The organism is Sediminicoccus sp. BL-A-41-H5, assembly GCF_050632405.1.
Taxonomy (GTDB): domain Bacteria; phylum Pseudomonadota; class Alphaproteobacteria; order Acetobacterales; family Acetobacteraceae; genus Roseococcus.
This window is the reverse complement of the sequence record NZ_CP192601.1, coordinates 2,611,291-2,668,666: the sequence shown is the minus strand read 5'-3', so window position 1 is coordinate 2,668,666 and position 57,376 is coordinate 2,611,291. Positions and strand designations below refer to the sequence as shown.

The 57,376-nt window shown below is 68.3% G+C and carries 47 protein-coding genes (2 of these 47 running past the window's edge); 16 read left to right on the top strand and 31 right to left on the bottom strand.

Annotation, left to right across the window (positions count from 1 at the left end; all coding sequences use genetic code 11):
- From ACQ860_RS13080 to ACQ860_RS13060, 5 genes are all read right to left on the bottom strand, one after another.
- On the bottom strand, positions 1-199 hold the beginning of the coding sequence (locus ACQ860_RS13080) for a methyl-accepting chemotaxis protein (RefSeq protein ID WP_431303790.1). It extends 1,874 nt beyond the left edge of the window; the window shows 199 of its 2,073 coding nt (coding positions 1-199); the start codon lies at positions 197-199; its stop codon lies off the left edge, out of view.
- 80 nt (positions 200-279) lie between these two features.
- Positions 280-783, bottom strand: a complete 504-nt coding sequence (locus ACQ860_RS13075) for a hypothetical protein (protein WP_431303789.1) — start codon at positions 781-783, stop codon at positions 280-282.
- Positions 765-1,388 (bottom strand): HAD family hydrolase, encoded by a 624-nt coding sequence (locus ACQ860_RS13070; RefSeq protein ID WP_431303788.1) that lies wholly within the window; start codon positions 1,386-1,388, stop codon positions 765-767. Before ACQ860_RS13070 ends, ACQ860_RS13075 begins: the two co-directional genes overlap by 19 nt.
- Positions 1,385-2,722, bottom strand: a complete 1,338-nt coding sequence (locus ACQ860_RS13065; RefSeq protein WP_431303787.1) for a hydrolase — start codon at positions 2,720-2,722, stop codon at positions 1,385-1,387. Before ACQ860_RS13065 ends, ACQ860_RS13070 begins: the two co-directional genes overlap by 4 nt.
- Positions 2,723-2,772: 50 nt before the next feature.
- Complete coding sequence (locus ACQ860_RS13060; RefSeq protein ID WP_431303786.1) at positions 2,773-3,711, bottom strand: tripartite tricarboxylate transporter substrate binding protein; 939 nt, start codon at positions 3,709-3,711, stop codon at positions 2,773-2,775.
- A gap of 63 nt (positions 3,712-3,774) precedes the next feature.
- Here ACQ860_RS13060 and ACQ860_RS13055 point away from each other — a divergent pair, with 63 nt between their 5' ends.
- A complete protein-coding gene (locus ACQ860_RS13055; RefSeq protein ID WP_431303785.1) occupies positions 3,775-4,611 on the top strand; it encodes an amidohydrolase family protein in 837 nt (278 codons plus the stop codon).
- On the opposite strand, the gene ACQ860_RS13050 is transcribed toward ACQ860_RS13055, so the two are convergent.
- Genes ACQ860_RS13050 through ispH form a run of 5 tightly spaced genes read right to left on the bottom strand, consistent with a single transcriptional unit; the run spans position 4,593 to position 9,661 of the window.
- Positions 4,593-6,281, bottom strand: coding sequence for an amidohydrolase (locus ACQ860_RS13050; protein WP_431303784.1), 1,689 nt, complete (start codon positions 6,279-6,281; stop codon positions 4,593-4,595). The genes ACQ860_RS13055 and ACQ860_RS13050 overlap by 19 nt on opposite strands.
- A gap of 5 nt (positions 6,282-6,286) precedes the next feature.
- Positions 6,287-7,240, bottom strand: coding sequence for a Bug family tripartite tricarboxylate transporter substrate binding protein (locus tag ACQ860_RS13045; RefSeq protein ID WP_431303783.1), 954 nt, complete (start codon positions 7,238-7,240; stop codon positions 6,287-6,289).
- A 23-nt stretch (positions 7,241-7,263) separates the two neighbouring features.
- Complete coding sequence (gene rnhA / locus ACQ860_RS13040; protein WP_431303782.1) at positions 7,264-7,734, bottom strand: ribonuclease HI; 471 nt, start codon at positions 7,732-7,734, stop codon at positions 7,264-7,266.
- Complete coding sequence (locus ACQ860_RS13035; RefSeq protein WP_431303781.1) at positions 7,727-8,704, bottom strand: homoserine kinase; 978 nt, start codon at positions 8,702-8,704, stop codon at positions 7,727-7,729. Before ACQ860_RS13035 ends, rnhA begins: the two co-directional genes overlap by 8 nt.
- A gap of 3 nt (positions 8,705-8,707) precedes the next feature.
- Entirely contained in the window at positions 8,708-9,661 is a 954-nt protein-coding gene (gene ispH, locus ACQ860_RS13030) for a 4-hydroxy-3-methylbut-2-enyl diphosphate reductase (protein ID WP_431303780.1), read from the bottom strand.
- 101 nt (positions 9,662-9,762) lie between these two features.
- On the opposite strand from ispH, the gene ACQ860_RS13025 reads away from it, so the two are divergent.
- The gene (locus tag ACQ860_RS13025) at positions 9,763-10,302 is read left to right on the top strand and encodes a hypothetical protein (RefSeq protein ID WP_431303779.1); all 540 of its coding nucleotides are present in this window, start codon (positions 9,763-9,765) and stop codon (positions 10,300-10,302) included.
- A 74-nt stretch (positions 10,303-10,376) separates the two neighbouring features.
- Here ACQ860_RS13025 and ACQ860_RS13020 read toward each other — a convergent pair whose 3' ends face one another.
- The 3 genes from ACQ860_RS13020 to ACQ860_RS13010 form a co-directional block, all read right to left on the bottom strand.
- Positions 10,377-11,888: a Na/Pi symporter gene (locus tag ACQ860_RS13020; protein ID WP_431303778.1), complete on the bottom strand. Its 1,512-nt coding sequence runs from the start codon at positions 11,886-11,888 to the stop codon at positions 10,377-10,379.
- Between the two features lie 402 nt (positions 11,889-12,290).
- Positions 12,291-12,863, bottom strand: a complete 573-nt coding sequence (locus tag ACQ860_RS13015; RefSeq protein WP_431303777.1) for a tyrosine-type recombinase/integrase — start codon at positions 12,861-12,863, stop codon at positions 12,291-12,293.
- Positions 12,864-14,057: 1,194 nt separating this feature from the next.
- On the bottom strand, positions 14,058-14,495 hold the full coding sequence (locus tag ACQ860_RS13010; protein WP_431303776.1) for a DUF6641 family protein: 438 nt from the start codon (positions 14,493-14,495) through the stop codon (positions 14,058-14,060).
- 304 nt (positions 14,496-14,799) lie between these two features.
- Between ACQ860_RS13010 and ACQ860_RS13005 the strand changes: the two genes are divergently transcribed.
- On the top strand, positions 14,800-15,093 hold the full coding sequence (locus ACQ860_RS13005; protein WP_431303775.1) for a hypothetical protein: 294 nt from the start codon (positions 14,800-14,802) through the stop codon (positions 15,091-15,093).
- Positions 15,094-15,168: 75 nt separating this feature from the next.
- A complete protein-coding gene (locus ACQ860_RS13000; protein ID WP_431303774.1) occupies positions 15,169-15,621 on the top strand; it encodes a hypothetical protein in 453 nt (150 codons plus the stop codon).
- On the opposite strand, the gene ACQ860_RS12995 is transcribed toward ACQ860_RS13000, so the two are convergent.
- The 4 genes from ACQ860_RS12995 to secA all read right to left on the bottom strand — a co-directional run bounded on the left by ACQ860_RS12995 (position 15,622) and on the right by secA (position 25,476).
- A complete protein-coding gene (locus ACQ860_RS12995) occupies positions 15,622-15,942 on the bottom strand; it encodes a hypothetical protein (protein WP_431303773.1) in 321 nt (106 codons plus the stop codon).
- Between the two features lie 305 nt (positions 15,943-16,247).
- Entirely contained in the window at positions 16,248-20,987 is a 4,740-nt protein-coding gene (locus tag ACQ860_RS12990; protein ID WP_431303772.1) for a Calx-beta domain-containing protein, read from the bottom strand.
- A gap of 423 nt (positions 20,988-21,410) precedes the next feature.
- Positions 21,411-22,619, bottom strand: a complete 1,209-nt coding sequence (locus ACQ860_RS12985; RefSeq protein WP_431303771.1) for a tyrosine-type recombinase/integrase — start codon at positions 22,617-22,619, stop codon at positions 21,411-21,413.
- A gap of 124 nt (positions 22,620-22,743) precedes the next feature.
- A complete protein-coding gene (gene secA, locus ACQ860_RS12980; protein WP_431303770.1) occupies positions 22,744-25,476 on the bottom strand; it encodes a preprotein translocase subunit SecA in 2,733 nt (910 codons plus the stop codon).
- 177 nt (positions 25,477-25,653) lie between these two features.
- Between secA and ACQ860_RS12975 the strand changes: the two genes are divergently transcribed.
- From ACQ860_RS12975 to ACQ860_RS12960, 4 genes are read left to right on the top strand one after another with little or no spacing between them, the layout of a single operon-like run.
- Positions 25,654-26,613 (top strand): peptidylprolyl isomerase, encoded by a 960-nt coding sequence (locus ACQ860_RS12975; RefSeq protein ID WP_431303769.1) that lies wholly within the window; start codon positions 25,654-25,656, stop codon positions 26,611-26,613.
- 3 nt (positions 26,614-26,616) lie between these two features.
- Positions 26,617-27,846, top strand: coding sequence for a bifunctional glutamate N-acetyltransferase/amino-acid acetyltransferase ArgJ (argJ, locus tag ACQ860_RS12970; protein ID WP_431303768.1), 1,230 nt, complete (start codon positions 26,617-26,619; stop codon positions 27,844-27,846).
- Positions 27,827-28,771: an 8-oxo-dGTP diphosphatase MutT gene (mutT, locus tag ACQ860_RS12965; protein WP_431303767.1), complete on the top strand. Its 945-nt coding sequence runs from the start codon at positions 27,827-27,829 to the stop codon at positions 28,769-28,771. Before argJ ends, mutT begins: the two co-directional genes overlap by 20 nt.
- A gap of 16 nt (positions 28,772-28,787) precedes the next feature.
- Positions 28,788-29,573, top strand: a complete 786-nt coding sequence (locus ACQ860_RS12960) for a competence/damage-inducible protein A (protein ID WP_431303766.1) — start codon at positions 28,788-28,790, stop codon at positions 29,571-29,573.
- 9 nt (positions 29,574-29,582) lie between these two features.
- On the opposite strand, the gene ACQ860_RS12955 is transcribed toward ACQ860_RS12960, so the two are convergent.
- Both ACQ860_RS12955 and argE read right to left on the bottom strand, forming a co-directional pair.
- Positions 29,583-30,545 carry a peptidase M14 gene (locus tag ACQ860_RS12955; protein WP_431303765.1) on the bottom strand — a complete coding sequence of 321 codons (963 nt, stop codon included), beginning with the start codon at positions 30,543-30,545 and terminating at the stop codon, positions 29,583-29,585.
- On the bottom strand, positions 30,542-31,705 hold the full coding sequence (argE, locus tag ACQ860_RS12950) for an acetylornithine deacetylase (RefSeq protein ID WP_431303764.1): 1,164 nt from the start codon (positions 31,703-31,705) through the stop codon (positions 30,542-30,544). The genes ACQ860_RS12955 and argE overlap by 4 nt, the downstream gene beginning before the upstream one ends.
- A 50-nt stretch (positions 31,706-31,755) precedes the next feature.
- On the opposite strand from argE, the gene ACQ860_RS12945 reads away from it, so the two are divergent.
- On the top strand, positions 31,756-33,288 hold the full coding sequence (locus tag ACQ860_RS12945; RefSeq protein ID WP_431303763.1) for a M81 family metallopeptidase: 1,533 nt from the start codon (positions 31,756-31,758) through the stop codon (positions 33,286-33,288).
- Between the two features lie 6 nt (positions 33,289-33,294).
- Here ACQ860_RS12945 and ACQ860_RS12940 read toward each other — a convergent pair whose 3' ends face one another.
- From ACQ860_RS12940 to ACQ860_RS12920, 5 genes are all read right to left on the bottom strand, one after another.
- Positions 33,295-34,152 carry an alpha/beta fold hydrolase gene (locus tag ACQ860_RS12940; RefSeq protein WP_431303762.1) on the bottom strand — a complete coding sequence of 286 codons (858 nt, stop codon included), beginning with the start codon at positions 34,150-34,152 and terminating at the stop codon, positions 33,295-33,297.
- Entirely contained in the window at positions 34,152-35,060 is a 909-nt protein-coding gene (locus ACQ860_RS12935; protein WP_431303761.1) for an allantoinase PuuE, read from the bottom strand. Before ACQ860_RS12935 ends, ACQ860_RS12940 begins: the two co-directional genes overlap by 1 nt.
- Before the next feature lie 73 nt (positions 35,061-35,133).
- Positions 35,134-35,400 (bottom strand): hypothetical protein, encoded by a 267-nt coding sequence (locus ACQ860_RS12930; protein ID WP_431303760.1) that lies wholly within the window; start codon positions 35,398-35,400, stop codon positions 35,134-35,136.
- Between the two features lie 217 nt (positions 35,401-35,617).
- Positions 35,618-36,055 (bottom strand): CBS domain-containing protein, encoded by a 438-nt coding sequence (locus ACQ860_RS12925; RefSeq protein WP_431303759.1) that lies wholly within the window; start codon positions 36,053-36,055, stop codon positions 35,618-35,620.
- A 239-nt stretch (positions 36,056-36,294) separates the two neighbouring features.
- Entirely contained in the window at positions 36,295-38,052 is a 1,758-nt protein-coding gene (locus ACQ860_RS12920) for a glucan ABC transporter ATP-binding protein/ permease (protein WP_431303758.1), read from the bottom strand.
- Positions 38,053-38,196: 144 nt separating this feature from the next.
- Here ACQ860_RS12920 and ACQ860_RS12915 point away from each other — a divergent pair, with 144 nt between their 5' ends.
- Both ACQ860_RS12915 and ACQ860_RS12910 read left to right on the top strand, forming a co-directional pair.
- Positions 38,197-39,201: a Bug family tripartite tricarboxylate transporter substrate binding protein gene (locus tag ACQ860_RS12915; protein WP_431303757.1), complete on the top strand. Its 1,005-nt coding sequence runs from the start codon at positions 38,197-38,199 to the stop codon at positions 39,199-39,201.
- The gene (locus ACQ860_RS12910; protein WP_431303756.1) at positions 39,198-40,184 is read left to right on the top strand and encodes a Bug family tripartite tricarboxylate transporter substrate binding protein; all 987 of its coding nucleotides are present in this window, start codon (positions 39,198-39,200) and stop codon (positions 40,182-40,184) included. Before ACQ860_RS12915 ends, ACQ860_RS12910 begins: the two co-directional genes overlap by 4 nt.
- A gap of 66 nt (positions 40,185-40,250) precedes the next feature.
- Here ACQ860_RS12910 and ACQ860_RS12905 read toward each other — a convergent pair whose 3' ends face one another.
- Positions 40,251-40,763 (bottom strand): hypothetical protein, encoded by a 513-nt coding sequence (locus ACQ860_RS12905; protein ID WP_431303755.1) that lies wholly within the window; start codon positions 40,761-40,763, stop codon positions 40,251-40,253.
- Between the two features lie 124 nt (positions 40,764-40,887).
- Here ACQ860_RS12905 and ACQ860_RS12900 point away from each other — a divergent pair, with 124 nt between their 5' ends.
- Both ACQ860_RS12900 and ACQ860_RS12895 read left to right on the top strand, forming a co-directional pair.
- Positions 40,888-41,853 carry a Bug family tripartite tricarboxylate transporter substrate binding protein gene (locus tag ACQ860_RS12900; protein ID WP_431303754.1) on the top strand — a complete coding sequence of 322 codons (966 nt, stop codon included), beginning with the start codon at positions 40,888-40,890 and terminating at the stop codon, positions 41,851-41,853.
- 15 nt (positions 41,854-41,868) lie between these two features.
- Complete coding sequence (locus ACQ860_RS12895) at positions 41,869-42,312, top strand: VOC family protein (protein ID WP_431303753.1); 444 nt, start codon at positions 41,869-41,871, stop codon at positions 42,310-42,312.
- 550 nt (positions 42,313-42,862) lie between these two features.
- Here the strand turns inward: ACQ860_RS12895 and trxA are convergent.
- From trxA to tsaE, 6 genes are read right to left on the bottom strand one after another with little or no spacing between them, the layout of a single operon-like run.
- On the bottom strand, positions 42,863-43,192 hold the full coding sequence (trxA, locus tag ACQ860_RS12890) for a thioredoxin TrxA (protein ID WP_213612301.1): 330 nt from the start codon (positions 43,190-43,192) through the stop codon (positions 42,863-42,865).
- Positions 43,193-43,246: 54 nt separating this feature from the next.
- Positions 43,247-46,732: a double-strand break repair helicase AddA gene (addA, locus tag ACQ860_RS12885; protein WP_431303752.1), complete on the bottom strand. Its 3,486-nt coding sequence runs from the start codon at positions 46,730-46,732 to the stop codon at positions 43,247-43,249.
- Positions 46,729-49,734 (bottom strand): double-strand break repair protein AddB, encoded by a 3,006-nt coding sequence (gene addB, locus ACQ860_RS12880; RefSeq protein WP_431303751.1) that lies wholly within the window; start codon positions 49,732-49,734, stop codon positions 46,729-46,731. Before addB ends, addA begins: the two co-directional genes overlap by 4 nt.
- Positions 49,731-50,471: a nucleotidyltransferase family protein gene (locus tag ACQ860_RS12875; protein ID WP_431303750.1), complete on the bottom strand. Its 741-nt coding sequence runs from the start codon at positions 50,469-50,471 to the stop codon at positions 49,731-49,733. Before ACQ860_RS12875 ends, addB begins: the two co-directional genes overlap by 4 nt.
- Positions 50,468-51,403, bottom strand: a complete 936-nt coding sequence (locus tag ACQ860_RS12870; RefSeq protein WP_431303749.1) for an aminoglycoside phosphotransferase family protein — start codon at positions 51,401-51,403, stop codon at positions 50,468-50,470. Before ACQ860_RS12870 ends, ACQ860_RS12875 begins: the two co-directional genes overlap by 4 nt.
- Positions 51,400-51,834, bottom strand: a complete 435-nt coding sequence (tsaE, locus tag ACQ860_RS12865; protein WP_431303748.1) for a tRNA (adenosine(37)-N6)-threonylcarbamoyltransferase complex ATPase subunit type 1 TsaE — start codon at positions 51,832-51,834, stop codon at positions 51,400-51,402. Before tsaE ends, ACQ860_RS12870 begins: the two co-directional genes overlap by 4 nt.
- Positions 51,835-51,916: 82 nt before the next feature.
- Here tsaE and ACQ860_RS12860 point away from each other — a divergent pair, with 82 nt between their 5' ends.
- The 3 genes from ACQ860_RS12860 to ACQ860_RS12850 all read left to right on the top strand — a co-directional run.
- A complete protein-coding gene (locus ACQ860_RS12860) occupies positions 51,917-52,930 on the top strand; it encodes an NAD(P)/FAD-dependent oxidoreductase (RefSeq protein ID WP_431303747.1) in 1,014 nt (337 codons plus the stop codon).
- Positions 52,927-53,571: a DUF938 domain-containing protein gene (locus ACQ860_RS12855; protein ID WP_431303746.1), complete on the top strand. Its 645-nt coding sequence runs from the start codon at positions 52,927-52,929 to the stop codon at positions 53,569-53,571. The genes ACQ860_RS12860 and ACQ860_RS12855 overlap by 4 nt, the downstream gene beginning before the upstream one ends.
- A 207-nt stretch (positions 53,572-53,778) precedes the next feature.
- Positions 53,779-57,376: the 5' portion of a Calx-beta domain-containing protein gene (locus ACQ860_RS12850; RefSeq protein WP_431303745.1), read on the top strand. The gene runs 830 nt beyond the window's last position; the window shows 3,598 of its 4,428 coding nt (coding positions 1-3,598); its start codon is at positions 53,779-53,781; the stop codon falls past the right edge of the window.

The window sequence follows — 57,376 nt, the reverse complement described above, 5'->3', positions numbered from 1 at the left end:
CCGCGGTGTTCAGATGCCCGGACTCCACCGCAAGCGCCGTCTGCGCGCGCTGCACATCGCTGATGACGCGCGCCGCGACCTCCGCGCGCTGGCTGCTGGTCAGCATCCGCGTGCTCTCCCAGGCGAGCCAGCTGGTGCCGAGCAACCCGGGCAGGGCGACGGCGAGGAAGCCGATGTAGAAGACGTGTCGGATGCGCATGCTGGTCCCCGTGCGGATGAGCCTCTCCGCCACGATGCATGCCACAGAAGGGTTAGCGCATGATGAAGCGCCGCGCGCTGTCAGCCGCCCGGCTGCTCGCAGGGGCCGGGGGCCTCGCGCCGGTTGGGGTCTTCCTGGAATTCCAGCGCATAGGGCCGCTGCGGAATCAGCACCAGCGCGCGCATGTCCTGCGGGCTGCCATCCTCGTAGATCGCGTGGGATTGCACGAAGCGCACCGGCTGGCGGCGTGGCACGACCGGGATGCGGCGCATCGCGCCATCAATCAGGTGTTCCACGCAGGTGGCGGCACCGGGGGCATAGCCGCGCACCACCATCTCGAAGCGCGGCAGGCTGGCCGGGATGTCCTGCGGGATGGCGATGAGCAGGGTGGTGACGCAGTTCTCCGGCAGGCGTTCGACAGGCGGGCGGCGGCGCATCTGCGTGATGAAGGCCTGGGCGGCGCGCGGCGTGTAGCAGACCACCGTCTCCATCGTCGGCAGCGGCGCACCCAGGCGGATGTCGTCCTGCGCCCGCGCGGGCGCGGCGGCGAGCAGCCCGGCCAGGATCAGCGCGGCGCGACGCATGCCGGCAGCTCCAGCAGGCTGGTGACGCGCGTGACACCTCGCGCCGAGGCATCCTGCACCTCGCCCCAGAGGCCGCGCGGGATGAAGACGGGATGCATGCCGGCCGCGCGCGCCGGCTCCACGTCATTATCCACGCGGTCGCCCACATAGGCGATGCGCGCGGGCTCTGCGCCCGTGGCGCGCAGCACCTCATCGAAGAAGCGCGGATCGGGCTTGGAGATGCCCCATCGGTGAGAGGTGGCGATGAAATCGGCACCCAGCTCCAGCGCCGTCAGCGCCTCCAGCACGCCGTCCGGCTGGTTTCCGGCGATGCCGAGGCGGAAGCCCGCTTGGCGCAGCGCCGCGAAGGCGTCGCGCACATCGGGGTAGAGATCATCCTCGCCGGGGATCTCCAGGCCCGCCAGGCGCTGGCGATGCGCCTTGATGTCGAGGCCGGGCGCGATCTCGCGGATGGTGCCGCCGATGCCCTTGCCGGCGGCGATGCCCTGGCGCAGCGCCTCGGTGAAATCCACCTCGTGCATGTCCAGCACGCCGGCCCAGCCGCGGATCAGCCGCGCCTCATCCACCAGCACGCCGCCCACATCGAAGACGATCCAGTCAATCACCAGGTCATCTCCAGCAGCGCGATGCGGTTCTCGCTGAGCGGCAACACGCGGCCGGCGATATTCTCCTGGTTGAAGACGCCCGCGATGGGCGTGCCCACACGCTCCGCAGGCAGGCGCAGATTCGCGACGGCAAGGCTGGCGATGCCTTCGCGCCGCTCCGCCACCTCGCGCCCATCCAGCACCACCACGTCGCGCGGCCAGGAGAAATAGCCGCGCGGGCGCGTGAGGCGCGTGAGGCTCGCGGCCCCGCGATCGGCCTCCGTCAGCGCCGCAGGCGGGCGGAGATGCAGCACCTCGGTCGAGCGCGGGAAGGGCGAGCGGAAGGTATGCGCGATGGGGTGGCCGGGGGCGGCGAGCACGATCTCCAGCGTCCAGTCGCTCTGCACCGTGGCGGGCCCCCACACGCCATCCGCGCCGGTCTCGCGCCGATGGATCGCCTCGCCCATCCGTGCGCCGGTGCGCGGATCGGTGCGGAAGACCTCCACCACCGCGCCCGCCACCGGTCGGTTGGTGGCGGCACCGCCCACGATATTGGTGACGAGGCCGTTCAGCACCGGCCGGGCCTCGGCCGGCACGGTCAGCGTCGCGGGCTCGCGCCCCGCGATGAAGCGGAACTGCTCGCGGAAGGCGCGCCAATGATAGGCGATCTCGCGGTGATCCAGGCCCGGCAGCAGGATGTTGGTCGCGCCCCGCAGCGCGGGGCCATCCTGCGTGATGCCGGTGGGCGTGCCCGGCCGGCCGACGAAGCGGCCATCGGGCTGGGCGAACAGATCATTGTCGGAGCGCAGCGCAAGGAAGGCCGTCCCCTCCGCCACATCGGAGGCACCGCCGTTCAGCCGCTGCAGGAAGGGGCTGCGCGCGTTGAATTCGCTGCCCTCGTTGAACTCCCAGTCGAAGACGCCGCGATTGGGCGTGCCGCAGGTGATGGCGTGGCTGACCTGCGCGGCGCCCCCCTGATGCACCACGAAATCGCGGATGGGATAACCGCCGCGCGAATTGCCGATCAGCGCCACGCGCGGCGCGCCGGTGCGGGCGCGCAGCTCGGCCACGAAGGCGGCGAGGCGCTGCGTCTGCTCGGCGCTGGAGCTGCGATTCTCCTGCGGCACGGCGTCATTCGCGCGCGCCAGCGGGTCCGGCATGTTCACCGCCATCAGGCGGTCGCGCGGCCAGCCATTCACCTCGAAGCGCCAGAGCGTCGTGAGCCAGAGCGCCGCATGGTCGCCATTGCCATGCACCATGAGGATGGGCGGTGGCCCCTCCTGCGCACGAAGCATGCGAGGGGCGGCGAGCGCGGCGGCGGCGCCGAGAAGCAGGGAGCGTCGGGCGAGCATCATGCGCGTGGCTTTACCATCCCGGCACGCGTGAGTCGCGTCCCGCTTTCGTGTCAGCGCCGCACGGCGCGGCGCAACGCATCCAGCACGGAATCCATCGCCGCCTGGTAGCCGGGCCCGTCGAGGTAGCCATCCATCGCGCCGGTGCGCTCCAGGAAGGTCTGCCAGGGCTGCGTCTCGCGGGCGCGGCGGAAGCGGTCATGCAGGGTGGCGGCGATGTCGTCCGGCGTGCCGGCGGGCGCGTTCAGCCCCTTCATGTTCTCGATCACCACATTCCAGCCCAGCTCGCGCAGCGTCGGCACCTCGCGGAAGGCGGAAAGCCGCTCGGCGGAGGCGACGGCCAGCGGCCGCACCTCGCCCGCCTGGGCCAGGCCCGCCATCTCCTCCGGCGCCAGGACGGCAAGCTGCACCGTGCCCGCCATCAGCGCCTGGAGCGAGGGCGCGCCCCCGGTGAAGGGCACGTGCAGGAACTCGACGCCCGCAGCCTGCTGCAGCAGCACGAAGACCGCGTGATAGATCGAGCCCTGGCCGGAGGAGGCATGCGGGATGGTGCCCGGCGCGCGCCGCGCCGCCTCCACCGCGGCCGGCAGCGTGTCATAGGGCCCGCCGCGCCGCGCCACGATCAGCAGGGGCTGGCGCGTCAGGCGGATGATGGCGCGGAAGGAGGTCTTGGGGTCATAGGGCAGGTCGCGGAAGGCAGGGAGCGAGATGCTCTCGCTGCCGCCGCCCACCAGCAGGTTCAGCCCATCCGGCGCCATGCCGGCCACCTGCTGCGCCGCGATGGCGCCGCCGGCGCCGGGGCGGTTCACCACGATGATGGGCGTGGGAAAGAGGCGCGATGCCGCCTCCGCCGCCGCGCGCCCCGCGAGGTCTGCGCCACCACCCGGCGCGAAGCCGACGATGAGCTGGATGGGCCGTGTCGGCTCCCAGGCGCGTGCGGGCGTGGCCGCCAGAATGGCGGGCGCCGCCAGGATCATCCTGCGTCGAAACATCGTGACCTCCCATGATTTTCGGCGAGGATAGCGGCGCGCCGCGCGGCACGCCATGCTGGCGGAATGCTGCGACATCCGACCCCCGCCGGCGCCACCGATTGCCACATGCATATCTACGGCCCGGCCACGCGCTACCCCGTGGCGCCGACCAACCCCTCGCCTGTGCCCTTCGCCGCCGACCTGCCGGCCTATCTCGCCGTGAAGGCCGCCCTTGGCCTCGGGCGGACGGTGGTGGTGCAGCCCACCGCCTACGGCCTGGACAATGCCTGCACGATGGATGCGGTGGCGGCACTCGGCCCCGACGCCGCGCGCGCCGTGGTGGCGGTGACGGCCGAGACACCGATGGCGGAACTGCGACGCCTGCACGCGGCCGGCGCGCGCGGGGCCCGCGCCTTCATGCTGAAGGGCGGGCCCGTGCCATGGGAGGGGCTGGCCGCGCTCGCCGCGCATGTGGCACCCCTCGGCTGGCATGTGCAGCTGCAATTCGACGGCGGCGAGATGGAGGCGCGCGCGCCGCTTATCGCCGCCCTGCCCTGCGACGTGGTGATTGATCACATCGGCCGCTTCCATGATCCGGTGCCGCCCGACGCGCCGCCCGTGCGCGCGCTGCTGCGCCTGCTGGAGAGTGGGCGCGTCTGGGTGAAGGCGTCCTCGCCCTATGGCGTCTCGCGTTCCGGCCCGCCCGGCTATGCGGATGTCGCCGCCATCGCGCGCGCCATCATCGCGGCCGCGCCGGAGCGCGTGGTCTGGGGCTCCAACTGGCCGCATCCCAATGCGCCCCAACCCAAGCCGGACGAGGCCCCGCTGCTCGACCTGCTGGCCGACTGGGCGCCGGATGAGGCGCTGCGCCGCGCCATCCTGGTGGACAATGCGGCGCGACTCTACGACTTCGGCGTGTAGCCGCGGGCCTGGTGGACGATCTCGCCGCCCACCATCGTCATCTCCGCCGCGATGTCCTTCAGCGCGGAGAGCTCCACCGTCAACGGATCGGCCGTCAGCACCGCGAGGTCGGCCAGCTTGCCCGGTTCGATCGCGCCCTTGTCGCGCTCGCTCATCGTCAGATACGCGCCGGCATTGGTCGCCGCGCGGATGGCGCTCTCGCGGCTGATCGCCTGCCGCTCGCCCACCGCGCGTTGCGTGTGCATGTTCTGCCGCGAGACCGCCTGCCACATGGGATAGAACATCGAGACGGGGACATTGTCCGTCGCCAGCGCATAGGTCACGCCCGCCTCCTCCAGCCAGCGCAGTGGCGAGATGCTGTCCTCATCGGCCAGCTTGTTCCGCTCCACCAGCAGGTGGCCCTCCTTGTAGATGTAGCGGTTGGTGTGGGTGGTCAGGACGAGGCCGAGGTCACGGATGCGGCTTACCTGATCGCGGCTCAGCACCGCGATATGGCCCAGCACCCAGCGCAGGTCGCGGATCGGCACCACCTCATTCACCTCGGCAAACAGGTCCAGCATGTTGGGCCAGATGCCGATGGCGCGGATGCCGTGCCGCGCGCAGGCGATCAGCATCTCCTTCGCGCGTTCGCGATCGAGCCCCATGTCGTAGTTGAAGCCCGCCCAGCCGGTATAGGGCGCGGCGGCGGCGCGCAGCGCATTGTCGGGCGTGCGGCCGATCTCGGTGATGAGGCCCGAGAGGCGCAGCCTGTCATCGCCCAGCCCCGCACCGGCCAGCTGATGCGCCCAGCCGCCGATCAGCCGCTCCATGGAGACATTCTCCATGCCGCGCCAATCCGGGCTGAGCGCCAGATGCGAGCGCATCGTCAGCTTCCCCGCCGCATGCACCTCGCGATAGGCGGCGAGAAGCTCCGCCGCCACGCCATGCTCCTCATAGACGCTGGTGGTGCCGAAGGCGTGATACATCGCGGCCGCTTTGGGCAGGCCCGCCACGCGATGCGCGTGGGAAAAGCCCGGCGCCATGTGGAAGGCGGCGAGTTCCATCAGCGGCACATAGCCCTGCTCGATGATGACGCCATCCGGCTCGCCCGCCGCATCCTTGCGGATGGTGACGGAGGGGTGCGGCGGTGCCGTCTCGCGCGTGATGCCGGCGAGTTGCAGCGCCATGGAATTGGCGAGCGAGACCAGCGGCAGCGAATGCCGCCAGAAGCCCCAGATGGGCCGGATATAGACGGGGTTGCGCGGCGCCGCGTCATCCAATTCCTGCCGTGTCGGCCAGCGGCCCTCGGCGAGCGATTCCGGCAGGTCCCAATAGAAGGGCGGTTCGCCCACAGGCATGGTGACGATCCATTCGCCCGGCGCCTTGTCCTTCGCCAGCTCCGCGATGCGGGCCTGGATGGCGGCGATGGAGCGGCAACCGGCCAGGCTGGGGAACACATCCTTCAGCCCCTCGCGGTCCATATGCGCGTGGCCGTCGATCAGCCCGGGCAGCACGGCGCGGCCTTCAAGGGCGATGTGCTGCGTGTGCGGGGCGGCGTGGCGCCGCACCATCGCGTCATCCCCCACCGCGATGAAGCGGCCGGCGCGGATCGCGACGGATTGCGCGATGGAGAAGCGCGCATCGGCGGTGATGATCTTGCCGCCGCTGAGGATGATGTCGGCCGGTTCCATGGCGCTCACTCCGAAGGTTGCAGGCGGCCCTGCCGCACCATCTCCGCCCAGCGTTCCACATCGGCGCGGAAATAGGCGGTGAAGGCGGCGCTTTCCGCCGGGATGGGTTGCGCGGCCGAGAGCCGCAGCCGCTCCCGCACGGGCGCCGATTGCAGCGCGGCGAGTGCGGCCGCCTCCAGCCGCCGCTGCGAGGCCTCCGGCGCGCCGGCGCGGATGAAGAGGCCGACCCAGGTCTCGAAGGCATAGCCCGGCACCGTCTCGGCGATGGCGGGCACGTCGGGCAGCACGTCCGAGCGGTTGTGCGAGGTGATGCCGAGCGCCCGCACCGTGCCCTGCTGCACCTGGCCGATGGAGGAGGCCATGACGTCCAGCAGCATGGTGATGCGCTGCGCGATCAGGTCGGGATAGACGGCGCCCGAGCCGCGATAGGGCACATGCAGCAGCTCCACGCCTGCCGCGGCACCCAGCAGCACGCCGGCCAGGTGACTGCCCGTGCCCGGGCCGGAGGAGCCATAGCTCACCCGCCCCGGCGCCGCCCGCGCGGCGGTGAGGATCGAGGCCACGTCACGATGCGGCGATTGCGGCGAGACGACGAGCAGCGAGGGAATCGCCCCCATGCCCAGTACGGGCGTGAGATCGCGCACCGGATCGAAGCCGAGCTGGCTCAGCGAGACGCTGCTGGCCAGCCCCGCGCCGGTGAAGAGGATGGTGTGCCCATCGGGCCGCGACTGCTGCGCCACATAGGCCGCGCCCACATTCCCCCCCGCGCCGGGCCGCGTATCGATCGCCACCGGCTGGCCGAGGGCCGCCGAAAGTTCCGGCGCCAGCACGCGGGCCAGCACATCAATGGTGCCGCCGGGCGCGAAGGGCACCACCAGCGTCAGTGGGCGTTCCGGGAATGTCTGCGCCTGGCTGGCGACAGGCAGCAGGAGCAGGGCGGCGAGCAGCAGGCGGCGCATCGAAACCTCCGAACGGCGGAGGCTCAGTTTGGGCCGATCGTGCCGCCCCCGCCCAGCCCCTCACGCGCCAAGGTCGCCAATTCATCGGCCCGCTCATTCATGGGATTTCCGGCATGGCCGCGCACCCAGATCCACTCCACCTCATGCGGCTTGGCGGCGGCGAGCAGGCGCTGCCAGAGATCGTAATTCTTCACCGGGTCGCGCGCCGCATTGCGCCAGTTGTTGCGCACCCAGCCCTTGATCCAGCGCTCCATGCCGTTGCGGACATATTCGCTGTCGGTGTGCAGCATCACCTGGCAGGGGCGGGTCAGCGCCTCCAGCGCGGCACATGCGGCGGTGAGTTCCATGCGGTTGTTCGTCGTCTCGCGCTCGGCGCCGGTCAGCTCCTTCGTCGCCTCGCCGAAGCGCAGGATGGCGGCCCAGCCGCCCGGGCCTGGATTGGGCTTGCAGCCGCCATCCGTCCAGATCTCGACCTTGCGGGGAGCTTCAGACACCAAATGCCTCCGGGCCGCTGGCATGGCCAAAGAAGCGCAGCTTGTGCAGGTATTCCAGCGGGTCCTTGCGCGTCACCATCGCCCCCGGCGGCGTGTTCACCCAGTCATAAAGGCGCGTCAGCAGGAAGCGGATCGCGGCCCCGCGGCACAGCACGGGCAATGCCGCCAGCTCCGCCCCGCTCAGCGGCCGCACGGATTGATAGGCACGCAGGATGGCGCGCGCCTTGGTCACGTTGAAGCTGCGATCCGCCTCGAAGCACCAGGCGTTCAGGCAGACCGCGACGTCATAGGCGTAGAGGTCCGTGCAGGCGAAGTAGAAGTCGATCAGCCCGGAGACGCGCGGCGTCCCGCCCTCTTCCAGGAAGAAGACATTGTCGGGGAAGAGATCGGCATGGATCTGCCCCACCGGCAGGCTGCCGGGTGTGGGCCAGGCGGCCAGGATGCCGGCCAGCGCCGCATCCAGCTCCGCGATCAGCCCGGCCTGCACGCCCTCGCCATCGGCGCGGCAGCGGTCCAGCAGCGGCGCCCAGGCGGCGGGGCCGAGGCCGTTGGGGCGCACCTCCGTGAAGCCCGTGCCCGCGCGGTGCAGCCCGGCGAGTGCCGCGCCGAGCGGTCCGCAATGCTCGGGCCGGATGCGGCGCGGCCAGACGCCGGGCAGGAAGGTGCAGATCGCCGCCGGCCGCCCCGCGAGTTCCCGCAGGGCCTGCCCGTCCCGCCCCGCCACCGGCTCGGGCGCGGAGAGGCCATGCGCGACGAGGTGCCGCATCAGGCCGAGGAACCAGGGCAGCTCGCGCGGGTCCACCCGGCGCTCATAGAGCGTCAGCACATAGTCGCCCGCGCTGGTCTTCAGCGCGTAGTTGGAGTTTTCCACGCCCTCGGCGATGCCGCGAAACGCCAGCAGGTCGCCGATCTCGTATTCCGCCAGGAAGGCGCGCAGCGCCTCGTCGGAAACTTCCGTATAGACCGCCACAAATCAGGCCGTGGCCAGCGCCGCCGGCAGCTTGAAGATGATCTTCTCCTCCGCCACCACGATCTCCTGGATGGTGAGGTCATAGCCCTCGCGCAGGCGCTCGATCACTTCCTCGACCAGCACCTCGGGGGCGCTGGCGCCCGCCGTGATGCCGATGCGGGACACGCCCTCGACGGCCGCGAGGTCCAGATCCCGCCCGCGCTGCACCATCACGGCCTTGGCGCAGCCGGCGCGGCCCGCGACTTCCACGAGCCGGACGGAGTTGGAGGAATTGGGCGCGCCCACCACGATCATCATGTCCACCTGCGGCGCGATCTCCTTCACGGCCGCCTGGCGGTTGGTGGTGGCGTAGCAGATATCCTCCTTCGCCGGCGCCGCGATGTCCGGGAAGCGCGACTGCAGCGCGCGCACGATGCCCGCCGTGTCATCCACCGAAAGCGTGGTCTGGGTGATGAAGGCGAGGGAGGCGCCTTCCGGCGGCGTCACGCTCATGGCCTGGGCCTCGTCCTCCACCAGGGTCACGGCGCCCTCGGGCAGCTGGCCCATGGTGCCGATCACCTCCGGGTGGCCCGCATGGCCGATCAGGAAGATGTGCCGCTGGCGCGAGAAATGGTGCTCCGCCTCACGGTGGACCTTGCTGACCAGCGGGCAGGTGGCGTCCAGGAAGAACATCTGCCGCCGCTGCGCCTCGGCCGGGATGGATTTCGGCACGCCATGGGCCGAGAAGACCACGGGCTGGCCGTCATCGGGGATCTCGTCCAGTTCCTCGACGAAGACGGCGCCCTGGCGCTCCAGCGCCTCGACCACGAAGCGGTTATGGACGATCTCATGCCGGACATAGACCGGCGCGCCATGCCGCTTCAGCGCTTCCTCGACGATCTTGATCGCCCGGTCCACACCGGCGCAGAATCCACGCGGGCCGGCAAGGATGACATGAAGCGAGGGCTTGGCGGCCATGCGATGGGGTTCCGGGGGCGGGTTGCGAAGCCTCCACACTATCGCTTTGCGCGGATCGGTGCCAGACGGAGCGCCACTTGGGACGTAAGCGAGGACGAAGCATGAAGCGTCTGGGTCTGGGTGTGACGGTGGCGGCCGCGCTGGCCGTGGCGGGCTGCGGCGGGCCGCGCATGGAGGACCTGCTGGTTCCCTGCCCGAGCCTCACCCTGCCGGCCGACGTGGCCGACCTGACGCGCTACGCGCCCAACAGCCCGCCCGATCATTCCACCATGGTGATGGATGCGCGCGTCACCGGCATCGAGGGCAGCTGCCGCCGCGGCCGGCGCGACCAGACGCTGGATTCGAGCATCGCCGTCCGCTTCCAGGTGGAGCGCGGGCCGGCCGCCCCCGGCCGCGCCTTCCAGCTGCCCTGGTTCATCGCGCTGCTCGATGCCCGCACCAATGAGGTGCTGAACCGGCAGAGCTTCATCATGAACGGGCAGTTCGCGGTGAACACCACGCGCGCCAACGTCACCTCCCAGGCGGTGGACATCGCCTTCCCGGTCGGCCAGGGCCGCCGCGTGCAGGATTACCGCATCCTGGTGGGCTTCCAGCTCAACGAGGATGAGGTGGCGCTGAACCGCCGTCGCGGGCCGCGCTGAGGCCGCCTGGCAGTTTGAGCATGATGCGTTGAGGCGGAATCGCCGAAACGCTGAATCATCCTCTCAGCAAACGCCTAGCGCAGCCGCCCCAGCAGCCAGACGGCGCGGGCATAGGCATCGGTCGCGCTGAACAGCCGCTGGCAGGCATTCCCGTCCAGCCCGGACATGACCCAGCGCGCCCGCATCACCTCCATCGCCGCCGTACGGTCGTGCAGCAGTTCGGGCATGATGTCCTGCGCCTCGCTCAGCAGCAGGTGCAGCGCCTCGACCAGCGTGCCGAGCGGCGCCTCGACCGGGCCGGTCGCGCCGCGCATGCTCTCGGACAACTGGTTCGCCGCTTCGCGCAGCGCCGCCAGCGTGACGACGCGCCCACGCAGTTGGGCCGCCGGCTCGATGCTCTCGGGCGCGGTGGTCTGCAGCCGCCGCAGGTAGTCATCCACCGCGGCCTCCAGCGCGACCGAAGCGGCGTCCAGGCCGGGCGGTGGCGGCGCATCGGCATGCGGGCGCACGCCATCGAGGAAGAGCGGCAGGCGCTCGATCAGGCGGGCCTCCTCGAGGCGGGCGAGGGCGAGGGCGCTGGACGGGTCCGCCAGGGCGGCTTCCGCCAGATGGAGGGGTTTGCCCAGCTCAGTCCCGACCGGCTCGGGCATCACCCGCAGCAGCCAGCGTTCGGCCAGCCCGTTCAGCGGCCAGGCGGCCAGGGCGATGATCGTCTGGTAGAGGATCAGCAGCGCGCCGATTTCTGCGGGCACGCCTTGGAACAGGCCGCGGCACAGCGCGATCACCCCCGGCACGCCCGCCGCCTCGATGGCCCAGAGGCCGACCAGCAGCGTGGAGCCGATGATCTTCCACAGGCCCTGGTAGAGGGCGGTGCGCCGCCCATGCACGTCCGAGGACGCGCCGGCGATGATCTGCGCCAGCCCCGAGCCGGCGCAGCCGCCATAGATCAGCAGGGCGGCCTGCGCGAGGTCGAGCGTGTCGCTGGTGGCCAGGGCGATGGCCAGCACGCCCGAGGCCGCGGCGCTGGCGGCGACGAAGGCGGCCAGGAAGCCCAGCAGCCAGAGCAGCACGAGCACCCAGGAGGAGGCGAGCAGCTCCACGAGCAACGGCGCATGCGCCAGCTCCGCCACCGACTGCTTCAGCATGGAGGCGCCCAGCAGCTGCATGCCCATGGCCAGTAGCAGCGCATAGGTGGTGGCCATGCGTCCGCGCCAGTCGATGCGGAAGAAGGGCAGCGCCCCGCCCAGGCCCACCAGAGCGAGCGAGGCGGTGTACAGATCCACCGTCGCGAGCAGCGCGACACCCGTGGTGCCGATATTGACCCAGGAGAGCAAAGGCAGGGATTGCCGCAACGTCATCGTCCCGGTGGACACGAGCCCGCCTGCCGCCGCCGTGACCGCGAGGTTGGACTGCGTGACCCCCCCCGCGAGGAGCCCCGCCGCCGCGCCGCCGAGCGGTGTCTGCACGCCCTCGCTGATCATCCGGCGCAGCCGGGGGCCGACCAGCATGCGGGTCGCCTGCGTCAGGGCCGCCACCCCGGTCAGGAACAGCCCGAGGCCGCCCAGGAACAGCGCCAGCATGCTCATGCCGGCGCGTGTCCCGCGGGGGGGCCGCGCCGGTCCATCGCGATGTCGGAGGGGTGTGTCACGACGGCCGAGGGTTCATCGGGGAAGTGATCGCCAGAGGCCGTTCCAGGAGCAGGGTTCCCGGCGGCCATGCCGACCGTCAGGGGTGGCGATGCCACCATATCCAATATTGGAACACTCCGGCCGGGGCGGCGTCAAATGACGCGCCGGCCGGATCACGCCTTGCCATGGCAGTGCTTGTACTGTCACTGTATGTATTTATCTCGTTGTTTTCATTGAGTGTTTTCACCCCAGATCAGCGCTGCCAAACATCTGCCTAACACACATTGCGCCCACCTCAGCTGGTGCCACAGCACGATTTTTGTGCTGTGCATTTATTCACATAGATAAATCCGCGCACAATCAGCCCATAAGCTCCACGGCGGCACGCTTCTGGTCGTCGTTCACGTCGATGTAGCGCTGGGTGGTGCTGATGCTGCGATGCCCAGCCAGGCTTGCCAACACCCTCACGCTCACCCCCTTGTGTGCCAGCGTGGGGATGAAGCTTCTGCGTCCAGAATGGCTGCTGGCACCATCCAGCCCTGCAGCGCGATAGATTGAGTTGATGGTCTGGGCGAGCGTGTTGGCTGAAAACCCAGCCCGCTTCTGGGTGCGCAGCAGCGGATCCTGGGTGGGCAGCGAACTGGGCTGGCTGCGTGCATAGGCAATGAGCTCCTTCCTGAGCCTGTCACTCACAAACACAGTGCGAGCCTGCTCACCCTTGGTCTGCGCAGCTGATAGCCTGATTTCTGGCTTCACCTGAGCATCCTGCGCGATCACATCGCTCCAGCGCAGCGCAGCCACTTCCCCCACCCGCATGCCAGCCCAATGCGTGAGCAGCAGCGCGATGCGGTTGCGTGTGGCATGTGCTCGTGTGGCAACATGGTCCAGCGCCTTGCGCAATTCCTTGGGATTGAGAGTGCGAGCTTGGCTCATGGGTAAAACCTAATGATTTCGTTCGCATAATATAAAACAATGGATTTGCGGCCAGCAATCAGAACCAGAACACACGTAAATCCAAGGAACTCAGTGGTTTCGAGTAAAACCTAACAGTTTCAGTATTTCCTGTGGTCTTTGTTGCGTGACCAAGACCATAAGCTGCTGCGCATAAGGCGGGTGATATAAAAACTTTATATATGGCTGACCTATGCGGATCAGGGCATTCTGCGCGCCAGCGCAGCCATGATCATCACGCAAATCTCTTGGATAATTTGATCGCGTTCGGTTCGGCTTGTGGTGTGGGATAGGGTGAATGTTCTCATATCGCTATTTATACAGTGCTGTGAAAGCCCCCTACGAGCCCCAACTTGTCCACATACACGCCATGCAGAAAATCCCTATCATATATCGCAATTCCAGACAGGACACGCTTAAATAGCGATGTGAACGTTCGACCGAGTTGGTCGTCAGCACGCCCAGATGCGTGCCCGCACAGAGATTGCCGCGACAGCGTAGCCGTCAGATGTTGTGTGGAAGGGCGAAGAACATTCACCAAGCCCTGAAAGGGGCACTTGGGATATGACGACGGTAATCTCACATCAATGACATCGCGCGGTGGTAAGCACCGTGAGCTGCGCGACGAGATGAGCAGGCATTTAGCGTAAAGGCAGGCAATCGTAACAGCGCCTACCCCGCATGAGCGGGTTGCGAATAGACGGACTGGGTTGGGGACTAAGCGAATCCAAATCGCACACTCAATTCACACGATGACGCTCGGACAGTCGTCGTGTGAGCCGAAGATCTAGCGAATGCCTACCTCCTTCACCCAAACAGCTTGGTTGATCATGCAGTTCTACTATATCATAAAATGTGCAGCCGTTCATGATCCTGAAACCCCAGGACCAAAAAGAACTCATTGGCGAGGACAGCGAACGCGGATGCGTGAAGCTGTCTGATGCCAATGCGCATCCTGCGTAGCAGGTGCGTGAAAGGGCGAATAAGACCTCGATGAGAGATCAGCCCTAGATCACACAGAAACAGATCATGCTAGGGCTGGGAATGGGTCTATATAGCAGCTCATGTAGAAGCCCGAAATCCGAAACCCGAACCAGATCAAACACGCAGATAGAGAAATGGCGCTACATGATCACTCATGCGGCGCCAGGGATTTATTTGACTTGAGCGCGAGACCTACGCCTTGCCTGCCTTGCGCTTGGTCTCCGTGATGGCTGCATCCATGGCAGCATCAAGCTCACCCGCTTTCACAGCTGCTATCAGCGTGTGCAGCACACCAGGCAGCATGGCTGGGCTCTGGATGCTCACTGCCCGCTTGCCCTTGCTGAGTTCCAGCGAGCGAGCGCCATAGCGCACGATCATCGCCACACCCTCTCCCTCCTGCCACCACCAGGGGCGCACCTGGCGCTCGCGCTGCACACGCACTCGGTTGCCGTCAGCATCACGGGTCCAGCTGGGCTTGATGACCAGATAGCGTTCGCCCTTGGAAAGCGCCTCGGCGAGCTTGAGCTGTTCCTCCAGCTTGACGACCAGCTTGGCGCGTCGCTGCTCCTGTGGGCTCAGCGCAGTTTGGCGCTTCATCTGCGTGATGTTGAGTTTGGCGAGGTGGCTCATGGGCATGTGTGTCCTTGTTGGTGTCTCCCGTCTGAGGGGATCGCCAAAAAGGGTCGAGTGGGAAAAGGCACGCAGCTTCTGATTGTGGGGCGCACATAGGAGGAGATAGAGACACGCATAATTTCCTTGCGTGATCTCGCATTCAAAAGCGTCAAAATTACAAACACGCGAGAACGCCCAGAGAGAGCGCGACAGACTGCTCCCAAGTGCTGCGCTGTACAGATACCAAAATCAGCTTTGAGTGCCCTGTCCCGCTCTCGTCTTGCGTTGCGCAGCTGTGCAGGCTGGTCGTGCTAAATAGCGCATGCACAAAATTTCCGATCAAACCATGTTTCACTGGCTGCGCGAGCTGGGCGTGGCACGCAGTCAATATCATGTGAGTGCGCTGTGTGGTCGTTCTCCAGGTTGGTTCAGCAGCACACGATGCCAAGGACGTGATATTCTCGCAAAAGATATACTGGTTCTTGTGCGTTATGCGCACCAACGGGCAGAGCAGGAAACAGAGCCACTTGCCCAGGAACGGCTGCGTATTGTGATCAAAGGCATGGAAACAGAAGCTGCACAGCGCACATTATGTAAGAGAAAGAGAACGGATTAGGTGATCATGCGTATCTTGTGTGTCATGCATCAACGTGCATAAGCCCATGCCATCAATCGCAGGGAGGTATTATCCGTGGCATTCGCCGACAAATACAAAGTGCAGCCGCTGCCCCAGGCACCACGTGGCAGCATGCGTGCGCCCATCTCTCCCCGAGAGCGTGCCCGCGCCAAGCTGCTCGCAGCTCTCAAAGTGCAGCACGAGCTGCTCGCTGCTGAGCTCAAGGGCGAGACCTTCATGGTCACACGCATGGGCAAGCAGATGGCACCTCGTGCGTTCTGGCAGACCACCGCTGTGGGTGTGGCATTCACGCCCAGGTTCGGCAACCAGTTCCTGTTCGACAAAGGACAAGGCATCTTGGTGGGAGAGCTGGCTACGCTGAGCCAGGTGCTGCGCGACTTCGAGGAAGCCGTGAAGCTGGGCGAGTTCGACGCCCAGATCACAGAAATCGCCGAAAGCCGCGGCAGCCGTGGCACCTCGCCCACTGTGCCTGGAAAGCGCGGCAGAGGTCGCCCGCGGCGCAGCTGATCAGTCTCGCAGGTTCTGCAGGCGCTTGAGCCTGCGCTGTGCTCTGGCAGGATCAGCCAACACGGTGGGTTTGGTGGGAGCAATCAAACCAGATCGAGGCTTGCGTGCTCTGGGTTTGGTTGCCTTGGGCTTGCGTGGTTTTTTCCAAGCCCATTTGTGCGTCTTGGGCTTGGGGGCGCTTTCCGATGCCCCCTTGCGTGCCAGCTGCATGAGGTTGTTCAGCTCTGCCCAAAGCCACGCACGCTGCCTGGCTCGCACTTGGTCGGGGGTGAGCTGTGTTTCCAGAAGCTGGTCGTGGGGGACGAATTCGTGCGCTCTCATGGTGCCGCTATTTACGGGACGATCCCCACGGCACGTGAGGCAACCGCAGGGGAACGTGCCACTTTTCAGCGGCACACTGTCGCATACGCCAAATGTGGCACGAATTGAGCCGTCACACTTTGACATAACACTTTGTGGGCTACCAAATCTGGCTGCGTCTTGCACGGGCGCGAAGATGGTGTGTTGGTTCCCCCATCCGCACAGTTGCGTGGTGCTACACCACGCAACTGTCTCACTCGGTATATGTGTAGGCTGACGCAGACCCTGTTGGGTGCTCTACCCCAATCTGGAAGATCGTGTGCCGCTCAAGTGAACCAGAGCAGACCATCAAACTGCATGGGCGTGGGAAGCTGATCGCGCGTACGACCCGTCCAGGTCACAGAGGTGTCGATCACGCCATTGCCATCCAGGTCACCGTGCATGGTGACACCTTCCCATCCAGGCGCACCCGCACTGTCGATCCATTGCACCTGGCTCACACCAGGGCGCCAGCCGAACACCGACAGACGCTCACCCACTTCCCAGTCTGTGATGGTTGCCCAGGTGGTTGTGCCCCCTCGACCATCCAGGAAGAAGTCATCGCGACCAGCGCCACCTGTGAGGAAGTTGGAGCCCGTGCCTCCGTCCAGCACATCATCGCCCGCTCCGCCGTTGGCTGCGTCATCACCACCCAGCAGATTAAAGAAGTCATTGCGTGAGGTGCCAATAACCACATCGCCATTGGGACTTCCCAGCGTCTGATACTCCAGCCAGTCCACTGGACCCACATAGCGGTCAGGCAGAACCTTCGTGGACACGCCGCCAGTTTGCACAGTCACCAATGGTTCCAAGCCTTGCAGCGCACTCACCAGCACAGGTGCAGCGCCACCAAAGCTCAAGGCTTCCACATTCGACAGCCTGTCTATGCCATCAGGACCAGACACGATGAGTGTGTTGCCATCCAAGCCGAAGCGGTAATCGGAAAGCGATCCGCTGAAGGAAGCCAGATCAACGCCAGCGCCCCCATCGATCACATCATTTCCGCCCACGCCGATCAGGGTGTCGTTGCCAGACAAGCCTGTGAGTGTGTCTGCGTTCTGCGTGCCCGTGAGGATGTCATCGCCCTCCGAAGGCACGTTGCTTAGGTCATCGTTGATGATGCTGCCTGTGGCAGAGGGCGTGCCGATCACAAGACCTGCGCTGGGGCTGCTCAGTGCGACCGTGAAGCCCTCGGTGCTCTCGACGGAGGTATCGCCGAGCACGTCGATTGTGATGACTTTGCTGGTTTCGCCAATACCAAAGGTCACCGTGCCTGAGGGCAGCGCATTACCCACAAAGTCCGCAGCGGCAGCGGCATTGGTGCCCGAGCCCGTGACGGACCAGGCAGCGGTGTGTGTGACAGACGTGTCGCCAGACCTGGTCGCCGTGAAGGTATAGCTCGTGGTGCCCGACTGCCCCTCCGCCTTGCTGGCCGAGGTGGCTGCGAGGGACACCGAGGCGTCATCGTTGATGATGCTGCCTATGGCAGAGGACGTGCCGATCACCAGACCTGCGCTGGGGCTGCTCAAGGTGACAGTGAAGCCCTCGATGTTCTCCACGGAGGCATCGCCGAGCACGTCGATTGTGATGACTTTGCTGGTCTCGCCAATACCAAAGGTCACCGTGCCTGAGGGCAGCGCATTACCCACGAAATCCGCCGCCACAGCGGGATTGGTGCCCGAGCCCGTGACGGACCAGGCAGCGGTGTGTGTGACAGACGTGTCGCCAGACCTGGTCGCGGTGAAGGTATAGCTCGTGGTGCCCGATTGACCCTCGGCTTTGGTGGCGGAGGTCGCAGCCAGCGATACCGAGGCGTCGTCGTTGATGATGCTGCCTGTGGCAGAGGCGGTGCCCAGCACCAGCCCTGTGCTGGGGCTGCTCAGGGTGACGGTGAAGCCCTCATCGCTTTCGACGGAGGCATCGCCTGCCACTTCGATGGTGATGGTCTTGCTGGTCTCGCCGATGCCAAAGCTCACCGTGCCCGTGGGCAGGGCATTGCCCAAGAAGTCCGTTGCTGCCGCGGCGTTCGTGCCAGAGCCCGTGACTGCCCAGGCGGCAGTTTGTACTGTGCTGGTGTCGCCCGTGCGTGTGGCAGTGAAGGTGTAGCTGGTTGCGCCTGAGTTTCCCTCTGCCTTGCTGGCAGCTATTGCAGAGAGCGAGAGCAAATCTGTTGGTGTCGCAGGGGCGCCTTCTACCCACGCGCTTCCGCTCCACGCAAAAACTCGCGCACTTCCCTGATCAATATTAGCGCCTACGTCGTCTTTCGGGTGACCTATGATGGCCGTTCGCCCATCCGCACTTAGAGAAATGGAGTTGGCGAAGAAATCGTAGGGCGCCCCATCGGCGAGAGTTATGGTTCCGCCTAGTTGGATCCACGAGGTGCCATTCCAAAAGAAGGCATGCGCACTACCTTGAGACAGATTACTGCCAACGACCGCTGATTGGCTACCCACTATGGCCGTGCGTCCATCAGCGCTAAGTGCAACGGCCCCACCAAAGCCTTTAACTGATCCACTATCTGCGGGTATGAGGTCACCCCCGCGGGACATCCAAGCACTTCCGTCCCATGTGAATACGTGCGCACGACCCTGACCAATATTCCTGCCCACATCAGCGGAGGGTGCGCCCACAATTGCCGTAAGACCGTCAGCGCTCAGGGCGACTGCTTCACCAAATAAGTCATGGGCAGTACCATCGACAGGTGTTAAAGCCGCTCCGCGCTGTACCCAAGTACTACCGCTCCAGGTGAATACGCGGGCACTGCCCTGGTCGACGTTAGCCCCCACATTATCCACATAGCCTCCGACGATTGCCGTGCTACCATCGTCGCTTATATCTACCGACCAACCGAAAACGTCGCCTGCCGCACCATCGACAGGTGTGATAGCAGCTCCCCGCTGTATCCAGGCACTTCCATTCCACGTGAACACACGAGCACTGCCCTGGTCTATGCTCACGGCTATGTCGTCCCCGCCACCGCCAATAATAGCCGTGAGACCATCCGCGCTTAGGGCGACGTCGGTGCCAAAACCGTCACCTGCAGCACCATCAAGAGGTGTGATGGCGCCCCCCCGCTGCACCCAAGCGCTACCGCTCCATGTAAAAACTCGCGCACTGCCCTGGTCGACGTTGTCTCCCACATCCTCGTATCTGTTGCCCACTATAGCTGTGAGACCGTCAGCGCTAATGGCAACTTCAGTAGCTACTCCTGGTGCGCCGCCTGTAGGTGTGAGAGCAACTCCACGCTGCTGCCATCCACCGCCGTCCCATACGAATACGCGGGCAAGATCACCACCTAGAATTGCCGTCATGCCGTCAGAGCTTAGGTCGACCGAGCCCCCCGAAAAAGCATTGGCAGCACCATCCACGGGAGTTAATAATGGCGGCTCGTCATTTATTATTGTCCCTACAGCACTGCCAGAACCAATAATTAGTCCGCCACTCGCTCCACTCAAAACAATATTAAAAAATTCGTCTCTTTCCACCAAATCATCGGCCGAAACGTATATGGTGATATTTTTCGTACTTTCTCCAACATCGAATAAAATAGAACCAGTCAGGGTTTGTCCAATATAAAAGTCATCCGCTCCAGCCGAATCTGCCTCAGAATTGACCACAGACCAATTTACAGACTGAACAATATTATTGTATCCATATCTGGTAACGGCAAACGTGTAAGGGGTTGGCCCAGCAGAGTTTCCTTCAGGCTTACTTGCAGATATAGACGATACGGAAACGAATGGCACAGGAGCGCCTTCCACCCAGGCGCTACCGCTCCATTCAAAAATCCTGGCCGAGCCCTGGTCTATGTTCGTGGCAATGTCGTCAAAAGAGCTCGACACAATCGCTCGCAGACCGTCTGCACTCAGAGCGAAGGAACCAAAATAGTCAGAAGCCGCACCATCGGCAGGTGTAAGGGCAGATCCACGCTGTACCCAAGCACTACCGTTCCAAGTGAACACGCGGGCACTACCCTGGTCGACATTGACGCCTATGTCGTCAGCCCCGCCACTAATAATGGCTGTCAGGCCATCAGCGCTTAGATCGACTCTGTTGCCGAAGCGGTCCCCTGCACTACCATCGGTTGGTGTCAGAGCGTTTCCACGCTGCACCCAAGCAATGCCATTCCATGTGAACACACGGGCACTACCTTGGTCGGCTTTGCCGTCCACATCGTCTCCCCCGCCCCCCACAATCGCCGTGAGGCCATCGGCACTTAGAGCAACGCCAGAACCGAAGTAATCGGCAGCCGCACCATCGGCAGCTGTAAGAGCAGCTCCACGCTGCACCCAAGCACTACCGCTCCATGTGAACACGCGAGCAGTACCCTGGTCGATGTTGCCTCCCACATCGTCCTGTGGTCCACCAACGATGGCTGTGAGACCATCGGCGCTCAGGGCAACGTTCGAGCCAAAACTGTCGCCCGCCAAACCGTCAATGGGTGTTAGAGCGCGTCCACGCTGCTGCCACGCGGCACCATCCCAAACGAACACACGTGCGCTACCTTGGTCTATATCGTTCACATCATCCGCACGAGCGCCCACAATAGCTATTAGACCGTTAGCGCTTAGATCAACCGAAAAGCCAAATCCATCATAAGATGCGCCATCGATGGGTGTAAGTGCAGCTCCGCGCTGCTGCCAGGAGGCGCCATCCCAAACGAAGACACGTGCGCTACCCTGCCCAAAGTTTATTGTATTGCCAAAGGCTGGACTAGAGAATGGGCTAGTAACAGCGTCGTTCATGCCACCCACAATGGCTATGAGACCGTCGGCACTTAGTGCGACCGAGAAGCCGAACAAGTCCCCAGCCTGGCCATCCGTGGGTGTGAGTGCGCCGCCACGCTGCACCCAAGCGCTCCCATTCCAGACAAACACACGCGCGCTGCCTTGGTCGATATTCGCGCCCACGTCGTCATAGGCGCCACCCACAATAGCTGTTCGACCATCTGCACTGAGCGATGCGGACCCACCGAATCGGTCGCCAGCCGCACCATCCACGGGCGTGAGGATCAGCGAACCACTCATGGAAAACTCCTTGCGATGCCCACAAACGATGCGGGGCGATCAGGGTGCAGATGGGAGACAGGGATGCAGGCGCCGTGCACGAAGGGCTCGTGGAGAGCGTGTGGCGGCTGCACGCTGCGTTCAGGCTGTGTGCGGGTGTCTGGTTGAGAGGCAGCCTGGGTCGCGCAAAGTGGGCGTGCCCAGATCGAACCTTGCCAACAGGTGATACTGTTGTCATTCATGGCTGCGGGATACATATGCGAGGAATGCGTGGTTTACGACGAGACTTTTGTGGATGTGGGGCGTAACGCACGCGATCCGCAGCGTTGTCACGGAAATCGCTCGATTTGTTTGTCGCCAACACAGGGTTGCGCATGGGGCGTCAAGAGTGCGCGGGGCAGTCAAAGAAATTTGAGTGGTGTAGCACCACTCAACTCGCGTCACTCAGCGTGGCTGACCACCCAACATGGCAGCCTGACTTTGAGGCGTGGCTGCCTTGCCATAATAGCTCTCGATAATAGCCACGCTGGTGCCCATGTTGCGTGCGATGGTGTACACATTGAGCCCAGACCGAATGTTCATGACCGCATAGAAGTGCCGCAGGCTGTACAGCGTGAACTTGTCCCCCACGCTGTTCCGCAAGATACCAGCTCGCTCCAGCACCTGATTGAAGCTCTCGATGAGCGTGGTGATCTGCTTGCCTGCATGATCGCAGAACAGCCAGGCATCTGGCTGGGGGTTGGGATGGTAGCTGAGCACACGACTGATGTAGCCATGCACACTCACACGTGGGATCACCACGCGGGGACCTGTCTTGCCCCGCACATGCAGCTCCACATTCTCGCGACCCAGTGCATCCTTAAACCTGATCACATCACGAATGCGCAGGTTGTTTGCTTCTCCCACCCTCATGCCTGAGTTTGCCAGCACCAACACATAGTCACGCAACAGCTGCCTGTGTGTACGAGCGCGATCAGTTGCTGCTTCATGTATCCACACACGCATGGCACGATACAGTTGCCTGTATTCCCAGAGCGTGAAGGCAGGTCGCACACGTTTCACCTTGGGCACAAAGGTGAAGGAGGGCAGAGGCTTGTTGCCGCGATAGCCTTGATCATGTGCGAACTTGACGATGGCTTTGCCCAGCATGATCTCCCACTGCAAGGTCTTGTCTGTGGGGTGCAGCTTGGCGTTCTTGGGCAGCGTGGGCATGTTTGAGTAGTAAGCTTTGCGCCATGGCACGTAGCCAGCCAGCACCTTGTCGTCGATGATCTCAATGGCGCGACTGCCTGCGTATGTGCGCCAGAACTTGACCACCCGCTTAACCTGCCTGAGCATGTGATCACTGGTGAACTCACTGTTCACATGCTGCGCAGCCTTGCCCTGTGAATTGTCCTTCTCCCGCATGGCGACATATTCTGAGATGACCACATCCAGGCTGCGCTGGTGCGTGGGCAGCCCGTTTTTCAGCTTGAACTGGGTCTCGTGAAACAGCTGTGTGCCCAGCTGCTTGGCACGCTCAAGGTCTACGGTTTTCAGGCTGCGCCACAGATAGCGTCGCTCACCCAGATACACCCGTGCTTGCCACAGCCCGTTGCGGGTGCGCAGCTGCAACTTGCCGTCATGCAGCGCATGGGTGGAGTTTTCGGGCATATATTCCTGCCAGTCGTTATGCCTAACTTCTGCATAACTGTGTGCAGGATTTTGAACTGCCCAACAAGTGCCTAACAGAAAAAACCCTTGTTCTCGACCGTTAGACGCTTGTTTTAATTGGTGATTATGAACGACCGTGGCAGTGCTTGTACTTCTTCCCCGACCCGCAGGGGCAGGGCGCGTTGCGCGGCGTCTTGTCCCAGGTGGAGGGGTCGTTCGGGTCCACCTCGGAGATCACGCGCGTCTCCTGCCGGGCCGTCGCCGCCGCGCCGTAATCGGGCGCGGGCGGCATCGGCGCCATCTCATAGGGCTCGGCATCGGGGGCGGCGTGGCGCATGTCGGTCACGCGGACCGGCTGCGGCTCGGGGATCGGCGCATCGGCCGTCAGTTCCAGGCGCAGCAGCAGCGAGGTGACGCGTTCGCGCAGGTCTTCCAGCATGTTGTTGAACAGCGCGAAGGCCTCGCGCTTGTACTCGTTCAGCGGGTCGCGCTGGCCATAGGCGCGCAGGCCGATGCCCTGGCGCAGATGGTCCAGGCTCAGCAGGTGCTCCTTCCACACCTGGTCGAAGAGCTGCAGCAGCAGCGACTTCTCGACCATGCGCATGAAGTCGGGGCCAAGGTTGGCGGCCTTGGCGGCGGCCACCTGGTCGGCCGCGGCCTCGATGCGCTCGCGCACCTGGACCTCGTCGATGCCCTCTTCCTTCGCATAGGCGGCGATGGGCAGGTCAAGGCCCAGCACGTCGCGCACGCGCTTCTCGAGGCCCTCCAGATCCCATTGCTCGGGATAGGCGTTCTCCGGGATGGCGCGGTCCACCATGGCGCCGATCGTCTCGTGGCGCATCTCGGCGATGGTCTCGCTGAGGTCCGTCGCGTCCATGTAGGCGCGGCGCTGGGCATAGACCTCGCGCCGCTGGTCGTTCATCACGTCGTCGTATTTCAGCAGGTTCTTGCGCGTGTCGAAGTTCCGCGCCTCGACCTTCTTCTGCGCCTTCTCCAGCGCCTTGTTGATCCAGGGATGGATGATGGCCTCGCCCTCCTTGAGGCCGAGCTTCGTCAGCATCCCGCCCATGCGGTCGCTGCCGAAGATGCGCATCAGGTCGTCTTCCAGCGAGAGGAAGAAGCGGCTGCCACCCGGGTCGCCCTGGCGGCCGGAGCGGCCGCGCAGCTGGTTGTCGATGCGGCGGCTCTCATGCCGCTCGGTGCCGATGACGAAAAGCCCGCCCGCCGCCTTCACGATGGGCTGCGCGGCGGCCACCTCGGCCACGTGGCGCGCGAAGGCCGCGTCATATTCCGGCCCATGCCCCTCGGGCACCTCGGCCTTGGCCAGCATGTCGGCATTGCCGCCCAGTTTGATGTCCGTGCCGCGGCCGGCCATGTTGGTGGCGATGGTCACCGCGCCCGGGCGGCCCGCCTGCGCGACGATGCCGGCCTCCTGCTCGTGGTAGCGCGCGTTCAGGACGTTGTGCGGAATGCCGGCCTGCTTCAGCAGGGTGGAGATCAGCTCGCTCTTCTCGATGCTGGTGGTGCCGACGAGGCAGGGCTGGTTGCGCGCCCGGCACTCGCCGATCAGCCTGATGACGGCCTGGTACTTCTCCATGGCCGTGCGATAGACCTCGTCATCCTCGTCCTTGCGGGCGACGGGCACGTTGGTCGGGATCTCGACGACTTCGAGCTTGTAGATCTCGGCGAATTCATCCGCTTCCGTCGCGGCGGTGCCGGTCATGCCCGAGAGCTTGGGATACAGGCGGAAATAGTTCTGGAAGGTGATGCTGGCGAGCGTCTGGTTCTCCGGCTGGACGGTCACGTCCTCCTTCGCCTCCAGCGCCTGGTGCAGGCCGTCGCTGTAGCGGCGGCCTTCCATCATGCGGCCGGTGAACTCGTCGATGATCACGATCTTGTCGTTGCGGACCACGTATTCCACGTCGCGCTTGAACAGCACATGCGCGCGCAGCGACTGGTTGACGTGGTGCACGACGGAGACGTTGTGGCTGTCATAGAGGTTGCCCTCGGTCAGCACGCCGGCCGCCAGCAGCATCGCCTCGATATCCTCGCCGCCCTTCTCCGTCATGGCGACGGTGCGCTGCTTCTCGTCCTTCTCGTAGCGTTCCTCGTCCTTCACGAATTCCGCCATCACCGCATCCACGCGGCGATAGAGGTCCGAAGTGTCGTCCGTGGGGCCGGAGATGATGAGCGGCGTGCGCGCCTCATCCACCAGGATGCTGTCCACCTCGTCCACGATGGCATACTGGAAGGGCCGCTGGACCATCTCTTCCAGGCGGTACTTCATGTTGTCGCGCAGGTAGTCGAAGCCGTATTCGTTGTTGGTGCCGTAGGTGATGTCGCAGGCATAGGCCGCGCGGCGCTCGTCATCGCTCAGCCCCTGGACGATGACGCCCGTGGTGAGGCCGAGGAAGCCATAGACCTGGCCCATCCATTCGGCGTCGCGCTTCGCCAGGTAGTCGTTGACGGTCACGACATGCACGCCCTTGCCGGGCAGGGCGTTCAGGTAGCAGGGCAGGGTGGCGACGAGCGTCTTGCCCTCGCCGGTCTTCATCTCGGCGATCTTGCCGTCATGGAGGACCATGCCGCCGATCATCTGCACATCGAAATGACGCAGGCCGATGACGCGCTTCGCGGCCTCGCGCACCACGGCGAAGGCTTCCTCCAGCAGGTCGTCCAGCTCGGCCCCCTGGGCGAGCCTCTCGCGGAACTCGGCGGTCTTGCCGCGCAGCGCCTCGTCCGACAGCGCGGCGAGCGGCGCCTCGAAGGCCGCGATCGCGGGGAGGCGCGCCTGGAAACGCTTCAGCGAACGGTCATTCGCGGAACCGAAGATGGCACGGGCAAGACGAGCGAACATGGGGTGTGGATTCTCTCCGGGCGCCGCCGTCGGAAGGGGCGGCTTTGGGACTTTCACAGGTAAGGTCCCCCTGCCCCCGGGTCAACGTGCCAAAGCGGCAGCCTGGGGCCGACCGGCCGGGTTGTGAGGGGGGCGGGCATCGGCCATTGTCGCGGCAATCGTGATGGATTCCCGCTGATGTCCCGCTTTTCCCTCCCCTTCGCCCTGATCCTGGCGGCCGGCCCGGCCCTGGCCCAGGCACCGGCCCCTACGCCCGCCGCCCCGCCCGCCGCGGCCCCCGCCCCGGCGGCCGAGGACAGCAACCCCGTCCTCGCCCGCATCAATGGCCAGGATCTCCGGCTGGATGAGGTGATGGCCACCGCCGCCGAGGCCATGCCGGCCGAACTCCGCAGCGTGCCGCCCGCCCTGCTGCGGACCATGCTGCCGCCCCAGGTCTTCGAGCAACTGCTGGACCGCGCCATCACCGACCGCGCCATGGTCGCCGCCGCCCGCACCGCCGGGCTGGACCAGGACCCCGAGATCCGCCGCCGCGTCCGCCTCGCCGAGGAGAATGAGCTGCGCGACGCCCTGCTCCGCCGCGAGGTCCTGCCCCGCGTGACGGAGGACCTGCTGCGCGCCCGCTATGAGCGCGACGCCGCCAACCGCTCGGCCGAGCCCGAGGTGCGCGCCCGCCACATCCTGGTGGCGAACGAGGCCGATGCCCGCGCCATCCTCACCGAGATCCAGCGCGGCGCGAATTTCGAGGAGGTGGCCCGCCGCCGCTCGACCGACCCGGCCGCCCGCAATGGCGGGGATCTGGGCTTCTTCCGCCAGGGCGACATGGTGCCGGAATTCGCCGCCGCCGCCTTCGCGCTGCAGCCCGGGCAGGTCAGCCCCGCGCCCGTCCGCACCCAGTTCGGCTGGCACGTGATCAAGGTGGAGGAGCGCCGCACCTCCACCGGCCCCAGCTTCGAGGACAGCCGCGACACGCTGCGCCAGGCGCTGATCGAGGAGGAGGTGCTGGCCGCCGTCCAGCGCATCCGCGCCGCGAGCCGCATCGAGCGCGTGGAGCCGCCGGCGCCGCCCGCCCCCGCCATCCAGGCCGAGCCGCCCGCCCCGGCGCGGCCCGCCGCCCCCGCACCCGCCCAACGGAGATAAGTCATGACGGGCCCCGTTTCGCCCCTCGCCTTGCCCCTGCCCGAGATGCCGGCCATCGCCGGCGCCGAATGCGCCAGCATCGCGGCCGGCATCCGCTACAAGTCGCGTGAGGACATGACGGTCTTCCGCTTCGCCGCGGGCACGACGGTGGCGGGCGTCTTCACCATGAACAAGTGCCCCGGCGCCCCGGTGGATTGGTGCCGCGCGGCGCTGAAGGGCGGCAAGGCGCGAGCCCTGGTGGTGAATGCCGGCAACAGCAATGTCTTCACCGGCAAGGCCGGCCGCGAGACCTGCGAGCGCACGGCGAAGGAGACGGCGGCGCTGATCGGCTGCAAGCCGCGCGAGGTCTTCATCGCCTCCACCGGCGTGATCGGCGAGCGCCTGCCGACCGACGTGCTGCTGGCCGCCCTGCCCGGCGCGGTGGGCAAGCTCACGGCCGATTCCTGGCAATCGGCCGCGCGGGCCATCATGACGACCGACACCTTCCCCAAGGGCGCCACCCGCACGGCGAAGATCGGCGAGACGACGGTGACGATCTGCGGCATCGCCAAGGGCAGTGGCATGATCGCGCCCGACATGGCGACCATGCTCTCCTTCATCGCCACCGACGCGAAGATCCCGGCCGAGGCGCTGCAGAAGCTGCTCTCCAAGGGCAATGCCAAGAGCTTCAACTGCGTGACCGTGGACAGCGACACCAGCACCTCCGACACGGTGCTGCTGTTTGCCACCGGCCAGGCGAAGCATCCGCGCGTGCCGGCGGAAGGCGGCGCGATGCTCAAGGATTTCGCCCGCGCGCTGGACGAGGTGCTGCATGACCTCGCGCTCATGGTCGCGCGTGATGGCGAGGGCGCGCAGAAGCTGATCACCATCGACGTGACCGGGGCGGTTTCCGCGAAATCCGCGCATCGCGTGGCCATGGCCATCGCCAATTCGCCCCTGGTGAAGACCGCGATCGCGGGCGAGGACGCGAATTGGGGCCGCATCGTCATGGCCGTCGGCAAGGCGGGGGAACCCGCGGATCGCGACAAGCTCTCCATCGCCGTCGGCGGCGTCTGGATGGCGCGGGAGGGCGGCGTGATCCCGGATTACGACGAGGCGCCGGTGGTGGCCCACATGAAGGGCCGGGACGTGCAGATCACCGTGGATCTCGGCCTCGGGCGCGGCAAGGCGCGCGTCTGGACCTGTGATCTCACGCATGGATACATCGACATCAATGGCAGCTACCGAAGCTGAGCTTCCCATCGCCACGGCGCGGCTCGTGCTGCGCCGGCTGGTGCCGGCGGATGCGCCCGCCGTCACCCGGTTGGTGAATGATTATTCCGTCGCCGGAAACCTCGCCCGCGTGCCCTTCCCCTATCGGGAGGAACTGGCGCGCGAATGGATCGGCGCGGCCGGCGAGCAGATCGATTCCGGCGACGCCTATCACCTGGCCATCACGCAGGATGGCGCGCTGGTGGGCTGCATCGGCCTCACGCTGAAGCGCGGCGCGCTGCCGGAGCTGGGCTATTGGGTCGGCCGGAAATTCTGGGGCCGCGGCCTCGCGCGCGAGGCCGGGCAGGGGCTGCTGGCCTGGGCCGAACAGCATCTGGGCGTCACCGAGGTGGAGGCCAGCGCGCTCTCCGACAATCTCGCCTCGCAGGCCGTGTTGAAGCATCTGGGCTTCCTGCAGGAAGGCACGGCGATGCAGCCCTTCCTCTCGCGCAACCGCGCCATGCCGGTGGTGTTGTTCCGCCGTGCCCGGGCCCCCGCGCCGCCGCCCAAGCCCATCCTGCTCGTCGTCGCCTGCGCGCTGCTGGACAGCGAGGGGCGCATCCTGCTGGCGCAGCGGCCGGAGGGGAAATCCATGGCGGGCCTCTGGGAATTCCCGGGCGGCAAGCTGGACGAGGGCGAGACGCCCGAGGCCGCCCTGATCCGCGAGCTGCGCGAGGAACTCGGCATCGAGACGCAGGAGGCCTGCCTCTCGCCGCTGTTTTTCGCGAGCCACTCCTACGCGAATTTCCACCTGCTCATGCCGCTCTATATCTGCCGCAAGTGGCAGGGGCGCGCGGTGGCGCGCGAGGGGCAGAACCTGGCCTGGGTGCGGCCGGACAAGCTGCGCGACTATCCCATGCCGCCCGCGGACGTGCCGCTGGTGGCGCTGCTGCGCGATTTCCTCTGACCGACAAGGTGCCCTGATGGCCAATCCCATCGCCTGCCTGCTGATCATCGGCAACGAGGTGCTCTCGGGCCGCACGCGCGACGCCAACCTGCAATTCCTCGCCACAAGGCTGGGCGAACTCGGCATCCCGCTGCGCGAGGTGCGCGTCATCCCCGATGTGGAAGAGACCATCGTGGCGACGGTGAACGAGGTGCGGGCGAAGCACGATCACGTCTTCACCACGGGCGGCATCGGGCCGACGCATGACGACATCACCAGCGAATGCGTCGCCAAGGCCTTCGGCGTGCCCTGGGTGGTGCATGAGGAAACCCGCGCGCTGATGGCCGAGGATTATGCGCGCCGCGACCCGCCGGTGGAGATGAACGCGGCGCGGCTGCGCATGGCGACATTGCCGCTGGGTGCGGTGCCCATCCGGTGCGCCATGACCTCCGCCCCCGGCTTCACCATGGGCAATGTGCATGTGATGGCCGGCGTGCCGCGCATCATGCAATCCATGTTCGAGGCGCTGGCCCCCTCGCTCACCGGCGGCGTGCCGGTGGTGCAGCGCGCGGTGCATGCGCTGGGCGTCTTCGAGGGCAATATCGCCGAGGCGCTGGAGGCGATCCAGAAGCGCTACCCCGCGCTCGACATCGGCAGCTACCCTTTCTACCGGCCGACGCCGGGCAGCACGGGCTTTCCGGGCGGTGGCGTCTCGCTCGTCTCCAAGGGCGTCGCGCTGGCCGAGGTGGAGGCCGCGACGGCCGAGATCACCGCGATGCTGGCGGCGATGGGGGCCACGCCCATCCAGGGCGAACCCGCCTGAGACGCGGCCTTACTCCACCCGCGCCAGCCGCACCGCGGTGTGGCCGGGCGAGGTGATCAGGCTGGGCATCACCAGCATGCAGTCGTCATGTGGCGTGCGGATCTCGCGCTCGCCATCCTGCGCGATGATCGTGCCGCGGCGGGGCACCACCGTGCCGCCGCGCCAGGGCTGGCTGAAGGTGAAGTCGGGCGTTTCGGCGGCCACCGTCTCCGTCACCAAGGCGAGGCGTGGGCGCGGCAGCGGCGGCACCGGGCCGGCGGCCATCCCCAGCAGCGCCAGCAGGCGCCGCGTCGCGGCTTCCATGCGCTGGACCGTCTCCGCCTCCCAGTGCCAGCCGGCTTCCAGCAGGACGGAGCGCCGCCCGCTGCCCGGCACGGCAAAGAGGCCGTAATCGATCAGCCGCCGCCCGGTCTGGTGGCCATGATCCGCCACCACCAGCGCAGGCTCGCCCAGCTCCATCGCCAGGCGCACGGAATCCTGCGGCCCGCCCACCAGGAAGAGCGGGTCCGACGGCCAGAGCATCGAGTGCAGGTCGAGGATGACATCCGCGCTGTCCAGCACCGGGCGCAGCGCGCGGGCGCGGCGCAGCTCGGCCGAGCGGCGCGGGCCCTCCAGCGTCGCGATGTCCCAGAGGCGGTTCAGATCCTCCTCCAGGAAGCGCGAGGCCGTCGGGTCCTCCGGTTCGAAGCGGGAGAAGGCGTCGAGATTGGCGAAGATGAGCGTGAGCCGCCCGCGCTGCGGCCTCAGCCCCTCGCGCAGCAGGCGGTCGAGCAGGATGGCGCCGGCGAATTCATTGCCATGGGTCAGCGCCACGACGCAGCAATGCGCACCCGCCACGCCGCTGTCGAAGGTCCAGACGCCGGGCAGGCTGTTGCCGGCGCGCCAGCGCGCGATGTCGGGCGGCTGGAGGCGCGCGGTCGCGCGCGGCGCTTCCAGCAGCTCCGCGAGCGCGGGCGGCAGTTGCGTCCTCATCCGGCACGCCTCGATTGCCGCTCGATCAGGCGGCCGAGGAAGTCGCAGCAGGCGAGCAACTGCGCGGTGGTGATGAACTCCTCCGGCTGGTGCGCCTGGGCGATGTCGCCTGGCCCGCAGACGATCGCGGGGATGCCGGCCTCCTGGTAGTAGCCGGCCTCCGTGCCGTAGCTGACGAAGCCCGCGCGGTTGCTGCCCGAGGCGCGCTGCGCCAGCAGCACCAGCGGGTCATTCTCCGGCAGGCCGAGCGGCGGGGCGTTGGCGCGCACGCGCAGCTCCATGGTCGCCGCCGGGTAGACGGCGCGCATCTCGGGCAGGATCGCGCTTTCCACATGCGCCATGAAGCGCGCGAGGATCTCAGGCGCCGAATCGCCCGGCACGTTGCGGATCTCGAAGGTGAATTCGGCGCGGTCGGGCACGATGTTCAGCACCGTGCCGCTGTGGAAGGTCCCGGCATGGATGGTGGTGTGGGGTGGCTCGAACCCTTCCACGCGGCGGCCCGCGCGCGCGAAGGCCCGCGCCTCGGCCTTCAGCCAGGCGATGGCCTCGGCGGCGGCCATCAGCGCGTTCACCGTCTCATGCGCGCGGGAGGAATGGCCGGAGAGGCCGATGAAGATCACGTCCCAGCTCGCATAGCCCTTGTGCGCGATGACGGGCGCCATGTTCGTGGGCTCGCCCACCACGCAGACGGCGGGCGGCGGGGCGTGGCGGCCCAGGACGGGCATGAGGCGCGCGGCGCCCCGGAAGCTCGTCTCCTCGTCATGCGTGAGGCAGAGATGGAAGGGGTGCGCCAGATGGGCGCCCGTCATCTCCGGCAGCATCGCCAGGATGCAGGCGAGATAGCCCTTCATGTCCGTGCTGCCGCGACCGATCAGGCGCTCGCCCTCCGCGCGCAGCGTGAAGGGATCGGCGAGCCAGGCCTGGCCCTCCACCGGCACGCAATCCACATGGGCGGAAAGCGCGATGCCGCCCTCGACGCGCGGGCCGATGATGGCGTGGAGATTGGCCTTGCCATCCTCGACCATGACGCGGGATTCCACACCATGCGCCTCCAGCTCCGCCTGCACGAATTCGATCAGCGGCATATTGCTGCGGGCACTCGTCGTGTCGAAGGCGACGAGCCTGGCCAACAGGTCCTGGATCCGGGCGATTGACGGCATGCCTTACAGCTTATCCACTCGGCGGGCCGCGTCCATCGGGGGGTCCACACATGTCGCCACGCATCGCCATCCTTGGCCTCCATCTGGAGGCCAACGCTTTCGCGCCGCCCACGTTGCATCAGGATTTTCTGCGCCAATGCCTGGCGCGGGGGGAGGAGATCACCCGTCTGGCCCGCGCGCCCAACCCGCCCCTGCCGGCCGAGATCCCGGGCTTCTACGCCCGCATGGACGCGACGGGCGACTGGACGCCCTGCCCCATCCTGATGGCCGCCGCCCCGCCCGGCGGGCCCATCGAGCAATCCGTCTTCCTCGACTTCCTGGATGAGATGCAGCGCGGCCTGGCCGCCGCCCTGCCGGTGGACGGCGTCTATGTCGCGAGCCATGGCGCGAGCAGCGCGACGGGCGACGAGGACAGCGACGGCACCATGCTGGCCATGATCCGCCGCCTCGTCGGGCCGCGCGTGCCCATCGTCGTGACGCATGACCTGCATTGCAATGTCAGCGAGCGCATGATCGAGCAGCTGGACTGCTTCATCGCCTATCGCACCAACCCGCATGTGGACATGGCCGCGCGCGCGGCGGAGGCCGCCGATGCGATGCGTGAATTGCTGGCGGGCGAGAAGACCGCCCGCGCCTTCCTGCGCCTGCCGCTCACGCCGCCCTCCGTCACCCTGCTGACGGCCGAGGGCCCCTATGCCGACCTGGTGCGCGACGCCGAGGCGCTGATGGCGAGCGACCCCGCCATCCTGAATGCCAGCGTGACCGGCGGCTTCACCTTCAGCGACCTGCCCAAATGCGGCATCACCGTCACCGTCACCGCGCGCAATGCGGACATGGGTGCGGCGAAGCGCGCCTGCGCGCAGCTTGCGCGCCGCGGCTGGGCGGAGCGCGCGCGCCACACGCGGCGGCTGCTCTCCATCCCCGAGGCGACGGAACTCGCGCTGAAGGCCGGGCGTGGCGAGGTGGAGCCGGTGATCTATTCCGACGCGGGCGACAATCCCGGCGGCGGCGGGCGCGGCAGCACCGCCTACACGCTGCGGGCCCTGCATGAGGCGCGGGTGCCGGGCGTGGTGCTCGGCCTCTTCGTGGACCCGGCGCTGGCGGCGGAAGCCCATGCGCTGGGTGAGGGCGCGCATTTCCACGCCGTCTTCAACCGCGTCGAATCGGAGTTCTCGAAGCGCTTCGAATCCGGCGCGCGCATCCTGAAGCTGACGGATGGCGACGGCGTCGGCCGGCGCGGCACCATGAAGGGCCGAACCTTCCAGCTCGGCCCCACCGCGCTGCTGGAGCTGGATGATTCGGGCATGAAGGTCGTCGTCATCAGCCTGCGTCGGCAATGCCATGAGCCGCGCACGCTGGAGATGCACGGCATCGACATCGCCGCCGCGCGCGTGGTGGTGGTGAAGAGCCGCGGCCATTTCCGCGCGGGCTTCGACGAGTTCTTCCCGAATGAGCGCATCCATGAGGTGGACAGCGCGGGCCTGACCAGCCCGGTCCTGACCAACTTCAACTGGAAGCGCCTGCCCCGCCCCACTTGGCCGCTCGACCCGGAGGCGGTCTGGAACGATCCGGGCTGGAACTGAGCGCCCTCAGCCCAGCCGGCTGAAGAAGCGCGCGATCTCGGCCGCCGCGCGGTCGGGGTCTTCGCGATGCGGGAAATGGCCCACGCCCTCGAACATGGCGAGGTCGAGATCCGTGAAGGTCTCGTGCAGCCGGTCGGTCCAGGCAAAGGGGAAGATCGGGTCGTGCTCGGCCCAGCGGATGCAGGTGGGGAGCGTGATGGGCGGCAGCGCGGGCGCCTGGCCCTGCATCATCGCGATGCGCCCGGCATGGGCGGCGCGGTAATAGGCGAAGCCGCCCTCGAGGTTGCCCGGCGCCAGGAAGTTGTCCACGAACACTTCCAGCACCGCGTCGAAGGCGTGTTTCCGATGCGACCAGTGGCGCAGGAAATGCCCGAAATAGGCGCGGCACGCATCGCGCGAGGCGCCGACGAGGGCGGGCGCCATCTGCATCTGATGGAAGGACTGGTACCAGATCTCGTTCAGCCGATCGGGCGCGCCCATGCGCGCGCCGATGCCGGGATAGACGAAGTCGAAGAAGAAGAGGCCCGTGATGCGTCCGGGCGCCAGCCGCGCCAAGGCCTGCATCACGGCGCCGCCCACGTCATGGCCGACGACACCCACGCGCGCGATGCCCAGCGCATCGAGGATCGCGAGGAGGTCCGCCGCATGCTCCGCCGCGCCATGCGGCCCATCCGGCTTGTCGCTCGCGCCGAAGCCGCGCAGATCGGGCGCGATCAGCGTGAAGCGGTCGCCCAGGCGTTGCATCACCGGCTCCCAGGTCAGCCAGAATTCCGGCCAGCCATGCAGCAGCAGGAGCGGTGGCCCCTCGCCGTGGCGCGCGACATGGAAGCGCGCGCCGTTCGCGGCGAGGGTGAGGTGTTCCATCACGGCGCCTTGTAGGGGTGTGTGGCCATCCAGTGCCTGGCGATGTCCACGCGCCGCGTGACCCAGACATCGCGGCGCGCGGCGATATGATCCAGCACGCGCTGCAACCCCATGGCCCGCGCCGGGTGGCCGATCAGGCGCATGTGCAGGCCGATGGACATCATCTTCGGCTGGCCCTTCGCACCCTCCTCGTAGAGCATGTCGAAGGCGTCGCGGATGTACGAGAACCAGTCATCCGAGGTGCCCATCCAGCCGGCATATTTTCCGTCATTGTTCGTCAGCGAATAGGGCACGACGAGATGCGGCCTGCCCTGCACCGTCTTCCAGATCGGCAGTTCGTCGCCGTAATAGTCGCTGTCATAGAGGAAGCCGCCTTCTTCCACGACGAGGCGGCGCGTGTTCACGCTGGGTCCATAGCGGCAATACCAGCCATCTGGCCGGTGACCGACCGTCTTCTCCAGACTGGCGACGGCGAGGCGGATATGTTCGCGTTCCTCCGCCTCGTTCAGCTCGTAATGCTTCACCCAGCGCCAGCCATGCGAGCAGACATCGAAGCCGCTCTCGCGGATCGCGGCCGCCGCTTCCGGGTTGCGCTCCAGCGCGAGCGCGCAGCCGAAGACCGTCATCGGCAGGCCACGCTCCTGGAAGAGGCGCATGAGCCGCCAGAAGCCGACGCGGCTGCCATATTCGAACATGCCCTCGGCCGCGAGGTCCCGCCCGGAGCGGATCTCGTTGCGGCCATGCGCCTCGGTCAATCCGGTTTCGGTGAAGCCCTCGCCATCCTGGATGGAGGGCTCGGAGCCCTCCTCGTAGTTCATGACGAAATTGACCGCGATCTTGGCGCCGCCCGGCCATTGCGGATCGGGGGGCGTGCGGCCGTAGCCGATGAAGTCGCGCTGCTCAGACATGTGGCCTCATGCTCGGGATGCTGCTGCACCCGAAGCATGGGCCAAGCCAAGCCGCCCCGGCTAGGGGGGGCCGTTACAACGGGTAGTCGCGTTCCGGTTCCACGCCCGCCGCCGTGATGAGCTTGCGTAGGCGCATCACCTGGTCGCCGGCGATGGAATGCGTGCCCAGATGCACGCTGTCCTGCGCGCCCTTGAGCGTGATGCGGACGGCGCCGCTGCCGCTGGGGTGCAATTCCGCGCCCATCTCCTCCAGCAGGTGCTCGACCGCCTTCGGGTCGAGATTGTGGTTCAGCGGGTGCGCGAAGATGCCGTGCAGGACCTTGCGGTGACGGTGGTTCATTCTGTCTCATTCTCCCGAAGCGAATGCCGCATCGAAACACGGCCCTCGCCCGGGCGCCTTGCGACAGGTCAAAGCCCTGCCGGGAGGATGATTCACCGCTTCGGCCTTTGCCTCAGCGGATCATGCCCTGGATCGTGACCGGCTGACGCCGGATCACCATCCAGCCTTGCTGAGAGGATGATTCACCGCTTCGGCCTCTGCCTCAGCGGATCATGCTCTACCCTGCCGTGGCGACGTAGTGCTTCAGCTCCTCGGCCTCCAGCTCGGCCTCGGCGATGCGGGCCTTCACCAGGTCCCCGATCGAGACCATGCCGGCCAGGGTGCCATCCGCCTCCAGCACGGGCAGGTGCCGCACGCGCCGGTCGGTCATCAGCCGCAAGGCTTCCTGGATCGTGCTTTTCGGCGTGACGGTGTGCAGGACGCGCGTCATGAGCTGGCCCGCCGTCATGCGCGTCACCGCCTCGCCCATGCCAGCCAGGGCGCGGACGATGTCACGCTCGCTGACGATGCCGAGCACCGCGCCATCGCCTTCCACCACCAGCACGGCGCCGATGCGGTGTTGTGCGAGTGTGCGGGTGATGGAGGCGACGCCGTCGCCCGTACGGACCGAGATGACCTGGCTGCCCTTGCCGCGCAGGATGCTGGAAATCACCATGGTGTTTCTCCCTCTCCTCGAAGGGGAAGGCTGCACCCCGCACGCGAGGGTTGCAATGAAATCCCGTGCTGCGATGCAGTATACTGGGTGCCCTCGAACGCCGGGCGTCCGCGTCCGCGTCCGCGGCCTTGGCTTCGGGATGCTGAAGCATCCCGCCGCGCCTATCCGGCGCGGATTCTCGCAGCGTGCGCTTGCGTCTCGCTTGTTGCGCCGGATGCAAGTTTCCCGGCGCGTGCTCCCTACTCGCTCGTCCCGGTGAGCTGCGTCTTCACCAGATCCGCGAAGCGCCCGCCTTGCGCCAGCAGCGCCTGGAAGTTGCCGCGCTCGACGATGCGGCCCTGGTCGAAGACCAGGATCTCATCCGCGTCGCGCACGGTGGAGAGGCGGTGCGCGATGATGAAGGTCGTCCGCCCGGCCATCAGGGCGCGCAGCGCCTTGGCCACCTTCGCCTCCGTCGCGGCATCCAGCGCGCTGGTCGCCTCGTCCAGGATCAGCACCGGGGGGTCCTTCAGCAGCGCGCGCGCGATGGCCAGGCGCTGGCGCTGCCCGCCGGAGAGCGAGGCGCCGCGCTCGCCCACCATCGTGTCGTACCCGTGCGGCTGGCGCATGATGAAGTCATGCGCCTCGGCCATGCGGCAGGCGCGCTCGATGTCGTCCTGGGTGGCGTCCGCGCGGCCGACCAGCAGGTTGTCGCGGATGCTGCGGTTGAACAGCATGCTCTCCTGGAAGACCACGCCGATGTTGCGGCGCAGGCTCTCCAGGCTGATGTCGCGCAGGTCCACGCCATCCAGCGTGATGCGCCCATCCGTCGGGTCCCAGAGGCGTTGCAGCAGCTGCATCGAGGTCGTCTTGCCCGCGCCCGTGGTGCCCACCAGCGCGATGGTCTGGCCGGGATGCGAGGCGAGGTCGATGCCGTTCAGGATGCGGCCGCTGTTGGGGTAGGAGAAGCCCACGCCCTCGAAGCGCACATGCCCCTCGGCGCGGCCCATCTCGGTCGCGTTCGGCTTTTCCGGCACGGTGCTGACGGCGTCCAGCACCTCGAAGAACTGCTTGAGCGCCGGCGCCTGGAACAGCATGTGCGAGACGAAGGCGACCGCCCCCTCGAGCCGCGCCACCAGCAGCGTGGCGAAGCCCATGAAGCTCACGATGTCGCCCACGCTCGCCTGGCCACGCAGATGCAGCAGCGTGCCCAGCATGAAGATGAGGATGACGGTGATGGTGCTGGCCGCGCGGGAGAGCACGTTCACCAGCGCCCACCAGTTCAGCACCGGGAACTGGTGGTCCAGCACCTGGCGCATGATGTCGCCGAACATCTTCGCCTCGCTGTTGAGGCGCGTGAAGGACTGTACGACGACGACGTTGGAGAGCGCATCCTGCGCCGAGCCCGCCAGCTCGGTATGGAACTGCTCCACCTGCATCTGCGCCGTCTGCGTCTTGCGGATCACCAGCGTGGTGAGGATGGTGAAGACGACGACGAGGCCGATCAGCAAAAGGCCCAGCCGCCAGTTCAGGAACATCGTCAGCGGCAGCAGCACCAGCGCGCCAATGAAGGTGATCAGGTGCTCGCGGAAGAAGGCGAGCCAGAGGCCGAAGAGGTTGTCGCACCCCATCAGCATCACCTTCATCAGCCGGCCGGACTGCACGTCGCCATGGAATTCCAGCGGCAGCGCCAGCACGTGCTGGAAGTATTTCGACATCATGGTGAGGCGGTTGCGATGCGCCATCCGGTCCGCGAGCAGCGAGACGGCGACGTTGCAGCCGATCGCCGACAAGCCCACCGCGGCCCAGACGCCCAGCAGCACGAAGGCCTCGGCCCAGACGCTGCTTTCCTCCATCCGGTCGGAGCGGGCGAGGAGGTCGATCACCCGGCCGAAGAGCACGGGCTCCAGGAATTGCAGGCCGGCCAGCGCGATGGCGGCGGCGGTCAGCCCGAGGGCCACCTGGCGGTCTGGCTTCAGCAGCGCCAGGACGCGGATGTAGATGCGGACGAAGTCCATCGGCTTGTGATCCTGCGGGCGTATGGGAACGCCTGTAGCAACCGCACGGATGCGCGCAAGTCCGCTCCGCCGCCCCTTGAAGCATGGCCGCCCCTGGGCCAGTCTCATGAACAAACAGAAACACTGGGAGTTCGTCCAATGCGCATGAATCGTCGCGGCCTCCTGGCCGCCAGCCTTGCCATGCCTGCCCTCGCCGGCACGGCCCAGGGCCAAGGGGCGGGGGCGGCCTGGTCGCCGACGCGGCCCATCCGCCTGATCGTCGGCTTCACGCCGGCCGGCACCACCGACATCGCCGCCCGCATCCTGGTCGAGCCCCTGTCGCAGCGCCTGGGGCAGCAGGTGGTGATCGAGAACCGGCCCGGCGCCGGGGGCAATGTGGGCGCCGATGTCGTCGCCAAGGCCGACCCTGACGGCCACACCATCCTGATGCAGACGGTGAGCGCGGGCGCCATCAACTACCAGCTCTATGGCGCGCGCATGCCCTACAAGCCCGAGGATTTCGCCGGCATCAGCCTCGTCGTCCGCGTGCCCAACGCGATCTTCGTGAATCCCAATGTCCGCGCCAATACGCTGGCCGAGCTGGTGGCGCTGGCCCGCGCCAATCCGGGGCGGATGAACATCGGCAGCAGCGGCGTCGGCACCTCGCTCCACATGACGGGCGAATTGCTGAAGCTGGCCGCCGGCATTGACCTCACCCATGTGCCCTTCCGCGGCGCGGGCCCGATGATGCAGGAGATCATCGCCGGCCGCATCGAGGTGGGCGTGGACAACCTGCCCTCCGTCATCGGCCATCTGCGCGAGGGGCGGCTGCGCCCGCTCGCCGTCACCACCGCCACGCGCAGCCCCTCGCTCCCCAATGTGCCGACCACGGCCGAGGCGGGCTTCCCGGCGGTGGAGGCGACGGCCTGGTTCGGCCTGGCGGGCCCGGCGCGCATGCCGCGCGCGGCCATCAACCGCATCAATGCCGAGGTGGAGGCCATCCTGGCCGACCCGGCGGTCTGGCGCCGCTTCGACGAGCTGGGCGGCATGCGCGCCGACCTCGCGCCCGGCGGCGGCAGCACGCCCGAGACCTTCGACGCCTTCATGCGGGCCGAAGTCGCCAAGTGGAGCGAGGCGGTGCGCAAATCCGGCGCCACGGTGGAAGGGTGAGCACCCTTCCCCGCCGCGCGGTCCTCGCCGCGCCGCTGCTCGCCCCGGGCCTGGCGCGCGCGCAGCCTTGGGCCCCGACGCGGCCCTTGCGCCTCGTCATTCCCTTCCCGCCTGGCGGGACGACGGACCTGATCGGCCGCATGGTCGCCGAGCGGCTGGCGCCCAGGCTCGGCCAGCCGGTGGTGGTGGAGAACCGGCCGGGCGCCGGCGGCAACATCGCGGGCGAATTCGTGGTGCGCGCCGAGCCGGACGGGCAGACGCTGTTCTTCACCTCGATCGGCACCGGGGCGATCAACTACGCCGTCTATGGCGCGCGCATGCCCTGGCGGCCGGAGGAGATGGCGGCCGTCGGGCTCGTCACCCGCATGCCGAACGTGCTGATGGTGGCGAACCGCCTGCCGGTGCGGACCATGGCGCAATTCCTCGACTTCGCGCGCGGCCGCCAGGGCGAGATCACCTATGGCACCGCCGGCATCGGCAGCAGCCCGCATGTCTGCATGGAACTGCTGGGCCAGCTCACCGGCATCCGCTTCGTGCATGTGCCCTTCCGCGGCTCGGGCCCCATGCTGACGGAGCTGATGGCCGAGCGCGTGGATTGCGGGATGGACAACATCCCCTCCGCGCTGCCCTTCATCCGTGACAACCGGCTGCGCGCGCTGGGGATGAGCGGCGCGACCCGCAGCCCCGTGGTGCCCGACGTGCCGGTGATCGCCGATTCCGTGCCGGGCTTCGAGGCGACGGCCTGGTTCGGCGTGCAGACCGGCGCCCGCGTGCCGCGCCCGGTGATCGAGCGCATCGGCGCCGAGCTGGACGAGATCACGCGCGACGCCGCCTTCCGCGCGCGGCTGGCGGAATTCGGCGCCGAGGGGCCGGGCCTCACGCCCCAGGGCGGCACCACGCCCGCCACCTTCGAGGCCTTCATCGCGGCCGAGATCCGCAAATGGGGCGGCGTGGTGGAGAAGGCGCAGGTGCGCGTCGAATAGCCGACCCGGCTTTCGACGAGCGGCTGATTCACGCCTTGGGTGATGCCACCCAAGGCGATCAGACGCTCACATCATCTCGATGAGGATGCCATCCGCGCCCACCTGCGCGGCCAGGCCGGTGCGGTTCGGGATCAGATGCAGCCGGACGCCCGCGGTGTTCTGCAGCCAGATCCCGCCGCGCATCTGCGTGCCCGGGACCACCAGCCCGGCCCGCGCCTGGCCGTAGAGGCCAGGGAACTGATCGATGCTGGTCATGTTGAAGACGCTGCCGATGGCGCGCACCCGCGCCATGCCGACGCCGCCCGCGCCCAGGCCGCGGACGCGGAAGCGATGGGTGCGCCGCTCGAAGGTGACCGTGCCCGAGCCCCAGGCGACCTGGCCGATGAAGCCCACCTGCCAGTTGTTCATCTCGACCCGGCCGACCGCCCGGCCAGCCGGCGCCTCGGCCGGGGGCGCGGGTGGCGGGGCGTGATGCGGGGCGGCGACGGGCTCGGGCGGCGTCTCGGTGGCGCAGGCGGCGAGGCCAAGCGACGGCAGGGCGGCGAGCCACAGGCGGCGGTTCAGGATGGCGTCGGGCATGGCACGGTCTCCCCCAGGGTGCAGCCAAGCCTGCGCCGGTCCTGGGAGGTCCGCCAGTCCCGTCTGCTGTCCCGTCCGGGCGAATCTGTGTATCGAGCGTCCCAAATCATCCTGGAGATTCGTCATGCTGACCCGCCGCGCGGCCCTGGCGCTGCCTGCCCTGATCCCTGCCTCCGCCCTCGCGCAGCCCTGGGCGCCGACGCGCCCCGGCCGCATCATCGTCCCCTTCACCGCCGGCGGCGCCACCGACGTGACGGCGCGCATCATGGCCGAGCGCCTCTCAGCCCTGCTCGGCCAGAACTACGTGGTGGACAACCGCCCGGGCGCCGGCGGCAATGTGGGCGCCGAGATGGTGGCCAAGGCCGACCCCGACGGCCACACGCTGCTGATGGGCACGATCGGCACCATCAGCATCAACCAGTTCCTCTATCCGCGCCTGCCTTTCGACCCGCAGCGCGACTTTGCCTCGGTGGCGCTGATCAACCAGGTGACGAATGCGGTGGTGGTGCATCCGAGCGTGCAGGCCCAGAGCTTCCAGGAGCTGCTGGCGCTGGCCCGCCGCCAGCCCGGGCGCCTCAACTACGCCACGCCGGGCAACGGCACCTCGGGTCACATGTCGGGCGAGTACCTGAAGTTCCGCACGCAGGTGGACATCAACCACGTGCCCTATCGCGGCACGGGCGCGCTGATCCCCGATCTGCTGGGCGGCCGCGTCGAGATCGCGGTGGACAACCTGCCGGCCTATATCCCGCACATCCGCGAGGGGCGGCTGCGCATCCTGGCGGTGACGAGCCGGGACCGCTGGTTCGCCGTGCCGGATGCGCCGACGGTGCAGGAATCGGGTGTGCCGAGCTTCGAGGCGGTGGCCTGGTTCGGCCTGCAGGCCCCCGCCCGCACGCCGCGCGCCGCGCTGGACCGGCTGACCGCGGCCTGCGTGGAGATCTGCGCCGAGCCCGCAACCATCGCCCGCTTCCGCGAGTTGGGGGCGATGGCCTCGCCGCTCGGCGGGGCCGAGTTCGATCGCTTCATCGCCGCCGAGAACGACAAGTGGCGCGAGGTGGTGCGCGTCGCCAATATCAAGCTCGAGTAGCGCGAGGATGATCCGATGGCCGCCGAGGAACCGCTGAGCCCCTATCTCGTCGTGGCGGATGCCAAGGCGGCCATCGCCTTCTACCAGGCTGCTTTCGGCGCCGAGGAGCTGTTCCGGCTGCTGGACCGCAAGACCGGCCGGATCGGCCATGCCGAGCTGCGCGTCCAGGGCGCGCTGCTGATGCTGGCCGATTCCTTCCCGGAATACGGCACGCGCACGCCGGCGGATCTGGGCGGCACGCCGGTGCGGCTCTCGCTCACGGTGCCCGATGTGGACGCGGCGGCGGCCCGCGCCGAGGCCGCCGGCGCCACCATCACCCGCCCGCCGACCGACGAGTTCTACGGCGCCCGCTCCGCCAATCTGACGGACCCTTTCGGCCATAGCTGGATGTTGACCCGCATGATCGAAGAGGTCACGCCCGAGGAGATGCAGCGGCGCTGGGATGCCATGACGGAGTGAGGGGCGCCGGTAGCACCGGTCCGACTGGCCATAACCGATCAGGACCGGCAGCGCGCTCCGAGGATCCGGGCCGAATAGGCCCGGCGCAAAGCTTCAGCATCCCGAAGCCAAGCGCGCGGATGCGGCTGCCCGACGCCTGAGGGCCCAACAATCCAGTATGCGAGGCGAATAGCCGAGCCGGGACGCTTCAGCTTTGCGAAGCCAAGCGCGCGGATGCGGCTGCCCGGCGCTTGAGGGCCCAACAATCCAGTGTGCGAGGCGAATAGCCGAGCCGGGATGCTTCAGCTTTGCGAAGCCAAGCGCGCGGATGCGGCCGCCCGGCGTCTGAGGGCCCAACAATCCAGTGTGCGAGGCGAATAGCCGAGCCGGGATGCTTCAGCTTTGCGAAGCCAAGCGCGCGGATGCGGCCGCCCGGCGTCTGAGGGCCCAACAATCCAGTATGCGAGGCGAATAGCCGAGCCGGGATGCTTCAGCATCCCGAAGCCAAGCGCGCGGATGCGCGCGCCCGGCGTCTGAGGGCACAAAAAGACTCAGCTTCCAAACGCGCCTTTCAGGCGAGTTTGGAAGCGATCCAATCCTTCATCTGGCCCTTGGGCATGGCGCCGACCTTGGTATCCACCGGCTTGCCGTCCTGGAACAGGATCATGGTCGGGATGCCGCGGACCGAATAGGTGTTGGGCGTCATCGGGTTGTCGTCGATGTTGACCTTGGCGACGGTCAGCTTGCCTTTGTACTCGGTGGCGATCTCGTCGAGGATCGGCGCCACCATGCGGCACGGGCCGCACCATTCGGCCCAGAAATCCACGAGCACGGCGCCTTTGGCCTCCAGCACGTCGGTCTTGAAGGTCTCGTCGGTCACGGCCTTGGTCACGTCGCTCACAGGGGCCTCCTCCAGAATCAGGTCGCGGTAAGGTTGTATCATGGGCGGTTCAGGTCAAGCGGTCCCGGATTGCTCCCCTGGGGCTGGCGCAAAAGCGTCCAGCAGGGTGTCGGGCAGCGGCATGACCTGGGCGCCATAGGTCCAGATCAGGCTGCAATCCACCGGGCGGCCGGGAAAGGCAAGACGCAGCACGGCACGATAGGCGGCCATCTGGCGCAGATAGGCGGACGGCGCGGCCTCGGCCAGGGTGGGTGGCGGGCGGTTGCTCTTGAAGTCGAGCAGGGTGATGCGCCCAGGCGTGATGAGCAGCCGGTCCACCTGGCCCAGGATCAGGCGGTCGCCCACGCGGCCGGCCAGGGGGGCCTCGGCCAGGCTGCCGGGGCCGAAGGCGGCGGCGATGGCGGGGTGAGCCATGACGCCCAGCGCCTCGGCCAGGATCTCGGCCTGTTGCGCGGCGTCCAGGCCATGGCCGGGGCGGGCCAGGAAAGCGCGGCCGGCCGATTCGCGCTCGGCTTCCGGCAGTTCGGGCAGGGATTGCAGCAGCGCATGGATCAGGTTGCCGCGCCGGAAGCGCCGGCCGAGCGGATCGCCTGGCGCGTGCGGGGCGGCGGCCGGTACCTCGGCCTCCTGGTCCTCCATGTGGGAGGGCGTGGCGATTCCCGGTGTGGCGATGGCGCTGGCCGGCATGCGCGCCCAGGCTGGGAGGGCGCGCGCGGCCGCCTCGGCGGCGCGGCGCGGCTCGGGCCGGCGCGGATCGGTCTGGGGCGAGCCGAGGCTGAGCATCGGGCCAGGCGCGAAGCCGTCGGGGTCGCCGCCCCATTCGGCCGGGTCGAAATCGCGCTCGACCACGCCGGGCAGGCGCTCGAAGCCGGCCTTGATCTTCTCGTACCAGCAGTCTGGCGCGGGGGCCTTGCTGCCATGCCAGCCGCAGATGATCAGCCGGTCCTCGGCGCGGGTGAGCGCCACATAGAGCAGGCGGTTGGCCTCCTCCGCCTCCAGCGCCGCCTGGCGCGCCTCGGCCGCGGCATAGGCGGGGGCGTTGAAGCCGCTGCGCTTGGGCGCCCAGAGAGGGAGTTCCTCCTCCGTCCAGCGCAAGCCGGATTTCTGCGGCGGGATGGCGGCGGTGTCAGGCAGGATGACGATGGGCGCCTCCAGCCCCTTCGCGCCGTGCACGGTCATCACGCGCAGCATGTCGGCGCCCGGATCGGCCTCGCGCTTCACGGTGGCGCTGGAGCGGCGCAGCCAGTGCAGGAACCCCTGCAGCGAGGCGGGGTGCGCGCGCTCATGCGCCATGGCGGCGGTGAGGAGTTCGTCCAGCGGGTCCGCCGCATCGGGGCCGAGGCGCGCCAGCAGCCGGGCGCGGCCGCCGCGCTCGCCCAGGATCTCGGCGATCAGCGCATGGGCGGGCACATGATCGGCGCGGGCGGTCAGTGCGGCGAAGAGGTCGGCGGCGCGGCCGGTGGGCGTGGCGGCGCCGCGCTCGGCCATCAGGCGCGCATGCAGCGTGCCCGGGCGGTTCCAGGCGAGCGCGAAGAGGTCGTCATCGGAAAGCCCGAAGATCGGCGATTTCAGCGCGGCGGCGAGCTGCAATTCATCCTGCGGCAGCAGGATGGCGTCGAGCGTCGCCAGCACATCCTGCACCGCGATCTGCTCGACCAGCACCATGCGGTCCACGCCGCCCACCGGCACGCCGCGTTCCTTCAAGGCGCGGACCAGCAGGCCCAGGAAGGCGTTGCGGCGGCGGACCAGCACCAGGATGTCCCGCGCGCGGATCGGCCGGCCCTGGGCGGGGTCGGAGTCGCAGCGGGAATCCAGGCGGCCATGCGCGATCATGTGGGCGATGCGCGCGGCCAGCGTGGCCGCGAGCCGTGCATCGGCGCCGGTCTCGGCCATCGGCGCCTCGGGCACGTCCCAGGCGGGTGGGTCCTCCGCCTTGGCCTGGGATTGCAGTGGCCAGAGCTCGACCATGCCCGCCGCGCCGGCGCGATCGGGCAGGTGGCGCAGGATCTGGCCGGGGGCGACGACGCCCTCCCGGGCCGGACCCTCGGCGAAGACGGCATCCACCAGCGCGAGGATGGGCGGGGCCGAGCGGAAGGAGACCTCGAGCGGGACGGAGCAGAATTCCTGCCCGGCGGCGCTGACGGCGGCGCGGAACTCCGCCTCGGCGCGCGGCAGGCCGCCGGCATCGGCGCCCTGGAAGCCGTAGATGGATTGCTTGATGTCACCCACCGCGAAGATGGTGCGCGGCGCCTCGTTGGCGCGGGTGCCGGTGCCCGCGAAGAACTCGCCCGAGAGCGCGCGGGCGATGGCCCATTGCGCCGGATTGCTGTCCTGCGCCTCGTCCAGAAGGATGTGGTCGAGGCCGCCATCCAGCTTGAACAGCACCCAGGCGGCGCCTGGGTCGTCCAGCAGCTTGCGCGCGGCCTGGATCAAATCGTCATAGTCGAGCCGCCCCATGCGCTGCTTGGCGGCCGCGAAGCGGCGCAGCACGGGGATGCCCAGCACGAGCGCGGCCTCGGTGGAGCGCAGCAGGGCCAGCGCCTCCCATTGCGCATCCATCCGCTGGATGCGCTCCCCCTCCGGGATCATGACGGCCAGCGCCTCGGCCTGGCCGGGAGCGCCGAGCCCACCCTTGGTGGCGAGGTTCTTCTCCGCCTTGACCTTGCCGTCCTTGGTCAGGAAGACACCGCGCCATTCCTCAAGGGCCGCGACACGTGCATCCGCTTCGCCGAGGGCGAGGAAGCGCCGCATCGCGGCCCCGCGCTCCTGGTCATTGGCATTGGTGCTGTTCACGAGCTGCGCCGCGACGCGGGCCAGGCCGCGCTCATCCGCCGGCGTCGCCGCCTCGCGCAGGAGTTCTCCCTCATCCGCCTCGGGGTCGAGGCCGAGGCGCTGCGCGATTTCCGCCACCAGCATGGGCAGCCCCCCCAGCGCGCCGAGCCCGGCCTGGAGCATGGGTTCGGAGTGCCGCAGCTCGCTCATCACCTGGCCGAGCCCGGCGGCGTTGCTGAGCGCGGCCAGCCGCTCCAGCGCGGGGCTTTGCGGCAGCTCCACCTCGCGCGCGCCGGCGAGCTGGGCGTTGGTTTCCAGCTCCTCCAGCACGGCGAAGCCCGGCGGCAGCCCGGCTTCCAGCGCGAAGCCGCGCAGCAGGGATTGCGCGAAGCTGTGCAAGGTGGCGATCCGCATGCCGCCCGGCAGTTCCAGCACGGCGGCGAAGCCGGCGCGCGCACGGGCGATCTCCTCGGCTTGCGGCGGGCGTTGCAGCAGCGCGCGCAGCTCGGCTTCCAGGTCGGCGGGCGTGGCCACGGCCCAGCGGCCGAGGCGGGCATTGAGGCGCGTGGCCATCTCCGCCGCCGCCGCCTTGGTGAAGGTGAGGCAGAGCAGGCGTTCGGGCCGTGCCCCGCCCAGCATCAGGCGCAGCAGCCGGTCGGTCAGCAGCTTCGTCTTGCCCGAGCCGGCCGAGGCGGTGACGAAGGCCGAGACGGCGGGATCGGAGGCTTCCGACTGCCGGGCTTCGGCGATGGCGCGCGGGCTGGTCATGCGCCGTCCTCCGCCTCGGCCGACCATTCGGCGGTGCGGGCCAGGTGCTGGAAATCCCCCGTGGCGCGGCGGCGCGGATGCGGATGGGCGATGAAGGCGGCCTCGCCCACCAGGAAGCGGTCGGCCAGGGCCTGCAGGGCGGCGGCGGCGTCCGCGATGGTGGCGGGCAGGTCATCGAGCTTCAGCGGCTTCACCTCGCCCGGCTGGTCGGCGCCGGTCAGCCGCCAATACTCCAGCGCGCCGACGGCGGCGGCGGGCACCCCCTCGAAGGCGCCCTGCTCGGCCAGCCAGGCCTCCAGCGGCAATTGGGGCGCGGTGCCGGCCTGGACATCGCCCTTCGAGGGCACGGTGCCGGTCTTGTAGTCGAGGATGCGCAGCGTGCCGTCCAGCCGGCGGTCCACGCGGTCTGCCCGGGCTTCCAGGGTGACGCTGCCACCCGGGCGGCGCAGCGTGGCGCGGGCTGTCACCTCGGCCCAGGTGGCCAGAAGCTGGTCGCGCTGCTGCGCCTCCAGCCCGCGGATGAAATGGCCGATGCGGGCGAGGCGCGGGGCCCAGAGGGCTTCGACGGCGGGGCGCAGCGCGGCACGCTTCAGCGCGCGTGCGGCCGCCGCCTCCCAGAGCGGCGCCGCGGCGCCCTCACCCGGCCAGGCCTGGGGCAGGCTCGCGAGGAAGCGATGGATCGCGGCATGGACCATGTTGCCGTAATCCGGCGCGCCCGGCTCCTGCTCCAGCGGGTCGAGGGCCGAGAGGTCCAGGATGCGGCGGGCGTAGAAGGCGTAGGGGTCGGCGATCAGCATCGCCACATCGCTGACCGTCACGCGCTCCGGCCGCGCGGCGAGCGGCGGGCGCGGTGCCGGGCGCGGGCAGGGACGGATCTCGGCGGGTTCGTCCAGCAGCCGCGCCCATTCGGCGCAAGGCTCGGGCGCGAGGCGCAGGCCGGACTGGCCCTGGAGAAACACGTCGAGCCGCGTCAGCCAGCGCGCCGGCACGGCCGGGCTGCCGCCGCGCCGCGCGGCGCGGGAGAGCACGGCGCGGCGTGAGCCGGCGGCGGTGAGCAGGAAATCCGCCGCCACGCGGCCGATCCGCAATTCGGGCGAGGGCAGGCCGAAATCCCGCCGCATGGGCCGGCTCATCCAGGGGCCGGGGTCGCTCGCCTGGGGCCAGATGGTCTCGTCCAGCGCGCCCAGCACGACCAGGTCGAAATCCAGCAGCCGGGCTTCCAGCAGGCCCAGGATCTCCACCTGCGGGTGAGCCGCGTCGCCGCGCCCGCGCGAGATGCGGGCCGCCTGGGTGGTGCCCTGGGCGAGCGCGGCCTCGAAGAGGCCGGGCCAGTCGGCTGGCGCGATGGGCGGCAGCGCGGCCATGGCCGGCGCCATGGCGGCGAGATGCCGCGCCAACGCCTCGCCCTCGGCCTGGGCGTAGAGGCGCAGGCCGCCGGGCAGGCTCGGCGTGGAGGCCAGCGCCTCGGCGGCGGCCAGGTGTTCGGACAGCAGGTCGGCCGGCGGGCGTGGGGGCGATGGCGGCAGGGACGTGAAGGGGCCGAGTCCGGCCTCCAGCGCATCCAGCAGGGCGGCGAGGCGTGGTTCGGGCTCACGCAGGCTGGCGATGGCGGCCCGCAGGCCGGCGAGGCCCGGCCCGGGCGAAGGGCCGCGCAGCGCCACGCGCTCCAGCGCCTGGCTGGCGGCGAGCCACTCGGCCCGCTCCATGTCCCCCGCGCAGAGCGGGTGCTTCAGCACCGAGAGCAGCGCAACCGGCCCGCATTCCCCCGCCGCCAGATGCGCGATGAGGCGCAGGAAGGCGCCGGGCGGCGTGTCGGAGAGCGGCTGGCCGGCGCTGTCATCGGCCAGGATGCCATGGCGCGGCAATTCGGCGGCGACGCGGCGGGCCAGGTCGCGATCCGGCGTGACCAGCGCGGCCCGCGCACCCGGCGTTTCCAGCGCGCCGCGCAGGGTCAGCGCGATGGCGGAGGCCTCATGCTGCGCGTCGCTCGCCTCGATCCGGCTGAGGCGAGCGAGCGCATCATGCCAGCGGGCGGGCTCGGGCCGCTGCCAGGGTTCGAGATGGCCGGCGGGCAGCATGGCCACGCCCAGCAATTCGGCAATGCCATCCGGCCCGGCCGGCACCCAGGGCGCGGCGTCGGCGAGGCTCGCACCCATCCGGTCGAGCATGGCGCGCTGCCCGGCATAGGGGTGCGTCGGCGCGTCGCGCAGTGCCTCCCAGGGCAGGGCAGCGGTCGCGGGGTCCTCGCCGGGCAGCACGACGAAGCCTTGCGGCAGGCGGGTGGCGATGACGCGCAGCAGGTCGGCCGCCGCCGGCACGGTGCCGCCCATGCCGATGCCGGCGGCGATCACGGCACCCTCGGGCGGCGCCTCCTCCCAGGCGACGCGCTGGGCGCGCAGGGCGAGGACGCGCCGGACGCCGATGTCGAGCAGCCCCTGTTCGGTCAGCCAGAGCTGCCATTCCTGCACGATGCCGCGCAGGAAGGTGGTGGTGATCTGCCAATGCTGGGCCAGCGCCTCCGGGGCCAGGGCCTCCAGCCGCTCCAGCCAGCGATGGCCGAGCAGATCGGGATCGTCGGGGATGATCTCCGCCTCTTCGAGGGCTATCTCGTCCAGCAGCTTGCCGAGTTCCATCCCCAGCGCCCAGGCATGCTCGGCGCTGGCGGGGCCGCCCATCTCGCGCGGGAGGCGGCTGGCGAAGCCGGCCAGCACGGCCTGGCGGCGCAGCGGCTCGACGGCGGGGGGCAGGCGCAGCAGGGCGGGCAGCGCCAGTTCGTCCGCATCCTCGGTGGAGAGGCCGGCGAGCGCGCGCATGCGGGGCAGCAGCAGGGCGGGGGTCTCGGCCTCGCGCAGGAAGGTGGCCTGGAGCGCGCGGGCGGCGCGGCGGGTGGGCAGAAGGATGGTGGCGGCGGCCAGCGCCTCGCCCGCGCCGAGCCGCGCCAGCGTGCCGCGCGTGAGCGCCGGCAGGAAGGCCTGGTCCGGCGGGATGGCGAAGAGCTTCAAAGCCAGTGGCTCGACGGCCCCTGGCGCAGCCGCCGCTCGGTGCGGGTGAGGTCGCCGGGCGTGGAGAGGTGGAACCAGGCGCCGTCATGCACCAGGCCGAACAGGCGCCCGGCCTCGATGGCGCGGTCATAGCAGCGGTTCAGGCTGAAGCGCCCCTCGGGCTCGGGCGCGACCAGCGCGGGGGCCATCACCTGCACGCCGCCAAACAGGTAGGGCGCGATCTGGTTGGGCGCGGGGCGGCGCAGGCGGCCTTCCGCGTCCAGGAAAAAATCGCCGCGGCCCACCTCGCCCTCGATGCGCGAGGTGCGGATGAGCAGCAGCAGCGCGTCCATCCGAGCGGGATCGAAGTGGCGCGCGAGGAGCGTCAGGGCGGGGGTGGGGCCGTCCAGCCAATAGGCATCGCCATTCACCACGGCGAAGGGGGCCTCGCCCAGGCGCGGCAAAGCACGCCGGATGCCGCCGCCGGTTTCCAGCAATTCGGGCTCCAGCTGCAGGCCGATGCGGGGCGGCGTGCCTTCGCGCGCGGCGACGGCGGCGGCGACCTTCTCGGCGCACCAATGCGCGTTCACCACCACCTCCTCCACGCCGGCCAGGGCCAGCCGGTCCAGCGCGTGGTCGAGCAGGGAGCGGCCGAGCAGGGGCAGCAGCGGCTTGGCCGTCTCGGCCGTCAGCGGCCGCATCCGCTGGCCGAGGCCGGCGGCCAGCACCATGCCCTTCTCCATTTTGGGCTTCATCATGGGTTGCGGCGCCTTTCCGGCGGCACATGCGCATCGAGGAAGCGGGCCAAGGGCAGGGTGGCCGGATGTGCCAGCGCGCGGGCCAGAAGCGCCCAGCAGCGCGGCCCATGCTGGAGGTAATGCGGCTTGCCGTCCCGCCGGTCGAGCCGGACCCAGAGGGCGGCCACGCGCAGATGCCGCTGCGCCGCATGCACCGCCATGGCGGCGCGGAAGGTGTCGGCCTCCAGCTCGGGCCGCTGGGCGAGATAGGCGCTGACCACCGCCTCGCGCAGGGCCGGGTCCACGTCCCGCCGCGCATCCTCGACCAGCGAGACCACGTCATAGGCCGGGTGGCCGGTCGCCGCGTCCTGGAAATCGATCACCGCCATGCCGCGCGGCGTGGGGATGAGGTTGGCGGGGAAATAGTCGCGATGGACGAAGCCCTCGCCGGCGAAGGGGCCGAGCATGGCGGCGAGGGCGGCGGCCAGGCCCTGGCGCGTCTCGTCCGGGCAGGGGGCGCCGAAGCTGGCGGGCCACCACCAGTCGCAGAAGGTGGCTTGCGTCGCGCGGATCATCGCAGCCGCGTCCCAGGCGGGGAGCCCTTTGGGCGGCGGGCTGGCATGCAGCGTGACCAGGCTGCGCGCGGCGTCGAAATAGAGCGGCGCGGGCTCCGCACCCGCATCCAGCGCGCCCGCCATGCTGGCCGCGCCCAGATCCTGCACCAGCGCCGTGTTGGTCGCCGGCTCCACGCCGATCACGCCGGGGGCCGGCACGCCCAGCGCCTCCAGATGCCGCGCCACGCGGAGGAAGGCGTCGAGATATTCGGCGCTCGGCGTGCGCATCAGCAGGGCCGGGCGCGGGCCGCCGGATAGGCGGGTGTAGTGCTTGCTGGCATCGGCCTGCAGCACCTCCTGCCGGGCGGTGGCATAGCCATGGGCGTCGAGCAGCGTCACAGGCGATCCTCCCATCCCGTCAGCCGGGCGTGGCGCGCATCCTCCTGGGCACCCGGCTTGAGCTCAATGCGCAAGGCGCCCTGGGGTGTCAGGCGGCCCAGCCGCTCGGGCCATTCCACCAGCACGATGCCTGACCGCGCCTCGTCCCAGCCGAGTTCCAGCAGGCCATCGGGGCCGGTGAGGCGGTAGAGGTCGAAATGATGCGCCGCACGGCCGCCGGGCAGGTCATAGCTCTGCACCAGGGTGAAGGTGGGGCTGGGCACCTCGAGCGCCGGATCGCCGGCCGCCGCGCGCAGGAAGGCGCGGGCCAGGGCGGATTTGCCGGCGCCGAGCGGGCCTTCCAGCAGCAGCGCGTCGCCGGCGCGGGCCAGGCCAGCGAGGCGGGCGGCCAGGGCCTCGGTGGCGGCCAGATTCTCCAGGGTCATCTCCATGCCCGCCCATCTTGCCGGGCCGGCGCGAGTCCCGCAAAGGCGAAGACTGGACGCACCCGGCAAAGCAAGGCATGGCCCTGGCATGAGCGAGATGATCGAAACCGACGTGGCCATCATCGGCGCGGGGCCCTGCGGCCTCTTCGCCGTCTTCGAATGCGGCATGCTGAAGATGCGCTGCGTGGTGGTGGACACGCTGGAGGAGATCGGCGGCCAATGCGCCGCGCTCTACCCGGAGAAACCCATCTTCGACATTCCGGCGCATCCGCAGATCGCGGGCGCCGCCCTGATCGAACGGCTCGCCGAGCAGGCAGCGCCCTTCAGCCCGCGCTTCCTGCTGAACCAGCGCGTGGAAGGCTTGGCGCAGGCCGAGGGCGGCTTCACGCTCACCACCAGCCTGGGCAACCAGGTGCGCGCCAAGGCGGTGATCATCGCGGCCGGCGCGGGCGCCTTCGGCCCGAACCGCCCGCCGTTGGAGGGCCTGCCCGGCTACGAGGCCAGCGGCGCGGTGCGCTACATGGTCACGAAGCGCGAGGAATTCCGCGGCAAGCGTGTGGTGATCGCGGGCGGCGGCGACAGCGCGGTGGATTGGGCGCTGAGCCTGAAGGACGTCGCCGAGAAGGTCATCGTCGTCCATCGCCGCCCCAAGTTCCGCGCGGCCCCTGAGACCGCCGCCCAGCTCGAGGCCGCCGCCCAGCGCGGCGAGGTGGAGATGGCCATCCCCTACCAGCTGCACGCGCTGGAGGGTGACGGTTCCAAGCTGGATGCCGTGGTGCTGGCGACGCTGAAGGGCGAGGAACTGCGCGTCCCGGCCGACCACCTGCTGGCCTTCTTCGGCCTTTCCATGGAGCTCGGCCCCATCGCCGAATGGGGGCTGGGGCTGGAGCACAAGCACATCGCGGTCATACCCGCGACCTGCGAGACGAATATCCCCGGCATCCATGCGATCGGCGACATGGCGACCTATCCGGGCAAGCTGAAGCTCATCCTGCAGGGCTTCTCCGAGGCGGCGATGGCGGCGCATGCCATCCATCCGCGCGTCTTCCCCGGCGAGGCGCTGCATTTCGAGTATTCCACCAGCAAGGGCGTGCCGGCTTGACCCCGTCCGGCGCATCGCCGGCGCATCCGGATGCGGACCGCTTCGGCGCCGAGGATCCGCGCCGCTTCGCCCCCGCCGCCGCCCGCAACCGCGAACCCCTCCTGGCGGTGCTGCGCGGCATCCTCCCCGCGCGCGGCCTGGTGCTGGAGGTGGCCGCCGGCACGGGCGAGCATGCCGCCCATATCGCCACCGCCCTGCCGGGCCTGACCTGGCAGCCGAGCGACCCTTCGGAAGAAGCGCGGAGCAGCATCGATGCCTGGGCGGCGGGGCATGCGAATATCCGCCCCGCGCTGGCGCTGGATGCCAGCGCCTGGCCCTGGCCGATCGCGGCGGCGGAGGCGGTGCTCTGCGTGAACATGATCCACATCGCGCCCTGGGCGGCGGGGCTGGGGCTGCTGCGCGGGGCGGCGGCCTTGCTGCCGCCGGGCGCGCCGCTGGTGCTCTATGGCCCCTATCTCCGCGAGGGCGTGGAGACGGCGCCGAGCAACCTCGATTTCGACGCCAGCCTGAAGGCGCGCAACCCGGAATGGGGCTTGCGGCGGCTGGAGGATGTGGCGGCGGCGGCCGAGGGCTTCGCGCTGGAGCGGGTGATCGAGATGCCGGCCAACAACCTGACCGTGGTTTTCCGGCGGCTGGTGTGATCGGGACGTCTCAGCCGTCTCGCCAAGCGGGCAACGTTCAAGTGATGTCTAAGCTCTGCCTCAAGCCGTCAAAGATGTATATAGAAAAGAGACCAAATTCTCCTTTTTGACGCAAAACACATTCTTAATCCCAAAATCGCGTCAATTCAGCATTGCGCAGGCAAAAATCGTTTTGCATGGTGAGGAGGCCCTGGGGGGGGCTTTCTCATGTTTACACAAGCCAATGTCTCGTTTTCCGCGTCCTGGGGGACCGGCCTGATCGGCCAGATGCGTGTCAGCAATGATGCGCAGGCGCTGAACAACTGGACCATCACCTTCGATGTGCCGTTCCAGATCGTGAATCTCTGGGACGCCACCATCCTGAACGCCACCAGCCTGGGCGGCGGCCTGCTCCGCTACACCCTCGGCAGCGCTGGCTGGAATGCCACGGTCCCGCCGGGGGGCGGCGTCAGCTTCGTCTTCGAGGGCCGCGCGGACTCGAACATCCAGGCCCAGGTGACCGGGATCACCTATGGCACGACCGAAACCATCTCCACGCCGCCCGCGGTCAGCATCGGCGATGCCGTGATCACCGAAGGCGCTTCCGGCACGAAGGAGATGGTCTTCACCGTCAGCCTCTCGAAGCCGGCGACCGAGACGGTGACCATCCCCTGGTCCACGCAGGATGGCACGGCCCTCGCCGGCAGCGACTACCAGGCGGCCTCCGGCAGCCTCACCTTCGCGGCGGGCGAGACCAGCAAGACCATCTCCGTCACCATCCTGGGTGATGCGGCGGTGGAGGCGAATGAGACCTTCAGCCTGGTGCTGGGCACGCCCACCGGCGCCACGCTGGCGGATGGAACCGGCCTCGGCACCATCCAGAACGACGATGTCCTGCCCAGCCTCTCCATCGCCGATGCCCAGGTGAGCGAGGGGAATGCGGGCACGAAGCAGATGGTCTTCACCGTGACCCTCTCCGCCGCCGCGCAGGCCCCGGTCACGGTCGCCTACACCACGCGCGACGGCACGGCGCTGGCCGGCAGCGACTACAACGCGCAGAGCGGCACGCTGAGCTTCGCCGTGGGCGAGACCAGCAGGACCATCGCCGTGGAGATCCGCGGCGACACGCTGGACGAGATCGACGAGAGCTTCGAGATCGCCCTCAGCGGGCTGACGGCGGCCAGCTTCGCGCGCTTCAGCGCCGTGGGCCTGATCGCCAATGACGATGCGCCGGCCGTGCTCAGCATCTCCAACGCCGAGGTGGTGGAAGGCCAATCCGGCACGCGCAGCGTCGTCTTCACGCTCAGCCTGAGCAAGCCCGTGGCGCACAGTGTCACCGCCAACTTCGCCACGCAGGACGGCACGGCGCTGGCCGGCAGCGACTATGTGGCGCGCAGCGGCAGCATCACCTTCGCCGCCGGCGAGACGAGCAGGACCATCTCCGTCACCGTGAATGGCGACACGGCGGTCGAGGCGGATGAGACCTTCGGCCTGGTGCTGAGCAATGTGGCGCGGGCGACGCTGGCCCCGGGCGGCGGCACCGGCACCATCCGCAATGACGACCTGCCGCCGCCCACCTTCAGCATCAGCGACGCGCAGCTGACCGAGGGTGCAGCGGGCACGCAGCAGATGCTCTTCACCGTGACGCTCTCTCGCGCCATCGCCACCAGCGCCTCCGTCACCTGGGCCACGCAGAACGGAACGGCGGTCTCGGGCAGCGACTACACGGGCGCGCGGGGCACCCTGAGCTTCGCGGCGGGCGAGACGAGCAAGACCATCGCGGTGACGGTGCGCGGCGATGCGGCGGTGGAGGCGGATGAGGCCTTCTCCGTCGTGCTCGGCACGGCGACGCGCGCCACCATCGCGGATGGCACGGGCCTCGGCACCATCCTGAACGACGACGTGCCGCCCGCGCTGACCATCAGCGACGCGCAGGTGACGGAGGGCAATTCCAGCACCCGGCAGATGCTCTTCACCGTGACGCTCTCCCACGCCGCGACCAGCGCCGTCTCGGTCGCCTGGGCCGCGCAGGATGGCACGGCGACGGCCGGCAGCGACTACACGGCGGCGAGCGGGACGCTCAGCTTCTCGGCCGGGCAGATCAGCAAGACCATCGCGGTCACGGTGCGCGGTGACAGGGTGGTGGAGGCGGATGAGACGCTCTCGCTCGTGCTCAGCCCCGCGACAGGCGCCACCATCGTGGACGGCACGGGCCTCGGCATCATCCTGAACGATGACATGCCGCCACCCGCGCTCACCATCAGCGACGCCCAGGTGACGGAGGGTGATGCCGGCACGAAGCAGATGCTCTTCACCGTCTCGCTCTCGCGTGCGGCGACGAGCGCCGTGGCGGTGAACTGGGCGACGCAGAACGGCACGGCCGCGGCCGGCAGCGACTATGTCGCCACCACCGGCACCCTGAGCTTCGCGGCGGGCGAGGTGAGCAAGACCATCGCCGTGACCGTGAACGGCGACACGGCGTTGGAGGCGAACGAGACCTTCGACCTCCTGCTCTCCGGCGCCAGTGGCGCGACCATCGCGGATGGCACGGGCCTGGGCACCATCATCAATGACGACGTGGCCTTGCCGGGCATCACGATCGGCGACGCGCAGGTGACGGAGGGCAGTTCCGGCACCAGGCAGATGCTCTTCACCGTCGCGCTCTCCAGCGCCGCCGCCGGCCCCGTGGCAGTGAACTGGGCGACGCAGAACGGGACGGCCATGGCCGGCAGCGACTACAGCGCCGTCAGCGGGACGTTGAACTTCGCGGCGGGCGAGACGAGCAAGACCATCGCGATCAACATCCTGGGCGATACGGCGGTGGAGGCGGATGAGAGCTTCAGCCTTCTGCTCTCCGCCGCCAATGGCGCCACCATCGCGGATGACACGGGCCTCGGCACCATCCTGAACGACGATGTGGCGGCACCCTCGGGCGACACGGCCACCTTTCGCGTGACGCAGGGCTGGAATGGCGGCTTCCTGGCCGACATCACCATCGTGAACGACGCGACGCCGATCGAAGGCGGCTGGACGCTGGCCTTCGACGCGCCCTTCCAGATCAAGGGGATCTGGAACGCCGAGATCGTCAGCCAGTCGGGCAGCCACTACGTCATCCGCAACGCGCCCTGGAACGGCAATCTCGGCCCCAATGCCACCACCACCTTCGGCATTGACGTGGCGGGCTCGGGCGAGCCGGTGAACTTCAGCGTGAACGGCGCGGCGCCGCCGCCCGTGCTGCCCGGCCTCAGCATCGCCGATGCCGTCCTGACCGAGGGCGACACCGGCAGCGCGCTGATGAACTTCACCGTCAGCCTCTCCAGCGCGGCCACCGAGGCGGTCACGGTGCAATACGCCACGGCCGATGGCTCCGCGCTTTCCGGCCTCGACTATCAGGCGGCCAGCGGCAGCCTCACCTTCGCGCCGGGCGAGATCAGCAAGATCCTCTCCATCGCCGTGCTGGGCGACACGCTGCGCGAGGGCCAGGAGAGCTTCGGCGTGAACCTGACGGCGCCGGGGAGCCTGCGCCTGGTGGACGGCGCGGCCATCGGCATGATCCGCGACAATGACGCGCCGGCCTCAACGCTGCCGCCGCCCGGCTGGTACTCCACCAGTGGCAACCAGATCATCGACTCGACGGGCGAGACGGTGCGGCTGAAGGGCATCAACTGGTTCGGAATGGAGGGCTATCTCGGCGTGCCGGACGGGCTCTACACCCGCAACTGGCAGGACATGATGGAGCAGATGCAGGCGCTGGGCTTCGACACCATCCGCCTGCCCTTCAGCCTGCAGAACATCCAGCCCGGCGCGATGCCGAACAATATCGTCT

What these genes read in the sequence shown, in the direction of transcription:
- ispH (WP_431303780.1), bottom strand. Translation starts at nt 9,661, where the DNA reads ATGGCCGCCAAGCCCTCGCTTCATGTCATCCTTGCCGGCCCGCGTGGA.
- ACQ860_RS12860 (WP_431303747.1), top strand. Translation starts at nt 51,917, where the DNA reads ATGAGCGAGATGATCGAAACCGACGTGGCCATCATCGGCGCGGGGCCC.
- argE (WP_431303764.1), bottom strand. Translation starts at nt 31,705, where the DNA reads ATGCCGTCAATCGCCCGGATCCAGGACCTGTTGGCCAGGCTCGTCGCC.
- ACQ860_RS12975 (WP_431303769.1), top strand. Translation starts at nt 25,654, where the DNA reads ATGTCCCGCTTTTCCCTCCCCTTCGCCCTGATCCTGGCGGCCGGCCCG.
- ACQ860_RS12955 (WP_431303765.1), bottom strand. Translation starts at nt 30,545, where the DNA reads ATGAGGACGCAACTGCCGCCCGCGCTCGCGGAGCTGCTGGAAGCGCCG.
- ACQ860_RS13045 (WP_431303783.1), bottom strand. Translation starts at nt 7,240, where the DNA reads ATGCGCCGCCTGCTGCTCGCCGCCCTGCTCCTGCTGCCTGTCGCCAGC.
- ACQ860_RS12925 (WP_431303759.1), bottom strand. Translation starts at nt 36,055, where the DNA reads ATGGTGATTTCCAGCATCCTGCGCGGCAAGGGCAGCCAGGTCATCTCG.
- ACQ860_RS12990 (WP_431303772.1), bottom strand. Translation starts at nt 20,987, where the DNA reads ATGAGTGGTTCGCTGATCCTCACGCCCGTGGATGGTGCGGCTGGCGAC.
- ACQ860_RS13050 (WP_431303784.1), bottom strand. Translation starts at nt 6,281, where the DNA reads ATGGAACCGGCCGACATCATCCTCAGCGGCGGCAAGATCATCACCGCC.
- addA (WP_431303752.1), bottom strand. Translation starts at nt 46,732, where the DNA reads ATGACCAGCCCGCGCGCCATCGCCGAAGCCCGGCAGTCGGAAGCCTCC.
- ACQ860_RS13010 (WP_431303776.1), bottom strand. Translation starts at nt 14,495, where the DNA reads ATGAGCCACCTCGCCAAACTCAACATCACGCAGATGAAGCGCCAAACT.
- ACQ860_RS13075 (WP_431303789.1), bottom strand. Translation starts at nt 783, where the DNA reads ATGCGTCGCGCCGCGCTGATCCTGGCCGGGCTGCTCGCCGCCGCGCCC.
- mutT (WP_431303767.1), top strand. Translation starts at nt 27,827, where the DNA reads ATGGCAGCTACCGAAGCTGAGCTTCCCATCGCCACGGCGCGGCTCGTG.
- ACQ860_RS12960 (WP_431303766.1), top strand. Translation starts at nt 28,788, where the DNA reads ATGGCCAATCCCATCGCCTGCCTGCTGATCATCGGCAACGAGGTGCTC.
- ACQ860_RS13015 (WP_431303777.1), bottom strand. Translation starts at nt 12,863, where the DNA reads ATGAGCCAAGCTCGCACTCTCAATCCCAAGGAATTGCGCAAGGCGCTG.
- ACQ860_RS12900 (WP_431303754.1), top strand. Translation starts at nt 40,888, where the DNA reads ATGCTGACCCGCCGCGCGGCCCTGGCGCTGCCTGCCCTGATCCCTGCC.
- ACQ860_RS13065 (WP_431303787.1), bottom strand. Translation starts at nt 2,722, where the DNA reads ATGATGCTCGCCCGACGCTCCCTGCTTCTCGGCGCCGCCGCCGCGCTC.
- ACQ860_RS12945 (WP_431303763.1), top strand. Translation starts at nt 31,756, where the DNA reads ATGTCGCCACGCATCGCCATCCTTGGCCTCCATCTGGAGGCCAACGCT.
- ACQ860_RS13020 (WP_431303778.1), bottom strand. Translation starts at nt 11,888, where the DNA reads ATGAGCATGCTGGCGCTGTTCCTGGGCGGCCTCGGGCTGTTCCTGACC.
- ACQ860_RS13025 (WP_431303779.1), top strand. Translation starts at nt 9,763, where the DNA reads ATGAAGCGTCTGGGTCTGGGTGTGACGGTGGCGGCCGCGCTGGCCGTG.
- ACQ860_RS12935 (WP_431303761.1), bottom strand. Translation starts at nt 35,060, where the DNA reads ATGTCTGAGCAGCGCGACTTCATCGGCTACGGCCGCACGCCCCCCGAT.
- ACQ860_RS12930 (WP_431303760.1), bottom strand. Translation starts at nt 35,400, where the DNA reads ATGAACCACCGTCACCGCAAGGTCCTGCACGGCATCTTCGCGCACCCG.
- ACQ860_RS12995 (WP_431303773.1), bottom strand. Translation starts at nt 15,942, where the DNA reads ATGAGAGCGCACGAATTCGTCCCCCACGACCAGCTTCTGGAAACACAG.
- ACQ860_RS13060 (WP_431303786.1), bottom strand. Translation starts at nt 3,711, where the DNA reads ATGTTTCGACGCAGGATGATCCTGGCGGCGCCCGCCATTCTGGCGGCC.
- ACQ860_RS13055 (WP_431303785.1), top strand. Translation starts at nt 3,775, where the DNA reads ATGCTGCGACATCCGACCCCCGCCGGCGCCACCGATTGCCACATGCAT.
- secA (WP_431303770.1), bottom strand. Translation starts at nt 25,476, where the DNA reads ATGTTCGCTCGTCTTGCCCGTGCCATCTTCGGTTCCGCGAATGACCGT.
- tsaE (WP_431303748.1), bottom strand. Translation starts at nt 51,834, where the DNA reads ATGGAGATGACCCTGGAGAATCTGGCCGCCACCGAGGCCCTGGCCGCC.
- ACQ860_RS12905 (WP_431303755.1), bottom strand. Translation starts at nt 40,763, where the DNA reads ATGCCCGACGCCATCCTGAACCGCCGCCTGTGGCTCGCCGCCCTGCCG.
- ACQ860_RS12915 (WP_431303757.1), top strand. Translation starts at nt 38,197, where the DNA reads ATGAATCGTCGCGGCCTCCTGGCCGCCAGCCTTGCCATGCCTGCCCTC.
- ACQ860_RS12895 (WP_431303753.1), top strand. Translation starts at nt 41,869, where the DNA reads ATGGCCGCCGAGGAACCGCTGAGCCCCTATCTCGTCGTGGCGGATGCC.
- ACQ860_RS12920 (WP_431303758.1), bottom strand. Translation starts at nt 38,052, where the DNA reads ATGGACTTCGTCCGCATCTACATCCGCGTCCTGGCGCTGCTGAAGCCA.
- ACQ860_RS12985 (WP_431303771.1), bottom strand. Translation starts at nt 22,619, where the DNA reads ATGCCCGAAAACTCCACCCATGCGCTGCATGACGGCAAGTTGCAGCTG.
- ACQ860_RS12875 (WP_431303750.1), bottom strand. Translation starts at nt 50,471, where the DNA reads ATGATGAAGCCCAAAATGGAGAAGGGCATGGTGCTGGCCGCCGGCCTC.
- argJ (WP_431303768.1), top strand. Translation starts at nt 26,617, where the DNA reads ATGACGGGCCCCGTTTCGCCCCTCGCCTTGCCCCTGCCCGAGATGCCG.
- ACQ860_RS13005 (WP_431303775.1), top strand. Translation starts at nt 14,800, where the DNA reads ATGCACAAAATTTCCGATCAAACCATGTTTCACTGGCTGCGCGAGCTG.
- ACQ860_RS12940 (WP_431303762.1), bottom strand. Translation starts at nt 34,152, where the DNA reads ATGGAACACCTCACCCTCGCCGCGAACGGCGCGCGCTTCCATGTCGCG.